Source organism: Paenibacillus sp. FSL E2-8871, from assembly GCF_038000345.1.
Taxonomy (GTDB): domain Bacteria; phylum Bacillota; class Bacilli; order Paenibacillales; family Paenibacillaceae; genus Paenibacillus_AQ.
The window spans coordinates 3575209-3632879 of the sequence record NZ_JBBOBV010000001.1 but is presented as its reverse complement, the minus strand read 5'-3'; the positions used below and the strand labels follow the sequence as shown (position 1 = coordinate 3632879).

At 44.9% G+C, this 57671-nt stretch carries 47 protein-coding genes and 1 other annotated feature (2 of these 48 only partly in view); of the genes, 28 read left to right on the top strand and 19 right to left on the bottom strand.

Annotated features, from left to right (window positions below; genetic code table 11):
• Window positions 1–4054, top strand: the 3' portion of a protein-coding gene (locus tag NYE25_RS16510; protein ID WP_341146402.1) for a carbohydrate binding domain-containing protein. 1346 nt of this gene lie to the left of the window's left edge; 4054 of the gene's 5400 nt are visible here — the last part of the coding sequence; its start codon lies beyond the left edge, outside the window; its stop codon occupies window positions 4052–4054.
• A gap of 60 nt (window positions 4055–4114) precedes the next feature.
• On the opposite strand, the gene NYE25_RS16505 is transcribed toward NYE25_RS16510, so the two are convergent.
• Entirely contained in the window at window positions 4115–4675 is a 561-nt protein-coding gene (locus NYE25_RS16505) for a GbsR/MarR family transcriptional regulator (RefSeq protein ID WP_042191677.1), read from the bottom strand.
• A gap of 259 nt (window positions 4676–4934) precedes the next feature.
• Here NYE25_RS16505 and NYE25_RS16500 point away from each other — a divergent pair, with 259 nt between their 5' ends.
• The 8 genes from NYE25_RS16500 (at window position 4935) to NYE25_RS16465 (ending at window position 13404) form a co-directional block, all read left to right on the top strand.
• Window positions 4935–6131 (top strand): quaternary amine ABC transporter ATP-binding protein, encoded by a 1197-nt coding sequence (locus NYE25_RS16500; protein WP_042191675.1) that lies wholly within the window; start codon window positions 4935–4937, stop codon window positions 6129–6131.
• The gene (locus NYE25_RS16495) at window positions 6131–6964 is read left to right on the top strand and encodes an ABC transporter permease (protein WP_042191673.1); all 834 of its coding nucleotides are present in this window, start codon (window positions 6131–6133) and stop codon (window positions 6962–6964) included. The genes NYE25_RS16500 and NYE25_RS16495 overlap by 1 nt, the downstream gene beginning before the upstream one ends.
• Before the next feature lie 15 nt (window positions 6965–6979).
• On the top strand, window positions 6980–7849 hold the full coding sequence (locus NYE25_RS16490; protein ID WP_341146401.1) for a glycine betaine ABC transporter substrate-binding protein: 870 nt from the start codon (window positions 6980–6982) through the stop codon (window positions 7847–7849).
• A 264-nt stretch (window positions 7850–8113) separates the two neighbouring features.
• Window positions 8114–8725, top strand: a complete 612-nt coding sequence (locus tag NYE25_RS16485) for a TVP38/TMEM64 family protein (RefSeq protein ID WP_076285278.1) — start codon at window positions 8114–8116, stop codon at window positions 8723–8725.
• A gap of 145 nt (window positions 8726–8870) precedes the next feature.
• Window positions 8871–9953: a sporulation protein YunB gene (gene yunB, locus NYE25_RS16480; protein WP_371915736.1), complete on the top strand. Its 1083-nt coding sequence runs from the start codon at window positions 8871–8873 to the stop codon at window positions 9951–9953.
• Window positions 9954–10022: 69 nt separating this feature from the next.
• Window positions 10023–11477 (top strand): hypothetical protein, encoded by a 1455-nt coding sequence (locus NYE25_RS16475; RefSeq protein ID WP_341051757.1) that lies wholly within the window; start codon window positions 10023–10025, stop codon window positions 11475–11477.
• Window positions 11474–12676, top strand: a complete 1203-nt coding sequence (locus NYE25_RS16470; protein ID WP_341146400.1) for a hypothetical protein — start codon at window positions 11474–11476, stop codon at window positions 12674–12676. Before NYE25_RS16475 ends, NYE25_RS16470 begins: the two co-directional genes overlap by 4 nt.
• Entirely contained in the window at window positions 12673–13404 is a 732-nt protein-coding gene (locus NYE25_RS16465; protein ID WP_341051760.1) for a glycosyltransferase, read from the top strand. The genes NYE25_RS16470 and NYE25_RS16465 overlap by 4 nt, the downstream gene beginning before the upstream one ends.
• A 26-nt stretch (window positions 13405–13430) precedes the next feature.
• On the opposite strand, the gene NYE25_RS16460 is transcribed toward NYE25_RS16465, so the two are convergent.
• From NYE25_RS16460 to NYE25_RS16445, 4 genes are all read right to left on the bottom strand, one after another.
• On the bottom strand, window positions 13431–15380 hold the full coding sequence (locus tag NYE25_RS16460; protein WP_341146399.1) for a glycosyltransferase: 1950 nt from the start codon (window positions 15378–15380) through the stop codon (window positions 13431–13433).
• Between the two features lie 14 nt (window positions 15381–15394).
• Window positions 15395–16816 carry a tetratricopeptide repeat-containing glycosyltransferase family 2 protein gene (locus NYE25_RS16455; protein WP_341051765.1) on the bottom strand — a complete coding sequence of 474 codons (1422 nt, stop codon included), beginning with the start codon at window positions 16814–16816 and terminating at the stop codon, window positions 15395–15397.
• Entirely contained in the window at window positions 16813–18855 is a 2043-nt protein-coding gene (locus NYE25_RS16450; RefSeq protein ID WP_341146398.1) for a glycosyltransferase, read from the bottom strand. The genes NYE25_RS16455 and NYE25_RS16450 overlap by 4 nt, the downstream gene beginning before the upstream one ends.
• A 153-nt stretch (window positions 18856–19008) precedes the next feature.
• The gene (locus NYE25_RS16445; RefSeq protein WP_341146397.1) at window positions 19009–20709 is read right to left on the bottom strand and encodes a DUF6385 domain-containing protein; all 1701 of its coding nucleotides are present in this window, start codon (window positions 20707–20709) and stop codon (window positions 19009–19011) included.
• A gap of 477 nt (window positions 20710–21186) precedes the next feature.
• On the opposite strand from NYE25_RS16445, the gene NYE25_RS16440 reads away from it, so the two are divergent.
• The 4 genes from NYE25_RS16440 to NYE25_RS16425 all read left to right on the top strand — a co-directional run bounded on the left by NYE25_RS16440 (window position 21187) and on the right by NYE25_RS16425 (window position 26343).
• The gene (locus tag NYE25_RS16440) at window positions 21187–21723 is read left to right on the top strand and encodes a hypothetical protein (protein ID WP_042191654.1); all 537 of its coding nucleotides are present in this window, start codon (window positions 21187–21189) and stop codon (window positions 21721–21723) included.
• An 18-nt stretch (window positions 21724–21741) separates the two neighbouring features.
• Window positions 21742–22323 carry a hypothetical protein gene (locus NYE25_RS16435; protein WP_076285271.1) on the top strand — a complete coding sequence of 194 codons (582 nt, stop codon included), beginning with the start codon at window positions 21742–21744 and terminating at the stop codon, window positions 22321–22323.
• A 151-nt stretch (window positions 22324–22474) separates the two neighbouring features.
• A complete protein-coding gene (locus NYE25_RS16430) occupies window positions 22475–23140 on the top strand; it encodes an alpha/beta hydrolase (protein WP_341146396.1) in 666 nt (221 codons plus the stop codon).
• A gap of 263 nt (window positions 23141–23403) precedes the next feature.
• Entirely contained in the window at window positions 23404–26343 is a 2940-nt protein-coding gene (locus tag NYE25_RS16425) for a carbohydrate binding domain-containing protein (protein WP_341146395.1), read from the top strand.
• 125 nt (window positions 26344–26468) lie between these two features.
• Here the strand turns inward: NYE25_RS16425 and NYE25_RS16420 are convergent, their stop codons facing one another.
• Window positions 26469–27500 carry a LacI family DNA-binding transcriptional regulator gene (locus tag NYE25_RS16420; protein ID WP_076285269.1) on the bottom strand — a complete coding sequence of 344 codons (1032 nt, stop codon included), beginning with the start codon at window positions 27498–27500 and terminating at the stop codon, window positions 26469–26471.
• Between the two features lie 121 nt (window positions 27501–27621).
• Here NYE25_RS16420 and NYE25_RS16415 point away from each other — a divergent pair, with 121 nt between their 5' ends.
• On the top strand, window positions 27622–29322 hold the full coding sequence (locus NYE25_RS16415) for an alpha amylase N-terminal ig-like domain-containing protein (protein ID WP_341146394.1): 1701 nt from the start codon (window positions 27622–27624) through the stop codon (window positions 29320–29322).
• Between the two features lie 170 nt (window positions 29323–29492).
• Here NYE25_RS16415 and NYE25_RS16410 read toward each other — a convergent pair whose 3' ends face one another.
• Complete coding sequence (locus NYE25_RS16410; protein ID WP_042194496.1) at window positions 29493–30566, bottom strand: M23 family metallopeptidase; 1074 nt, start codon at window positions 30564–30566, stop codon at window positions 29493–29495.
• Between the two features lie 294 nt (window positions 30567–30860).
• Between NYE25_RS16410 and lipA the strand changes: the two genes are divergently transcribed.
• Together lipA and NYE25_RS16400 are read left to right on the top strand one after the other, a co-directional pair.
• Window positions 30861–31766: a lipoyl synthase gene (gene lipA / locus NYE25_RS16405; RefSeq protein WP_341051783.1), complete on the top strand. Its 906-nt coding sequence runs from the start codon at window positions 30861–30863 to the stop codon at window positions 31764–31766.
• A 275-nt stretch (window positions 31767–32041) separates the two neighbouring features.
• Window positions 32042–32692, top strand: a complete 651-nt coding sequence (locus NYE25_RS16400; RefSeq protein WP_149645015.1) for a YutD family protein — start codon at window positions 32042–32044, stop codon at window positions 32690–32692.
• Window positions 32693–32818: 126 nt separating this feature from the next.
• On the opposite strand, the gene NYE25_RS16395 is transcribed toward NYE25_RS16400, so the two are convergent.
• The 4 genes from NYE25_RS16395 to ylbJ form a co-directional block, all read right to left on the bottom strand.
• Window positions 32819–34258, bottom strand: coding sequence for a S41 family peptidase (locus NYE25_RS16395; RefSeq protein WP_339798507.1), 1440 nt, complete (start codon window positions 34256–34258; stop codon window positions 32819–32821).
• Between the two features lie 20 nt (window positions 34259–34278).
• Window positions 34279–35463, bottom strand: coding sequence for a copper amine oxidase N-terminal domain-containing protein (locus tag NYE25_RS16390; RefSeq protein ID WP_341146393.1), 1185 nt, complete (start codon window positions 35461–35463; stop codon window positions 34279–34281).
• A gap of 157 nt (window positions 35464–35620) precedes the next feature.
• On the bottom strand, window positions 35621–36424 hold the full coding sequence (locus NYE25_RS16385; protein ID WP_341146392.1) for an NAD kinase: 804 nt from the start codon (window positions 36422–36424) through the stop codon (window positions 35621–35623).
• A 76-nt stretch (window positions 36425–36500) separates the two neighbouring features.
• The gene (gene ylbJ, locus NYE25_RS16380; protein WP_341146391.1) at window positions 36501–37763 is read right to left on the bottom strand and encodes a sporulation integral membrane protein YlbJ; all 1263 of its coding nucleotides are present in this window, start codon (window positions 37761–37763) and stop codon (window positions 36501–36503) included.
• A gap of 412 nt (window positions 37764–38175) precedes the next feature.
• On the opposite strand from ylbJ, the gene NYE25_RS16375 reads away from it, so the two are divergent.
• The gene (locus NYE25_RS16375; RefSeq protein WP_042191628.1) at window positions 38176–38559 is read left to right on the top strand and encodes a globin domain-containing protein; all 384 of its coding nucleotides are present in this window, start codon (window positions 38176–38178) and stop codon (window positions 38557–38559) included.
• A 36-nt stretch (window positions 38560–38595) separates the two neighbouring features.
• Window positions 38596–39306, top strand: coding sequence for a DUF2225 domain-containing protein (locus NYE25_RS16370; protein ID WP_076285264.1), 711 nt, complete (start codon window positions 38596–38598; stop codon window positions 39304–39306).
• A gap of 92 nt (window positions 39307–39398) precedes the next feature.
• Here the strand turns inward: NYE25_RS16370 and NYE25_RS16365 are convergent, their stop codons facing one another.
• A complete protein-coding gene (locus tag NYE25_RS16365; RefSeq protein ID WP_042130921.1) occupies window positions 39399–39629 on the bottom strand; it encodes a hypothetical protein in 231 nt (76 codons plus the stop codon).
• The gene (locus tag NYE25_RS16360) at window positions 39626–39817 is read right to left on the bottom strand and encodes a YycC family protein (protein WP_341146390.1); all 192 of its coding nucleotides are present in this window, start codon (window positions 39815–39817) and stop codon (window positions 39626–39628) included. Before NYE25_RS16360 ends, NYE25_RS16365 begins: the two co-directional genes overlap by 4 nt.
• Before the next feature lie 118 nt (window positions 39818–39935).
• On the opposite strand from NYE25_RS16360, the gene NYE25_RS16355 reads away from it, so the two are divergent.
• On the top strand, window positions 39936–41735 hold the full coding sequence (locus tag NYE25_RS16355) for a M3 family oligoendopeptidase (protein WP_341059527.1): 1800 nt from the start codon (window positions 39936–39938) through the stop codon (window positions 41733–41735).
• Between the two features lie 426 nt (window positions 41736–42161).
• Window positions 42162–42572: an O-methyltransferase gene (locus NYE25_RS16350; RefSeq protein WP_076285261.1), complete on the top strand. Its 411-nt coding sequence runs from the start codon at window positions 42162–42164 to the stop codon at window positions 42570–42572.
• Between the two features lie 148 nt (window positions 42573–42720).
• Here the strand turns inward: NYE25_RS16350 and NYE25_RS16345 are convergent, their stop codons facing one another.
• The gene (locus NYE25_RS16345) at window positions 42721–42951 is read right to left on the bottom strand and encodes an alpha/beta-type small acid-soluble spore protein (RefSeq protein WP_042130917.1); all 231 of its coding nucleotides are present in this window, start codon (window positions 42949–42951) and stop codon (window positions 42721–42723) included.
• A 202-nt stretch (window positions 42952–43153) separates the two neighbouring features.
• A complete protein-coding gene (locus NYE25_RS16340) occupies window positions 43154–44128 on the bottom strand; it encodes an aldose 1-epimerase (RefSeq protein WP_341146389.1) in 975 nt (324 codons plus the stop codon).
• Between the two features lie 134 nt (window positions 44129–44262).
• Window positions 44263–44502, top strand: a binding site (T-box leader).
• Window positions 44503–44563: 61 nt separating this feature from the next.
• Here NYE25_RS16340 and trpS point away from each other — a divergent pair.
• Window positions 44564–45550 carry a tryptophan--tRNA ligase gene (gene trpS, locus NYE25_RS16335; protein WP_341146388.1) on the top strand — a complete coding sequence of 329 codons (987 nt, stop codon included), beginning with the start codon at window positions 44564–44566 and terminating at the stop codon, window positions 45548–45550.
• 1 nt (window position 45551) lies between these two features.
• Here trpS and NYE25_RS16330 read toward each other — a convergent pair whose 3' ends face one another.
• Window positions 45552–45740 carry a hypothetical protein gene (locus tag NYE25_RS16330; protein ID WP_042130914.1) on the bottom strand — a complete coding sequence of 63 codons (189 nt, stop codon included), beginning with the start codon at window positions 45738–45740 and terminating at the stop codon, window positions 45552–45554.
• A gap of 108 nt (window positions 45741–45848) precedes the next feature.
• Window positions 45849–46850, bottom strand: coding sequence for a metal-dependent hydrolase (locus NYE25_RS16325; RefSeq protein WP_149645008.1), 1002 nt, complete (start codon window positions 46848–46850; stop codon window positions 45849–45851).
• A 241-nt stretch (window positions 46851–47091) separates the two neighbouring features.
• On the opposite strand from NYE25_RS16325, the gene cyoE reads away from it, so the two are divergent.
• Entirely contained in the window at window positions 47092–48024 is a 933-nt protein-coding gene (gene cyoE, locus NYE25_RS16320; protein WP_042191612.1) for a heme o synthase, read from the top strand.
• Window positions 48025–48041: 17 nt separating this feature from the next.
• Window positions 48042–48665, top strand: a complete 624-nt coding sequence (locus tag NYE25_RS16315) for an SCO family protein (RefSeq protein WP_305953490.1) — start codon at window positions 48042–48044, stop codon at window positions 48663–48665.
• 125 nt (window positions 48666–48790) lie between these two features.
• Here the strand turns inward: NYE25_RS16315 and NYE25_RS16310 are convergent, their stop codons facing one another.
• Together NYE25_RS16310 and NYE25_RS16305 are read right to left on the bottom strand one after the other, a co-directional pair.
• Complete coding sequence (locus tag NYE25_RS16310; protein ID WP_076285257.1) at window positions 48791–49138, bottom strand: DNA primase; 348 nt, start codon at window positions 49136–49138, stop codon at window positions 48791–48793.
• A 131-nt stretch (window positions 49139–49269) separates the two neighbouring features.
• On the bottom strand, window positions 49270–50457 hold the full coding sequence (locus tag NYE25_RS16305) for an MFS transporter (protein WP_341146387.1): 1188 nt from the start codon (window positions 50455–50457) through the stop codon (window positions 49270–49272).
• Window positions 50458–50727: 270 nt separating this feature from the next.
• On the opposite strand from NYE25_RS16305, the gene NYE25_RS16300 reads away from it, so the two are divergent.
• The 5 genes from NYE25_RS16300 to NYE25_RS16280 all read left to right on the top strand — a co-directional run.
• On the top strand, window positions 50728–51165 hold the full coding sequence (locus tag NYE25_RS16300; RefSeq protein ID WP_042191604.1) for a hypothetical protein: 438 nt from the start codon (window positions 50728–50730) through the stop codon (window positions 51163–51165).
• Window positions 51166–51226: 61 nt separating this feature from the next.
• The gene (locus tag NYE25_RS16295) at window positions 51227–52372 is read left to right on the top strand and encodes a transglutaminase domain-containing protein (protein WP_341146386.1); all 1146 of its coding nucleotides are present in this window, start codon (window positions 51227–51229) and stop codon (window positions 52370–52372) included.
• A 267-nt stretch (window positions 52373–52639) separates the two neighbouring features.
• Window positions 52640–54715, top strand: coding sequence for a peptidoglycan D,D-transpeptidase FtsI family protein (locus NYE25_RS16290; RefSeq protein ID WP_341146385.1), 2076 nt, complete (start codon window positions 52640–52642; stop codon window positions 54713–54715).
• Between the two features lie 26 nt (window positions 54716–54741).
• Entirely contained in the window at window positions 54742–56847 is a 2106-nt protein-coding gene (locus tag NYE25_RS16285) for a peptidoglycan D,D-transpeptidase FtsI family protein (RefSeq protein WP_341146384.1), read from the top strand.
• Between the two features lie 77 nt (window positions 56848–56924).
• On the top strand, window positions 56925–57671 hold the 5' portion of the coding sequence (locus NYE25_RS16280) for a Cof-type HAD-IIB family hydrolase (protein ID WP_341146383.1). Its footprint extends 9 nt past the window's final position; only the first 747 of its 756 coding nucleotides appear in the window; its start codon is at window positions 56925–56927; the stop codon falls past the right edge of the window.

Here is a 57671-nt window from a genome sequence, read left to right as displayed (position 1 = left end):
GACACTGCCAGTAGCAACTTCAGCCTCAAGCAGTTCTGGTAATGGAGGTCCAATATCAACACCAACACCAACACCAACACCAACACCAACACCAACACCAACACCAACACCAACACCAACACCAACACCAACACCAACACCAACACCAACACCAACACCAACACCAACACCAACACCAACACCAACACCAACACCAACACCAACACCAACACCAACACCAACACCAACACCAACACCAACACCAACACCAACACCAACACCAACACCAACACCAACACCAACACCAACACCAACACCAACACCAACACCAACACCAACACCAACACCAACACCAACACCGACACCGACACCGACACCAACACCGACACCGACACCGACACCGACACCGACACCGACACCGACACCGACACCAACACCAACACCGACACCAACACCAACACCGACACCGACACCGACACCAACACCAACACCAACACCAACACCAACACCAACACCAACACCGACACCGACACCGACACCGACACCGACACCGACACCGACACCGACACCAACACCAACACCAACAAACGATCCATGGACGCTGGTTTGGGGAGATGAATTCAATGAAGGAAGCATTGATCCTACGAAATGGACCTATGACCTTGGGGATGGTTCGCAATTTAATAATCCAGGTTGGGGCAACAACGAGAAACAATGGTATACAAATGATGAGAAGAACGCAAAGGTACAGGATGGTAATCTAGTGATTACTGCGCGTAAAGAAGCAGTAAGTGGTAAGGAGTACACTTCTTCACGACTTAAAACGAAAGGTCTGTTCAGCAAGAAATATGGGAAATTTGAGATTCGGGCTAAAGCGCCTGCCGGAAAAGGGTACTGGCCAGCGATTTGGATGCTGCCGAAGAACTACGAGTACGGGAGTTGGGCTTCCTCTGGCGAGATTGATATTATGGAAGGCTGGGGCAGCCGTCCTAATACGGTAGCAGGTACCATTCACTACGGTGGCGAATGGCCAAACAATGTATATTCCGGCAAAGAGTATGTATTTCCGAAAGGCACTTCGATTGAACAGTACCATACGTATTCCATTGAGTGGGAGCCAGGTGAAATTCGCTGGTATGTAGACGGTAATCTGTTCTTGACTAAAAATGACTGGTACAGCATTAGCAACGGGCAGCCTGCGAATAATGCTTATCCAGCACCATTTAATCAGGAGTTCCACCTGCTGTTAAATCTGGCTGTTGGTGGCAATTTCGATGGTGATCCAACACCAGAGACCGTGTTTCCAAAATCGATGCAGGTTGATTATGTCAGAGTTTATGAACTGACAGGCCGTGAGTATCGTGAGCCGGTGCCAGTAACGCTGGATAAGGAACCTTACTTGGAAGGCTCAAAGCTAGCACTTCCTGACGGCAACCTTGTCTATAACAACAACTTCACGGAGCAGGTTCCGGGAGATGATGGAATGGGCATACCGAATACTTCACACTGGGTTTTGTTTAAAGAACCAGGAACTGAGGCTACTGTCTCCACTGTACCGATTGGGGGGCAAAACTTCGTAAAGGTAAATATCGGTAATGCTGGAGGCAATGCTTATTCCGTTCAACCTCAAGCTATCGTATCCGTTGCTAAAGGCAGATTCTATAAGCTCAGCTTCGATGCGAAAACAGACGTTTCACGTAATATTAGCGTTAAATTAACGGGGGGAGAATCACGTGGCTTTGCTGCCTATTCCCCAGCTCTTAAGGCAGAGTTGACTTCCCAGATGACCCATTACGAAACGATGTTTCAAATGAAAGAGAACTCTGATATTGCAGCACGGATAGAGTTCAACATGGGTACTAATGCTTCACCAGTTTGGTTGGGAAATGTTCGTCTCGAAGAGATAGAAAGTATTCCGTTCAATCATGATGGCCCGAAGGCACCGCTTGGCAGCGGCAATCATCTGTACAATGGCACTTTCGATCTTGGTGAGCCGAATCGGATGAGTTATTGGCATGTAGAAACAGCTAATGGTGCAACGGCCACTGCTAAAGTAGATGACAAAGGCAAGCTGAATGTGCAGATTGGCGGCAGCGAAAGTGACGAAGTTCGATTGCTTCAGAAGGGAATTCAGCTCATACAGGGCCAAGATTATGAGCTTACCTTTAATGCTGCAGTATCCTCTGCACGTACTGCCACAGTTCAGCTTCTTGGAAAAGACGGCAGCGTACATGCTCAGCAGTCGGTTAACTTAGCCCAAGGTGAACAAGAAATAAAAGCAGTCTTCACCAACCTTGCAGGTGCAACGGATCATGAGGGACAATTTGTATTACTTCTGAACGGTGCTACCGATACAGTCATCTTGGATAACTTCAAGTTGCTGCGCACGAGCTTTTATTATGATCCATCACTTGTCTACTACCCGCTGGTGAATGGTGAATTCAACACTGAATTTCATGCCTGGGATCGGCTGTTGACGGAGCAGGGCGGACAGAGCACTGCTACTGCTACAGATGGAACAGCGAAGTTTAACATTACGAATACGGGTAGTCAGCCATATTCCGTGATGTTGTTTCAAAATAATTTGAAAGCTGCCAGTGGAGTAGATTATGTGCTGGAGTTTGATGCCAGTTCAACCATTGCCCGAAAAATCGGTGTGAATGTTGAAAATGCGTCTTATCAGGCTTCGTTTACAAAAATTGTAGAGCTCACACCAGCAACGAATCATTACACATTCGAATTCCGTCAAGGCAGTAAGGACACATTGTCTCTTAAATTCCTGCTTGGAAAGGTTGAGGGAATTAGTATTCCTCAAAGCCATGATATTATCATTGATAACGTGAAATTTGAAATCAAAAATGCACCGGCCAAACCGCAGGAATTACTAAGCGATAGCAGCAATAACAGAGTTTCGCAGCCGATTGAGCTAACCTTCATAGATCATGAGGATTGGAGAAAGAAAATCGTTGCAGTGAAGGTTAATGGTATAACTCTTGAAACCGAACAGTACACCATTCAGCCTGGAAAAATTACAATCGATGCGGCAGTATTTCCATCCGAGGGCAGCTATACAATCACTGTAGAAGCTGACCACTACGCAAATGGATATGTGCTTCAGACGATACTTGCTAACGATAACAATCTAGTCATAAATGGCTCGTTCGGCAGTGGTAAGACAGGGTGGTCTACATGGTCTGGAGAAGGTGGTGTTTCTGCGTTTGATGTGAAGGATGGCGTGGCAGAAATTTTGATTACGTCAGCAGGATGGGAGGCGTGGCATACACAATTTTACCAAGAGGGTATCCCACTGGAAGGCGGAAAAACGTATGAGGTGAGCTTTAAGGCGAAATCAACGGTTCCGCGGCAGATCATCCTAGAATACTCCAATACTTCTGCAGCTTCCGCTCAAGCTAAGTTTGATATTACTGCCGATTGGGCAACGTATGGCGCACAATTTACGGTGTCTAACAGCAATCCGCTGAAGCTGAATTATCTGATCGGCAAATCACTGGGCGCTGATCCTAAGGCTAACAGTACGCCACATACGATTTCTTTTGACGATATTGTGGTCCGGGAGGTACAGGGTGGTCCGCCAGTGACACCACCAAGCGGCACGCTGGATAATGGAACCTTTGATGTGGATTCCAAGGGGTGGAGTCAGTATTTTGATGGAATTGGATCTGCTGCTGTAAAAGATGGGGAATTTGCGATAGACCTGACGGGCACAGGGCAAGCTGCCTACAGCGCACAAGTGGATTACGAAAACCTGAAGCTTGTTCAGGGAAAGATGTACACCTTGAAGTTTAAGGCCCGTTCTACGGTAAACCGTAATATTCAGGTAGCTGTGGAGCATAAAGGCGGGGACTACACCAAATATTTGGAAGCTGAGCTTATAGCTTTGACCCAGAATATGAAAGAATTCAGCTACACATTTACCATGAACGGTGCGACAGACGCAGGGGCTCATCTGGTATTTTTACTAGGGCTTATTGATGGGAACAGTACGGAAACGAATAGTGAAATTAGTGCGGGCAGCACGATTTATTTGGATGATGTAAGCTTAATCGAAGGTTAAACGAAAAAAACGGCAGTGGTTTCCTTTTTACAGGAGCACTGTCGTTTTTTTGTTTTGGAATTAAGATTCTTCTTTAGGGATAAATTCGAAGATCTTACCATTCTCAAAGGATTCTATTAATTTTAGCAACCAGCGGTAGTAATTAATGGATTCGGTAATCTTCTCTTCATCTGTATTTAAGAGCTGCATAAGTTTACTATCGTCACTATACTCTTTTTTCATATCGTTAATTTCTGCAAGTGATTTCGCTAGTGAAATCATATTTCCTTCGACGGCTTTTCTCCATTTAATAGAGAAGTAATCACTGAAGTTCTGATGCCAGTCAGGCACAGTGGTAAACAGGTCTTTGCGAGTCCCTCTCCCCCAAACTTTATCGATCATTTTCAGATCTAGGAGGGTACGGACTCCCGTACTCATGGACGTTTTGCTCATTCCCATTGTTTTGCTAAGCTCGTCCAGTGTCACTGGACCTTGATTGAAATACATATAACCGTATAAATGCCCAATGGATAAAGTGATGCCGTATAGGTCCATATTTTTACCGATAGAGTCTATCACGCGTTCACGGGCCTTACTAATCTTCTCTATTTGTTCGGGTGTTAACCCTTCTAAATCGTTCATGATGTCCCTCCTGAGGAATAGGTCGATAGACTGCTGCAACCTTATACAATGTATTGTAATCAAATCCCCCTCTATAAGTAAAGAAATCATGAAGAAAGGAATTTGGTGTAAAACAGAGTATTCTATACATAAAGTACGTAAAGTTAAAACTGTACACTAAATTTTATCCGTATATGGTGTTTGCATGAATTTTCAATAGTCCGGTACACTACTATAAGTGAACTAAACCCGGATTTATTTTCGGGAGAAGGAGGACGGCATGGCTATTATAGAGGTGAAAAAGCTAACCAAAGTATTCGGTCATGATGCGGGAAAGGCGATTCCATTATTAGAGCAAGGGTGGTCGAAGGAAAAGATCGCTCAGGAATTAAAGTTGACGGTCGGAGTCAACAAAGCCGAATTCAGCATTGAAGAAGGAGAAATATTCGTCATTATGGGATTGTCCGGCAGCGGTAAGTCAACGTTGGTTCGTTTGTTGAACCGTTTGATTGAGCCTACAGGGGGACAAGTCCTTTTTAAAGGAAAAGACGTCGTGAAAATGAACCCGGAGGAGCTTCGGCAATTTCGGCGCAAGAACATCGGCATGGTGTTTCAGAAGTTCGCATTGTTTCCACACCGGACGGTATTGGAGAATGCGGAATACGGACTTGAGGTTCAGGGCGTAGATAAAAAGAAGAGAACTGAACGGGCCATGGAGGCATTGCATCTAGTGGGTCTAAAGGGATGGGAGAACCATCGCCCGGATCAACTCAGCGGAGGGATGCAGCAGCGTGTGGGACTAGCAAGAGGACTTGCTAATGACCCAGATATCCTGCTCATGGACGAAGCCTTTAGTGCACTGGATCCGTTGATCCGTAAAGACATGCAGCAGGAGCTGCTGGAATTGCAGTCCAGAGTGAAGAAGACGATTGTGTTCATCACTCATGATCTAGACGAAGCCCTGCGGATTGGTGATCGGATTGCGCTGATGAAAGATGGTGTTATCGTGCAGATTGGTACACCGGAAGAGATTCTCATTCAACCTGCCAATAAATATGTAGAGCGGTTCGTGGAGGATGTGGACTTGTCCAAGGTGCTAACAGCAGCTCATGTGATGCGGCAACCGGAAACGGTTAGACCTGAGCGTGGACCTCGGGTAGCACTTCAATTAATGCGTGATAGCGGAATATTCAGCTTGTATGTGGTAGACAAAGAAAACAAGCTCTTGGGTGTTATTACAGCTGAGGACGCAGCGCAGGCACTAAAGGATAATAAATCCATCCTAGAGGTTACACGGCGGGAGATCCCTCGTGTATATCCAGAAACGCTGCTCAATGATTTCTTTGAACTAATATCTGAGACACATTTGCCTGTAGCCGTCGTAGATGAAGCGGATAAATTAAAGGGCATTGTGATTAAGGGAGCCGTTCTTTCCGCACTCGCGGGTAACGCGGTACCGGAAGGAGAAGGATCTTAATGGACATTCCAAAACTGCCTTTAGGAAAGGCCCTCGAGTGGTTGGAAAACTGGCTAACTACGTATTGTGGCCCCTTGTTTGACTTTATCGCTACGATAATCGGTGGAATGGTTTCTGCAATTGAAGGTGCGCTCACTTTCCTGCCTGCATTAGTGCTTATCGTACTTATTGCAGCTTTGTCTTATTGGATTGGGAAATGGCGCATGGCTTTATTTGCGGTAATCGGACTGCTCTTAATCGATAATCTCGGATTATGGGGACCTTCGATGCAATCTTTAGCCCTTGTTCTAACCGCCTCGATATTGGCTGTAGTAATCGGCGTACCGATTGGTATTTTGTGTGCGCAGAGAAATGCGGTTAGAAATACAGTTACGCCTATTTTGGACTTTATGCAGACGATGCCGGCATTTGTGTATTTATTGCCAGCGGTATCTTTTTTCTCACTTGGGGTAGTTCCAGGTGTAATTGCATCGATCATCTTTGCGATTCCACCGACAATTCGTTTGACCAATCTCGGTATTCGTCAAGTTTCAGAGGAGCTAGTTGAAGCAGCCGATGCTTTCGGTTCAACACCAACTCAGAAGCTGGTTAAATTGCAGCTGCCGATCGCACTGCCAACGATTATGGCAGGCGTCAATCAGACGATTATGTTATCACTCTCGATGGTTGTCATCTCATCTATGATTGGTGCGCAAGGTGTAGGTGCCTATGTATACCGCGCGGTATCGCAGGCTAAGACAGGAGATGGATTCGAGGCGGGGATTGCTATCGTTATTATAGCTATTCTACTCGACCGTTTAACGCAGAACGCACTAAAACCAAAACAGAGATAGGGGTTTTAAATAGATATGAAGAAAAAAAATATAGGTTTATTCCTGTTAGTGATTATGATGATTACTGTTATTGCCGGATGTTCATCCACTAGTAAAGAAAAAGTGAAATTGGCTTATGTGGCATGGGATTCTGAAATTGCGAGTACTTATGTTGTTAAAGAAGTACTTGAAACTAAGCTTGGAACTAACGTTGAAATGCTGCAGGTAGATGCAGGCCCAATGTGGGCAGGGGTTGCTGATGGTAGTGCGGATGCTATGGTCGCAGCTTGGCTACCAAGCACGCATGCAGCTTATTTAGAGAAGTATGGTTCGAAAATCGAAGATTTAGGAGCTAATTTGAACGGAACTAAAGTTGGTTTAGCGGTTCCAGCGTACATGGATATTAATTCTATTGAAGACTTGAAGAACAGTGACCTGGCAGGTAAATTGAGCAATCGAATTATCGGAATTGAGCCTGGTGCTGGTATTATGACGACGACTGAAAAGGCTATTGCGGAATATGGTCTTAGTGAATATACGCTTCTAGAAAGTTCATCGGCAGCGATGGCACAGGAGCTGCAAAAAGCCTATGACAACAACGAGCCTATCGTTGTAACGGGTTGGACACCACACTGGATGTTCGCCAATATGGACCTGAAATATCTGGAAGATCCAAAAGGTGTATATGGTGCGGATGAGCAAATCCATACGATGGTTCGTCAAGGTCTGAAAGAAGACATGCCGAATGTCTATAAGTTCTTGGATCAATTCGAGTGGACAGCAGAAGACATGGCGAAAGTAATGGTTGAGGTTCAAGGTGGGAAGTCACCAGAAGAAGCTGCTAAAACTTGGGTAGAAAACAACCCGGATAAAGTGAATGCGTGGATTCAAGGTGTAGAATTGTAAGTAGATAGAATTCTGTGATATGATGTGAAGAATCAATGGATTACAAAAGTGTAACTTGTACGCTAACCACTGTTCTTTACAAATGCACTTCATAAGCAAAATCATTCAATAAAACACCCCGGAAGGGGTGTTTTTCTTGGGAATATAAGCAAAGTATTCAAAGGAATATCTATACTTTGCTTATATTTTAATGCTCACACTTATGCTTTAGCGAAGTAAATCAGGAGGCAGCTGCTGCAAGGAGTCAAGAGAGGAGACTGCTTCATGACAGAGACCATAAATACCTGGATAGATTGGCTGCTGCAAACGCTTGGCCTTAGTGGACCCTCTATTTTATTTGTGACGATTCCATTGGCGCTGTTGCAGAGTATATTAGGATTTTTTCCGTTCGTAATTTTGATTGTCCTCCATGTGTCTGTATTTAACGTTATTGGAGGTATGATAATTAGTTGGCTGGCTTGTAATCTGGGTGGAATACTGATGTACTTCCTGATTCGACGATATCTTTACAATTGGTTTGATCGAAAATGGAGGTCCAAGCTGAAAAGGTATGACAAATGGCAGCGTTACTTGGACCGATATGGAATTTGGACGCTGGTCCTTCTACGTACGATTCCCATTATTCCGAACAATGTAATCAATTTTATGTCCGCTGTTTCACCGATAAAAGCATCATCTTTTATTTGGGGAACCGTGCTTGGGAATCTGTCCTACATTTGGCTATTCGGTACGATCGGCTCAAGCTTAATCGTCCCTAGGGAAGAATGGAATGGATATATTACTTGGTATGCCGTGTTTATCGCTATTCTAATCGGTATCTTTATACGGCGGCACTGGGACCATCTACAGGAAGATAAACGGAGTAGAATGCACTAATATTAATTGATCATCAAATAAATGAAGAACGTTTCTTTGGCATTATCCGCCGGAGGGAACGTTCTTCTTTTTTGTCTTCTTTCCGAATACCTTAAACTAAGTGGAGGTGGCTTGACCTCTACGTAAGGTGGGAGGGACTATCGCAATGGGGAGATTAAGAAAATGGGGGAACCGAGGGCTAAGATTACCTGATCTAGGTCAGCTTCGGCTGCCAAAAATAAATGGGGGCGGGACGCCGAGGTTCTCTGGAAGAAGCTCCGCGTTCAAGTCAAAACCTAGTAGGGCAGCGGCAAGACCACAGAGTGCACGCTTTGAAGCTAAGCGAAGTAGAAGTCATATGAGATCATCCAGTAGGGCAGAGAGAAAGATGACCGTTTCCGGCGGAAACACGCGTAAGCCAAGAAGCCGGCGCAAATTTTGGTTGATTGCATCGTTGGTATTGATTGTGCTTGTACTACAAGCACTGCGATACGTGGAGCTGCACATGAAGCCACCTATCTTGCATTTAGCGCAAATTCGTGTGAAGCAAATTGCAACAGAGTCGATAAATAAAGCGATCACTTCACAAGTTGCGAACGGAGGAAATGCGGAGGAACTAATTGATTGGAAGACCGATAAGAACGGGAAAATATCAGGATTTATGTTGAACTATGCGGAGCATATGCGTATTACTTCGCAAGCAGCAGAGGTAATCCAGACCACGTTGCAGGATTTGCATAATCAGACAGAATATATTCCGCTCGGTCAGGCACTAGGTAGTCCTCTCATCGCCTCTTATGGACCTGATATCCCGATCAAGATTGAACCGCAAGGTGCTGTTAAGGTTGAACTCAGCACTCGCCAGCAAAATGCCGGAATTAATATGATTTTAGTTGAGGTCTATATCCATATTGTTACGGAGGTAGCGGTGGTTATTCCTTTTGACATGGAGCCTCAAGTAGTGGATACGGAAATTCCTGTGTCATATTTGATGGTCGTCGGAGACGTGCCTATGTATTACTACGATAATCAGGGTCAGCCTGTCGGAGCTAATGGCAGCAGTGCCCCGGGAATTGCTATTCCTGCACCATCTGTAAGTGGAGATAAAAATGGAGTATCAGATCAGAGCAAGGATACCCCTGGGAATAGCCAAGAGGATAGCAATTCATCACCAGCTGCACCCAATTCTTCGAATACAGGCGCAGCTCATACAGAAGAAGGCGGCAAAGGTGTAAATGGAGGGAATTAAGGGATATCGTGCTTAACCGCTCATAGACTATAGGTAGAGTTGCTTTAAATAAATGGAGCGTGAGTCCAAATGTCACATGAATCGCTGAATATGGAACGCTTGGCAGGGAGATATGGTTTCCTTGAACGTGCCGGACTTTTACCCTTGCCAAGTGAAGATGGGATTTCTATTGTAGTTGAGCTTAGCCGTATGGAATGTGCCAGGGTCTGTTTACCCCTGCTGCTGCGTCACTCGGGAGTGGCTGTGCGCATTATTGCTGTTTCAATGACGCCCGATTTCCCCATGGAGGTATTAGCAAGACAGTTCTCGCCAGAGGAACCAGTGCTCTTCCTACCCTATGAGAAGGAGGAGTATATGCCCAACCTAGCTCTGGCCCATATCGAGACCACCTTTGCTGTTCTGCTTGAAGATTCGATTATGGTATCGCCTGGCTGGTTAAGCGAGTTAATGTGGGCTTCCTTTGATGATGCTTCCGTTAGAGTCATTGCTCCGCGTTCATCTACCGAGAGGGGGGAAGGGAAGAAACGGCTTCACTTTGGTACTCATCATGAATTAGCTGAGCATGTAAGCTACAGTCTTGGGCGGTATCAAGGCGAATGGCGCGAGGTGGAAGTGCTAACCGGATCTTGTCTTCTATTCACTAAGGAATTGGTTCAGCGAATTGGCGGCTTTGACACCTCGCTTCAAGGGCGGCATCTCATGATAGCTGACTGGTGTCTCCGAGCGCGGCAGATTGGAGCGAAACTGGCACTGAGTGAAGCTGTGTATGTTCATGCTATTCAGTCACTGGATAGATACCTGAGAACGAAGGACGAATCCAAACAGACGAATGGCTGGCAGACATACTACAAGAAATGGGCACTTGAAAGCGGGATAGAGAACGAAGAACTTTTAGTACCGCCTACTGAATCCTTAAAATTTCCACAGCCGGTTATACCATTGGGCAGGATACCCTTAGCTTCTCCGTTGGTAACGGCCATAGTGTATTGTGATGAAGCTTGGAATTGTGATGAGCTGAAGGAGCAATGGATAGCTGCACGGGAGCAGCAGAGCTACAAGTCTATTCGCTGGATTTGGATCAGAGATACTTTGGTGGACGCTGCTCCTGACTTTCCGGTTAGCGAACATGATGTAGTGATAACGGTTCATGGTGAGGATGTATGGCTACGGGCGTTAAAGAACGCATCTGCATTATATGAGAGTGAGATCATTCTGTATTTGTCCACTTCTATCCAATATGAGAAACATTATATTGAGCGGGTGGTGAAGGCCATAACCCAAGGCTCCGCTGATCTGATCGTAAGTTTATCGACTGAAATGGAGGAAGCGGGGGTTCATTTGCTTGCAGAGGGAGATTCAGCGCTCACGCTACCTCTTGAACGTGTTGCTTACAAAGGAGGGATCTTGCCTGGGATGATTAGCAATAGGAAGTTTACTTCCCGTCAATTGCTGCTTCACCCTAATGCCTCTCTGGTAATAGGCTATATTGGGGATTTGTCCGATTCCAAGGAGGCACACCCATGAAATATTTAATTCTAAGCGGAGGTTCTTGGGAGGACTACGAATATAAAAGATTGCTAGAGCTTCTTCCCGACCGGGAAGGGGTCTGCTTTGCTGGACGAATGACCAGTGAGCAGCAGACTAACAATCAGATTAGGGCAGTTGCGGCTGCAGATATTTATTCTTTGAACATGAAGCAATACACGATTCTTGTCTCTTCTCCTTATTGGCTCTCAGAGGTTCTCTCCTTGCAGGCAGCTTATGTAGTGGCTCTGCTAGAACGTTGCCCGGAAGAAGAAAAGAAGTGGTTATGGGATAAATACAGCGGTTTGCTTGGCGCAAAGGCTGACCTTGTAGCCACCCGATCTGAACGGATATATCTAGAGCAGAGCTTACGCAGGGAAGGTGTGCTCTATCTCGGCGGGGATCAGCAGGAATCCTATGGAGCTACCTTTCAGGGAGATCGGCTGTATTTTCTTACGGATTATGAGGTGCTGTGGAGGAAGGCCATAGTGAACTTGTGGCAGGATTCAACGATATCACCTGCTGATTGGGTTACTATACAGCTTGAGTTGCGGGCGGACTATTACATTTCCATGTGTGCTAAGCTGCCCAGTCAACCTGTTGTACATTACTTGGCAGCTTCCTATCTGTACTTGTTGGGGGATTCCGTAGCAAACCGCTATCTGGCGCAATCCTTTGAGCTCATGGTGCTGTATGAATATTTAGATTGCCTTCATTCACATTTTCGCTTTTTTTCGACTATAGAGAGTAAGACTGGGGATTTGGAAACAGCTGTTCAACAATATACAATTACGGCATTTACAGCTGAGGAGAAGCGGGATGCGGAAAGGCTGCGGGGCTGGCTTCACTCCGGGCAGTACGAACTTGTTCGGGCAGAGCTGTTTCGCTTGAATGAGGATGAAGCTGCGGCAGTACGGATTCTGAGTTCGCTCACTACCTCAGAGGCGAAGCTGTTATTGATTCAGAATTATATTCGGACCTTCCAATGGGAGAAAGCGCTAGAGCTTCAGCAAGATTTGGAGGGAAGTGTAGATGGGGTTATAGAAGGCACAATACACTTGCTACATGGTAGACGGCATGAGGCTATACGCAGCTTCTTGAATGAGGCAGGGCAAGACAATCAGGCGTGGCCGCTTTTATCAGAGATGGCAGATCTAGAAGAGGCTGTAAAACGATTGAAAAGGAGAGTGGAGGGATGAGTAGTCATAGATGGCCTCTCCGCAAAACAGCAGGTAACCGCTTGACCGCTATGATGCAGGTTCGAAATGAAGCTGGTAGGTATCTGGAGCAGGTGCTTGAAGAACTGAGTGAATTCGTGGATGATATTGTAGTTGTTGATGATGGAAGTACAGATCATACGGCACAGTTATGTCGTTCTTTTGCGAAGGTTACGAAGCTTGTGACACTGGAGACCTCCTTGTTTAATCGTGAGTGGGAGCTTAGGCAGATGTTATGGGATTTGGCGGTATCTACGAATCCGGATTGGCTCCTGTCTGTAGACGCTGATGAGTTCTATGAAGAGGCAGCTAAACGGGAGATGAGACGGCTGATTGATCAGGATGTGTATGACTGGGTATCTTTCCGGCTATTTGATTTCTGGGGTGGCACCACCCATTATCGTGAAGATGAACATTGGAATATCCATACGAAGCATACTCGTACACTTGTCCGATATTTGCCGAATTTTCATTATTTCTTCCCGAAAATGGATCATCATGTTCCTAGGCTGCCGCTTTCTTACTCTGTATTGCCGGGTTTTCTTGCCGAACTGCGGGTGAAGCATTATGGATGGGCGGTTCCGCCGGAAGAGCTTCGACTTAAATACTCACGTTATATGGAGCTTGATCCAGAGGGGCGCTGGGGGAGTCTGGAGCAGTACCAGTCCATTCTAGATGAGCAGCCCCATTTGATCGAATGGAAAGAATAGCTCTGAAATCCGAATCTGCCAGTCGGTTAGGTCTGACTGGCAGATCTGACGAGCAGCCCCCATGGGATTTGACCTGAGGAAATCCCATGGGGATAAGCTTTTGCCGCGAGTATGAGCTTGTAGTATGAGAGACCGACTTCAGCGGTAGTTCCCCCGATTCTGCGCAAAGCCATTTCATCTGATTGAGCGATCTTTGGAGTTTCCCCACAGGAGCAAGCTATTGCCACATATAAAAGCCATTCGGCGCAGTCCGTCGAAGCATTATAATGAGGGGTTTGACTGAGATAGATGGAACACCACTGTTTCTTTACGGGGATAGGAGCCTCAAGCAATCCATAGTATAAGGGCTGTGGCAGCTTGCACCACTGGAATAAAGAGCCCTCTGATTGTCGATAAAGCGATAATACACTATCCCAAGCACCGACCTGAAGCAGCAATTGTATAGCATAGCTCAGATCAGGAAGAGCAGGCTTAATGTCAGAACGACTTGTTAAGATATGATGAATTGTTAGCATCCCCGGTCTGTATGCCGTGCTGGAGATAAGCCACTTCATGGCTGATTCAGTATCTCCAGCACGGCAAGACAAAGCCCAGAGATAACCGAGTATAGATGAACGTTCGGAAAGAACAGATGGATTATGAAGCAGCTGCTCAAGCGGTGCGAGGGTGTGTTCCCCCTCTTGCTGCTGAATACAAGCAAGGAAAGCCTGCACAATGATTTGAACGGCTAGCGGTAGCTGCGAAGCAAAAGAGAGAGTGAACAGCCATTCAAAGTCACGAGCATTGAGCGCCGCGGGCACAAGATAGCCTAAGGTAATTGGTGAGAGAGCGTGGATATGGTAGCGGGTCAATGCGATCAGACTTAACCTCTCTCCAGATAGCAGGCTTAGTGGGACAAGCTGTTTCCACGCATCCGTATAATCTGGTTTGAATTGTATAGCAGCCTCGTAGTGTTTCCGCGCGTTTGGATATAGAAATAACTTCTCGCATACTCTGCCCGCTAGTAGTTCTGTTCGATACGTTCCACTTCCCGAAGAAGATGGATATGGATGTGCTGTATACCCGCTCTTCAGTGCTTGCTGCAAGAAGTGTCTAGCTTGTCTAAGCTGTCCTTGTTCGAGCAACAAAGCAGCATAGCCCTCTAATAAATCAGTGAAATCAGGAAACAATAAGCTCCCCGCATGAAAAACTTCCTCAGATTCCTGCTGCCTGTTACATCGTTGTAAGGCATAGGCAGTCTTTAGATAAATATCGGAGGCATACCCGGATTGGGTTGGAACATCAGCGAGTAATGGAAGAAGTACATCTGCCGCTGCATGATATTGTTCCTGTTGATAATGCTCTACCCCTAGTGCATAACGAAGGATTAGATGGTTCGGTTGAAGCTGCAGACCACTATTGATGAGAGCTAAATTGCGCTGGTATTTATTTTTGTGCTGTAGTTCATCCTCTAAATAACCGTAGTGATAAATACGCAATTCAGCGTAAGCAATCTCCCCCGCAGGAAGCTCCCAAATGCTGCTGGCCGTCTCCTCATGAATGATTCCACGAAAGATGATTCTTTTATCGTTTCTGAACAGGCGGCAGACATGATCGGTAACAAAATCCGCTTCAGGGGCGTCACCGATATAGTGGATAATGGGTAGCCAATATCCGTGAATATGCGCTGCGTCCAGCAGGTGCTGGAGCTGCTCCCTCCTCCAATGATCTACAGCCTCATCGGCATCAAGTACTAGAATCCAAGGGGAAGTTGCATGCTTCAGACTTAGGTTTCGTGCTTTCGAGAAATCATTCTCCCAAGTCATATCGATGATCTTTGCACCGAACTTAGTTGCTATGTCTATGCTATTATCCTCAGACCCGGTATCCACAATGATGATTTCTGATACGATTCCTTGCACAGAGGACAGGCATTTCTCCAGGTGGTTCGCCTCATTCTTAATGATCATACAAAGTGTGATATCGGGTGTGGTCATAGGAAACGTCCCTCCTATTCTGAAACTTTGGGAAGCGGAAGAGCTAGGCGTACTCTTTTGACCGCTGGTGAATAGGTAGCAGAAGAGGATAATGAAGCAAGCAGACGATCCGCTAACACAATCTGTGAACGCCCCTGCTCAGATGCTTGATTAAATGCCACTTCTATAGAAATGGGCTGCTCTGTGGCATTTATCAGCTGTGCGGCTGCTTCATTACATCCCTCACTCTGTAATAATTCTAGGAGAATCCTGCTCTTAGTCACTGTGTAGTCTGGCAGATGAGCGTGGAACCAACCGTAAATCTCACTCTCACGACCTGCACATTTCAGGGCTCGTAGTAGCCGGGCAATGACGGGAGTCGGTTCGGGATGAAGCTGTGCGGTTTTGGTGTAACAAGCAATGGCTTCGGTCTCATCACCCATCTCTTCACATAATTGACCCAGCATATAATAGGTTAAATATGAACCGAATCCAGCCTCAGTATGGTAGCCGGGAGGAGCAGCTCCGATGACCAGCGCTTGTAGCAACGATACTTTGGCTTCTGCAAAGGCACCTAATTGTAAGAGTAGAGCCCCTTTGATATGAGCTAAGTCTGGGTAATCCGGATGTGAGCTAATCCCACGGTCACAAGCTGCAAGCGCCCCAGGGTAATCTTTTAATTCTGCAAGCGAACGAATTTCATATTTGTGCAGCAGGTGGATGTAACTTGTATCAGGCGGTGCCTCTTCTAGTGATTGTTGGATATGTTTTAGAGCAGGTTGATACTCCCCCAGACGCATATACTCAACAGCCATATTAAAATGGTGGAAGGGATCTTTAGGATTTAACCTTAGCTGCTCTTTCAGCAGCTCGACATTTCGTTTGATTTTATCTTTCTTGACGACTATCCCTTCTGCGTAACCATAATGATGGATGACTACAGTGGTCAAATGCATCGGTGCCTGGGGTGTAGCTGTTATGATAGCCTCAGCGATCTGTTCGTGAATAATACCGCTAAACCGGTACTTAGGGCGATTACGAAACATCCGAATAATCGGATTGACGGTGATCGTCTGTGAAGCGGGGGTTAGCCCTTTATGATTATGAATGCGTAGGAAAAATGCCTCGTACTCCATATGCTCGGCACATAGCAGTAATTCTCCCTTGCTCTCCTCACTTAATTCCTCATCTCCATCTAGAACAAGAATCCATTGTCCATGGGCCTGCTGGAGACCTGCGTTGCGGGCAGCAGCAAAGTCGCCGCTCCAAGGGTGTTGTATGATTTTGGCCCCGAAGCTTAGGGCAATTTGAACCGTAGCGTCGGTGGATCCAGTATCGACTACAATGATCTCATCGACGACTCCGCGTACGCTTTTTAAACATTGGCTCAAGCTATCTCCTTCGTTCTTAACGATCATGCATAAGGAAATTAGTGGCTTTCTTCTTGAACGGTTCATAGGGATGACCTCCCTTCGCTCTGACGGAAGCTCCACTGAGTGTGCCAAGGTGTACGATTCAGCAAGGTAATGGATTTACGGATAGCTCCGATATCCTCCTGCAATGGGCCATGAGCATGGGCATCATTTAAACTTTGTATAGCGTCTTCCATACTCAGCTTCGCTTGCTGAAGATAACAGAGGGATAAGCCGATCCTTGCGGATTCATGCTCAGGCTCTTGTTCCAGCGCTTGCTGAAACCATTCACTGGCTTCGGAATAATGCCCTTTGTCAAAGATCATCTCACCAATATAAAAAAGCACGCTTGCATCGGCGATCTTATCACGAACAAGTACAATAAATTCCTCTCCTGCGGCCTGCCAATTCCCTTCTTTATATAATGCTGTGGCAAATTCAGATCGATAAGCAGGGAACAGGTCCACTAAAGTATGACTAAGTGTGAGCTGATGCAGCTTTACGGATTGCCCGATGAGGTCGGAAAGGAATGAGGAATATATGTGATCTACCTCTATTTCTACCGGACATGCCACTTGTTGGCGTTGGGATCGCTCAATGTATTCCAGTCCAGAACGAAGTTCACCTGATATATGGTTGAGCAAGTCCTTTTTAAATTCTCCATATCGTTCCCATTGGCAAATGGCCCAAAGAGTATACCACTGCTTTTGATGCTCTAAACCAAGGTGATCTTGGGAAGCTAGTGAGGTCATCTGCCCTATAGCTGTACCCGCGTCTTCTAGCTTGCCGGTGATGATGAGTGATGAGATGATTCTATATGCAGTATCCAATTCCAATGGAAAAATATCTCGGGATAAGGTAGCTATGGTCTCATAAGCATTTATCTCATATAAACTTTCAATGATCGCGGATCTACTGATTGAGGTAGTTGGGGGAACGAGTTGGATCAGTAAAGTGGCGATTTCCTCATCGGGTACAGCTAAGCGTTGAAAAGCAGCAGCAATCCCCTGCAAGGCGGGCGTATATAAAGAATGGTGTTGAAGTGCACGATGAAATAATCTCGCAGCATCCTCAAGAAGACCAAGCCGCTGTGAGATTAAACCCATCCGGTATAGGGGGCGAAAGGTACTCATTCCTTGTTCACATACATATTTTCCGCTAAGTACCTCATGTTCAGGAATGGACTCTGCATGTTGATAAGCTAATAGCGCACGTTCCAAAAGTCCTTGGCTCTCCAAAGATTGGCCTAACAAAAAATGCAAATCAGGGTAGTCGCCATAACGCTCCAGCTCAATCATCAGCAAGGGGTCAATCGCATTCATTTTTCCTTGAGCATGATAAATTTTACAGAGATCCCTAATCATCGTAGGACGATAGGAAGCTTCGAGTGCTACATGGTGAAGGCCTTGACGAAGCAACGTCTCAGCTTCCAAAAGACGACCGTCCTGACAGCAATTTACTGCCAAGTTATAGGAGTGGAAAGGATCCTCCGGATATTCGGTTAAAGCGAGGTGCAGCAGGTGTCTATTTCGATTGATTTTATCTTTTCGTGTCATGATTTCAGGTAAATATCCAAAGTGTATAATCTCAAGTTGACTGTGCTCAATCGCCGAGAGGTTATGTTTGCTAAGGATTGAAGTGTCAATTCCCTCATGAATTCTTCCACTATATTGATAACCCTGTCCATTTCGGAATAAGCGGACTGCACTGTGTTTTACCTTATCTTCAGGTCGTACGCCAACCCAATTATCAATGTTTACTGTAAAAGCCTGAGCTTGTGTGTTCTGCAGAAGTCTGCGGAGTTCTGTAAGTGGGGTCTGTAAGCACTCATCGGCATCAAGGATAAGAATCCAATTTGTTGAGGCATGAACGAGCCCTTCATTACGAGCTGCCGCGAAATCGTCTGTCCATTCCCGTTGGAAGACTCTAGCTCCGTGCGCTTCGGCAATAGCTATGGATTCGTCGGTAGAGCCCGTATCGATCATCACAATTTCGTCAGCACCAGCTACGCTTGCGAGACAGTGAGGCAGGAGATCAGCTTCATCTTTTACGATGAGGTGGACGCCAAGCGTAATATTATTCACGGTTGTTCCTCCTTGAAAAGCATTATGTGTTTGTTGCACATATGTATAGCTGCTGACACAAGCATAAACGCCTTCGGCGTCCTTATAGTTAAAGAAAAAGCACATGGATATCCATGTACTCTTTCTTGTTACAACATATGATGGTCATCTGGATTACGTGCCCTGAGCATTGAAACTTACATTGATCGTGGATGCAGAGCCTGAATTGGCTGATTGATAGGATAGGCGGGTATATTTCAGGAATCTGGCTGGCACTATGACATCGATAGAGCCTGCTGCTAAAGGATTATCCCCCGTGGTATCGACGAAATAGTTCGTTCCATCAGCACTGATTTCCACACGTGTGTTGACCGGATTTGCCCCAGTATTGTTAATGAAGAAGGAATACGTTCCCAGTACGCTCGTAGTAACGGCTGGTAGAGGTGTATAGGTGTTAGCAGTCGCAATACCTGTAGTGGTTTGTTCTATAAAGCTGCGTTGTGAAATAGAAGTGACACTACTTAGTGTACCAGCTGTGATCGTAGCTCCGAGTACGCTGGTGATAGTCCCGTTAAGGATGTTGGTGACTGTACCTGCGGAAGACAAAGTACCGGCAGTAATTGTAGCTCCGAGTATGCTGGTGATGGTGCCGTTAAGGATGTTGGTGACTGTACCTGCAGAAGACAAAGTACCGGCAGTAATCGTAGCTCCGAGCACACTAGTGATGGTGCCGTTAAGGATGTTCGTGATTGTACCTGCGGAAGATAGAGTACCAGCTGTGATGGTAGCTCCGAGTACGCTGGTAATGGTACCGTTTAAGATGTTGGTGACTGTACCTGCGGAAGATAGAGTACCAGCTGTGATGGTAGCTCCGAGCACGTTAGTGATGGTGCCCTCAAGGATGTTAGTAATAGTACCTGCGGAGGACAAAGTACCAGCTGTGATGGTAGCGCCGAGCACGCTAGTAATGGTGCCGTTAAGGATGTTGGTAACTGTTCCGGCGGATGATAACGTACCTGCTGTTATGGTTGCCCCAAGCACACTAGTGATTGTACCGGCGGTAATGGTAGCTCCGAGCACGCTGGTAATGGTGCCGTCAAGGATATTAGTAATAGTACCTGCGGAGGACAAAGTACCCGCAGTAATGGTAGCTCCGAGCACGCTGGTAATGGTGCCATCCAGGATGTTGGTTATGGTACCTGCGGAAGACAAGGTACCGGCAGTAATCGTAGCGCCGAGCACGCTAGTAATGGTGCCGTTAAGGATGTTGGTAACTGTTCCTGCGGAGGACAAAGTACCCGCAGTAATTGTAGCACCGAGTACGCTAGTAATAGTCCCGTTAAGGATGTTGGTAACTGTTCCGGCGGAGGACAAAGTACCCGCAGTAATTGTAGCACCAAGTACGCTGGAAATGGTGCCGTCAAGGATATTAGTAATAGTACCTGCGGAGGACAAAGTACCGGCAGTAATCGTAGCACCAAGCACGCTAGTAATAGTCCCGTCAAGGATGTTAGTAATAGTACCTGCGGAGGACAATGTACCCGCAGTAATGGTAGCTCCGAGCACGTTAGTGATGGTGCCCTCAAGGATGTTAGTAATAGTACCTGCGGAGGACAAAGTACCCGCAGTAATCGTAGCGCCGAGCACGCTAGTAATAGTCCCGTTAAGGATGTTGGTAACTGTTCCTGCGGAGGACAAAGTACCCGCTGTGATCGTAGCACCAAGCACGCTGGAAATCGTTCCATCTAGTATAATCGTCGTTAGATTTCCGCTTGGATCTGTAGTGAGAGGATGATCAATTAGCGAAGCATCCCGGCCGAATATAAGCGTTCGTAGATTATCAGGATTCGCTTGAAAAGAGCTATAGTTAGGCAAAGTTCCTCGTCCCTTCCTTATAAATGATCAAGTTATACCTTAAGACTGGGCTTGGACGTATACACATTCTTGCTTGCCAATACCCTTTGAATGTAGCGTGGAGGCGGAGACTAACAGGGTGATCTCCCTGATTCTTAATGTGTAAGAGATCATCGTTTTAGCTCCGCTTTTTTTGTTTTATATTGCTGTGCTTTTTAAGCTCCAGGCCGTTAAGGATTTCATTCATTTCCTAAGGGCTTTCTGGAACTCAACCCATAAAAAGGCCCAAACCGTCGTTTGAGCCCTAAGCCTAAATAACCGTAGTCCAATAAGCCGCAAACCGATAGGGACAATCCTTAGCCATTCGAATGGTGTGATATTAATATATGGTGGGAAATAGGGTGTGATTGGGCAGATAAGCAATATACGCACATTCCCACAACCTGTTACTGAGAGCGGCATAAAATAGAATAAGCTTAAGTACGGGGAGGATAATTCATGCCGAACGACTCAGTATTCAATCAGAGTAGCCAGCCACTTTTTACAGAACAAGTCAACACGTATGTAGCACCTGGTATAGATTCAGCTCCTGAGGGGGGAGCAGCTAAGGCGGGGTTATTGTTTGGAATCCCATTTACTTCTACGGTAACGACGGCTGCCCCGTTAGTTATTCAGATTAGTAATCCGGGAGGAAGCGGACGTACCTTATATGTATCCCGTGTTACTGCCAGCTCAGCGACGGCGGCGGTTACTTTATCACTACTTCGGAACGCTACGGTCACCGGAACTACCGTCACACCGATTAATTATAATTTTGGCAGTGCGTTAACCAGTGTTATGACAGCAAGAACCTCGACGGCTGCGCCTACTGGAGGTCCGGCTACTCTAGTATCTCTATTGCTGGCGGTCGGTCCGGTCATTGTTGATTTTACAGGACAAATTGTTGTTCCTCCCGGAAATTCCATCACTACCTCCGTAACGATTGCATCGGGGTCATCAGCGGCGACAACGTCTATCAGCTGGTGGGAATATTAGAAACAGGAGGGGATAAATATGCCTAATCAATTTGTATTTAACGACAACGATCAACCACTTTATGTGGATATGGTAAACACCTTCCAAGCGCCAGATATTAGCGCGCCGCCTGAAATAAGCGCTTCGCAAGCCGCAGTCTTGTATTCAACTAACACATCTGCGTCTAGTTTGGTCGTACTTAGTCTAATCTCCGCAATCGCTTCTATTCGGATTAGTAATGCTTCAGGCAGTGGGAAAACTGTTTATATCTCACGTATAAGCGGCAGTATTGGCGGTTCTTCTCTACTATCTGCAATGTCGGGTAGCTTTACAATTGTAAAAGGAGGGACGGTAACTTCACCAGCAACCTTAACGCCAACGAATAATAATTTGGGCAGCTCAGCGACGAGTGCGATGACCGTTCAGTCTTCCACAGCAGCCATTAGCGGGGGAACGACGCTTTTCAATTATCAATTGGCACCGGGGGCTTTCACACAGAACTTTACGGGCAGCATCATTGTCCCGCCTGGGACTGCTATTTGTGCTAACGTAACCTCATCCAGCTCCGCCGTAGGTTTAACGATTACCTCAGCGTTGGGTCTTCTTTGGTGGGAACAATAGCGTTCTTGCTGCGAACCATTCACAGAGCTGAACCTTGACATCACTTGGGTTGAGGTTTTACATAAAAGGGTGGAATGTATAGAAAATAAAGGGGATTGGCATTATACAATAAAGTTGCATGTCAGATTGGAATGTGAAAAGAGGGACAATTATGGAAAGTTGTTTATTTATTCATGGCTTTACCGGAGGTGAGCATGAGATCTCTCCCTTGTCCCAGTTTATGGAGCAGCATAATTACCGTTCCAGAACGTTTACCCTGAAAGGGCATGGGGGGAGCAGGAATGATTTATTGCATTCGGATCGACATGATTGGCAACAGAGTGCTGAAGATGAATTGACAGAGCTGTTAAAGACGGATGAAGGTGTTCATCTGATCGGCTTTTCTACCGGTGCTCTTATTGCTTCACATCTTTCTGTACGGTATAAACCCTGGATCAAATCCCTTACTTTATTGTCCACTCCCGTATTTCCGCTGAATCCTGTGGAGATTCTTAAGACTCTTGGGAGCTTTTCCATGCTAAAAACGTATATTAATAAATTCACTTCAACGCCCCCAAGGGCGACGAGAGAGTTTCAACGATTGGTCCGGGAGAGTTTTTCAATCTATCCGCATATTGAGACTCCAACCTTGATCGTGCAGGGTAAGCGAGATCATCTGGTTAAGATTCGAAGCGCTGACTTCCTGCAGCATACGATTCCTACAGCCCAAAAACAGGTGATAATGGTGGATAACAGTGGTCATATGGTTTGTCATTGTGAAGATAAGGACCGGATTATGAATGAAGTACTGCATTTTATTCAGAGTGTAGGAAGCTAAGCATATAAGGTGAATAATGAACCCCAAAGAGCCCCCAATAAGGAGGCTCTTTTTCTTGGAAATTTTAAATTTTATATCTTGACAACGCATTCACAATCATGGTAATTTTTAGTTGGGAAACCGGTTTCCCTAAAATTATTTGTTTTTTGTGTTAAAGACGTTAAAAACATTAGAGACATCACTGGGCGGGCTTGTTTTTTAATCAAGGAAGTAGGCTTTAGAGTGTTATGAATACGCTTTAATAAGAGAGGGAGATGCACGCAATGAAACGTAGGTTATGGTATGTACCCGTTCTAATTACATCTATTCTTCTTTCTACCGTGATTAATTTGTTTGTCTTAACACCGCAAAAAGCTGAAGCGGCAAGCATCGGCACGATTAATGAGAACGACACTATTTATCAGATTATGGTTGACCGATTTAATGATGGAGATACTTCCAACAATGCTACTGGTGCGGCAATTCGCTATGGAGAAAACTCTGAGGAAGATTTCCGTTATATGAAAGGCGGAGACTGGCAGGGGATTATCGATAAGCTATCATATATTAAAAATATGGGCTATACCGCGATTTGGATTTCCCCAGTGGCTGAGCCACAAATGACTAACCGGGAAAACAACGGTACCGGTAAAAATACAGCCTATCACGGATACAACGTTAAGAACCCTAACGCTGCCAATCCATACTTCGGAACGAAGGAGAAGCTGAAAGAGCTTGTGGATTCCGCACATGCGCTTGGCATCAAAGTAGTGATTGACGTTGTGCCAAACCACGTCGGTGATTATATGCTAGGTTCCCAAGCCTATTATGATATCCCATCATTGCAGCCAGTGGCTCCGTTCAATAATCCAGCATGGTACCACCATAATGGAGATATTAACTGGTCTCTAGCGGATGGAAGATATGATCAGTGGGCGCAGGATTACTTAGAGAATCATGATTTGGGCGGGCTAGATGACATTGATTTCGATGTTCCTGCGGCTAAGCAGGCGATATTCGATTCCATTAAAGGCTGGTTTGATTATACAGGCGCTGACGGTGCGCGTGTGGATGCTGCCAAGCTGATGAAGCCAACAGATATTGGTGAGCTACAAAATTATCTGGGTGTTAATACATTTGGCGAGAATTTCGACGGAAATGCTGAATTTGTCTCACGTTGGGTCGGAAACAATAAGGAATGGGGCATGCTCGATTTCCCAATGTTCTTCTCCGTACTTAACAGCTTTGCTTATGGGCAGTCTTTTGAGTCCAATATCAAAAGCACCTTGGCACAGGATTCCTACTACAACGGGAATGCCAATCACATGGTTACCTTTATCGACAATCATGACCGCAACCGTTTTCTAACGGAAGCCGGGGGAAGCGTAGATAAGCTGCAGAACGCTTTAACCTTTATTTTTACAGTTCGTGGAACACCGGTTGTCTTCCAAGGAACAGAGCAGAACAAAGGCAATGGCAACAGTCAGATCATGACAGGCGGTATTGCGGATACTTGGAACCGTTGGTCTATGGTGAAACGGGATGCAAGCGGAAACGTGATTGAGAACTATTTTAATGAAAATGCCAGCACCTACAAGCACGTAGCCAAACTTAATGAAATTCGTAAAAATAACCCAGCACTACGTACAGGTACTCAACGTGAAATGTGGGCTGCACAGAACTTATATGCCTTCTCACGTCGTATCGACACTGGAACTAATCAAGGTCAAGAAGCTATCTCTGTATTTAGTAATCAATCTAATGGTTCGCAAACGGTAACCATCCCGCTACGTGCCGAGAGTAGTTTGACCGCAGGAACAGTTTTGTATAATCAGCTGAATACTGCAGATACAGTGACTGTACAATCAGGCGGAGTAACTGGAAAGCAAATTACTGTAACTGTAGGTGCGAATTCAGCCAAAATCTATGCGAAACAACAACAACCATCAGAAACAGTTCCTCCAACTACTCCGACTAATGTAACGGCAACTGTTCAGAATGCATCTAGCGCTTTGATCAGCTGGACGGCTTCTACCGACAACGTAGGCGTAACTGGATATGAAGTTTATCGTAATGGTGTCAAGGTAGGCACAACGGCGACTACTTCCTATACGGACAATGGTTTATCCGCTAGCACTACCTATAACTACACGGTAAAAGCATTTGATGCCGCAGGCAATCTATCTCTTCTTAGTGCGATTGCGTCTATTACAACACCAGCAGGGAACAGTGTCACGATTTACTATAAGCAAGGTTATACCTCGCCTTATATTCATTATCGCCCAGTAGGAGGTACATGGACGACATCTCCGGGTGTGGCTATACCTGTATCTGATGTAGCCGGATACAACAAAATAACAATTAATATCGGCTCCGCCAGCCAGCTTGAAGCATGCTTTAACAACGGCAGTGGCACATGGGACAGTAACGGGGGGAGCAACTATCTATTCGGTACTGGAACCTGGACTTATACGCCAACAGGAAGTATTACATCGGGTGGGCCAGTGACACCAACACCGACACCAACACCGACACCAACACCAACATCAACACCAACGGTAACACCGACACCAACGCCGACAGTAACCCCAACGCCAACTCCAACACCAACGACTACACCGACTGGCAACACTGCAACGATCTATTATAAGAATACGGCTTACAGCAGCTCTTACATTCATTACAAGCTGGATGGGGCGATAGTCTGGACGACGGCTCCTGGTGAACAGCTTCAAGCTTCTTCTTTCCCAGGATATAAGTCGATTACAATTCAGCTGGGCACTGCATCCGGACTGACCGCAGCCTTTAATAATGGCAGTGGGACATGGGATAACAACGGCAGCAGTAATTACCATTTTGATGCTGGAACCTGGAGCCTGGTGAACGGAAGTATCAGTGCAGGGGAACCTCAAGCAGACAGCGTGACGTTTCGTGTAAATGTTCCAGCGTCTACTCCGGCGAGCGGACCTGTGTATCTTACCGGAACCTTCAACAGCTGGAATGCAGCGGATCCAGCCTATCAACTAACTAAAGGTAGTGATGGAGTGTATTCCATCACACTGAGCTTACCAGCAGGAACAGCGGTGCAATATAAAGTTACGCGGGGCGCTTGGACTAATGTGGAGGTAAACTCGAACGGATCGGACATTTCCAATCGAACGCTTACTCCAGCAGGTGGCGCACAAACAGTGAACCTGACCGTGCAGCGTTGGAAAGATCTATAAGTTACTATAAGAGTGGATCATAATACCTTTCACATGACAAGGAGCGGCCCCCCGTGTGGGGCCGCTCCTTGGTAAGTAGTACGAAGCTTTTTCATTGTAGAAGATACAATAGAAAAGTAGTCCAATTATGAAGTTGCTCCAGAGAATTTAGCTCTCATCGTGGATTCACGAGGAATTAGTTCTGGCTCTAGTAGCAAATGCTTGTGGGGCGCATCATTGCCACGAATGCGCTCCATCAGCAGCTGCCCTGAAGATACACCCAGCTTAAACGTATCGATATTAAGCGAAGTTAAAGGAGGTGTTGTATATCGGGACAGCGGATATTCATCGAAAGCGGCGATGCCGAGTTCAGATGGAACATCAATTCCGAGTGCTTTTGCGGCTTGAAGCACCCCAAAGGCTACATAACTGTTCATACACACCACAGAGTCTGGCCGTTCTTCACGCTGCAAAAGCTCAAGTGCAGCATGATAGCTATCATGTTCATCAGCCTTGCAGTTAATGATCCATTGCTGAGGAACGGTAAGGTCAGCCTGCTGTAATGCGCTTAAGTATCCACCTAGGCGATGTGTATAAATTTTTTCCTGCTGCTGCCCGCCTATGAAGGCTATCTTTGAATAACCTTGTTCGATGAGATGCTCGGTCAGCATGTTGCCGCCTGCTTCATTATCGAAATCAACCCAACTTCCGGGGGTCATAATCTCTCCAATGGAGATGTAAGGAAACTCCAGTTGATTCAGTTCTTCAGATAGCTCTTCAGTCAGCACGGAGTTGTTGGCAATAATACCGTCGACACGTTTGCTAAACACAAGCCTATTTAGAAAATGGCCTTCTGGACTGCTATGTTGCACATTGGAAATGGTCAGCTCGTATTTTAAAGGTGCAATTACGCTCTCGATTCCACCAATAATGTTGTAGAAGAATTGGTTCAGAAACTCACTTTCTTTAGACATATCGACCAGTAAGCCAATATTGCAGCTGCTTTGTCTAGCTAACCCAGTAGCGATACTGCTTGGCGTGTAGTTCATTTGCTTCATAATCTCTCGAACCTTTTGTTTCGTTTCCTGTGATATTTTTGGGGAATCATTTAGTACTTTAGATACAGTAGATTTAGCCACATTGGCTGCTTTAGCAATATCAGAAATCGTTACTTTCATCGTCGTCCCTCATAACTTAAAAACGGTATTTGTAACCATAATAACACAAATTTAGCAGTCTCTCTAATGATGTATGAACAGATAGATAGAACGATAAAAGTATAGAAGGAGTCCATAAGTTATGCCTCAATCATGGTTTGTATATCATACAAGTGAAGATCCATTTGCCTATCCTGTAGGTACAGGGACCCTGAAGCTCAGATTATTTACACAAGCTGGACAGCAATTATCCTGTACCGTAATCCACTCGGATCGTTATGATTCTCCGGGGCAAGAAGTTCCTTTGCAGATGGAGCGGATTGGGTCGGCCGGTATTTATGAGATTCACGAAGCAATTATTCAGACCAGCACTAGAAGAAGCAGATATCTATTCCATATAGCGAATGCTGCGGGGCAGTATATCTGGTATGGAGAGAGGGGCGCGTCGGAGAATCGGGAACGAGCAGGTTCTTTTCAATATGCATATCTTCACCATTCTGAGGCTTTGAAGTTACCGTTATGGAGCCAGGATGCGGTGACCTATCAAATTTATCCTAACAGCTACAATGGTGGAACTCTAAAAGGCATTATGGACAAAATACCTTATCTACAGCAGCTTGGTGTGAACACAATTTACATGACGCCTGTATTTGAGTCTCCTTCTGAGCATAAATATAACACCTCCGATTATTATAAGATCGACCCTGCATTTGGCGATGTAGATGGATTGAAGACGCTAGTCAGTGAGGCACATCGTCATGGAATTAAGGTCATTTTGGATGCCGTGTTTAATCATTCGGGAGATCAATTCTTTGCTTTTAAAGATGTCATGGAACAAGGCGAGCAGTCTCCTTATAAAGATTGGTTCTTTATTCGTTCTTTTCCCGTAACACAGACGCCTGCCCCGAATTATGAGACATTCGCTAAAGCTGAAGCGCATATGCCTAAGCTGAATATGGATCATCCTGACACGGCTAAATATATGATAGAGGTTGCTAAGTATTGGATTCGTGAGACAGCGATCGACGGCTGGCGTCTTGATGTAGCGAATGAGGTCAACCCGGCTTTTTGGTCCCGGTTTCGGCAAGAGCTCAAGTCTGAATTTCCTGAAATTTTACTCATTGGAGAGATAATGCATGCATCTGGGCCTTGGCTTAGAGGGGATCAATTCGATGGTGGCATGAATTATGTGCTTCGGGATGCCGTGCTGGAATTCTTTGCAGAGCAGTCAACAGGGCCAGATCGCTTTATGGAGCAAGTACTCCATCAGGAGGCGTTGTATAATGACCAGGCGAATTCGGCTATGTTTCAATTGATTGGCAGTCATGATACGTTGCGTTTTCTTACAGCGTGTAAGGAGGGGGGACGTGGCTGGGACCGCGAGAGTACGGCAATACAGCGCATGAGGTTGGCAGTTTTTTTTCAGATGACTTATATCGGTATTCCGATGATCTATTATGGGGATGAGGTTGGGATGGAAGGAGCTACGGACCCTCACTGTAGAAAAGCTATGGTATGGCAAGAGCAAGCTCAAAATACAGCGCTGCTGAAGTGGTATCAAGAGCTGATTTTCCTAAGAAAAAGCTGTGATATTCTACGAAAAGGTAAGTTTCGTCCTTGGTTCACGGATGAAGTCCGTAATGTCTTCGGTTATACACGGGGAATGGATCAAGAGAAGATAGGTTTAATTATCAATAATTCTCCGAACCCGTACGAGCTTGAGCTTAATGTATATCGTTCGGATAAGAATTTGCTTACCGATTTACTGTCAGGAGCTACTTTTAAAAATAATAACAAGCTTATAGTTAGCATTGAACCGTTTGGATGTTTAATGTTGTACTAAAATAGTATAAGGCCTCTCTTCAAAAGAAGGGGCCTTATTCATCAAGAAACGGGAGTCATCTCCAAAGGATGACGAAGCCGTTTCTTTTTTTTAATATAAGAAAGTATAATTTTCACGCTATACATTATCCTTATATTTCTCGCATAAACGCTGACCGTCCTTTAGGGACGCTAAAGGCGTTTTTCCTTGTTTGTAGCACTTTTTTTATTTTTGTTCTTTAAGTCTCTATACTCCTGATTCTCCCATTGTTTTAGCAACGGAAAAGGGTCAAAAGCCCATTCAGTAATCCCTCGGTCACGGTAGATGCCAAAATGTAGATGTGGCGGGAATTTCCCTTGTGTTCCTGGATTTCCGTAACCTGAGCTGCCAACCCAGCCAATGATTTCACCTGGTGAGACGATATCTCCACGAGAAATGGATTTGTTATACCCGGATAAATGGGCGTAATAATGGTAACGGTTCTCGATATCACGAATTCCAATTCTCCAGCCACCGTAGCGGTTCCAGCCTTTAGTTTCCACTAAGCCAAAGCAGGTGCTGCGTACCGGCATACCTTGCGGTGCAAAGAGGTCAGTCCCTTCGTGAATACGTGCCCCACCCCAGCTTCTACCGGTTCCCCAAGTGCTACGATAAGAATAAGAATTACTTAAGGGAAGTGGAAAAGCATTACCTGATAGGTCAAGCCGACCAAAATGTTCATATAGCTTGGCGAACTGAGCTATGCGCTGAGAGGCACGACCATTGTGATAATACTCCCAAATGCCAATGCTGAAATCATTAGCTGAATCACCATATTTCTGCAAGTGTCTAGCCATACTATATAGAACATCAGCATCATTCTCTGGATCGGCGATTCCATCACCTGAGCCATCACGACCGAAGCCGTTAAAGAAAGTGATGGATTCAGGAGAAGTATCCTCCTGATCCGGGTTGAGTGGACCGGACCATACGGGTGCTGGAATCATGATTCCAGTAAGACGGTTGGTGACGGGTTTGTCTGAGGAACCTTTTTTGGCGATGGTGCGTTCATATTGATCAATGGCTGCGAATCTAAACCAAGGGATTCCAGTGGCTGCACTCAGTTGATCATAAATCCCCCTACGGGCAGACCATATGGATTCTTTGCTAGCATTAACAGAATTGCCGCTGCTTTCCACCGGTTGGACTGTAGCCTGTACTGCAGCTGCTGGAACGGGAAGACCTAAACCACCCCAAAGGATAGCGGCCGCGGACAGACATAACATAGTTCTCCGGTTATTAGTATTCTTAAATAGGGCCAGCAAGATAACAGCCTCCTTTTGTCCGGGCGTAGAATTGAATGTAGGCACTTCGGATAAAGCTTTTATTATAGATTGAAGCAAAAGGCTACTTTTTATCCGTTCTTGTCTAAAGGTACCAGTAAATTCTTCGCCGGAATCGAAGTTGAGATGCCCTGCATATTTCACAAAAACAGGCAATTGTAAAGCGCACATGGTATAATATGAGGCAGCATCTTTCATCTGCAGCATCACATTCAGGAGGAAGCGGGGTTTATTATTTTGACGAATAAAACAGCAAAGCAGCCTAAGCCGGATTGGATTAGAATCAAGCTAACTACCGGTGATAACTATCAGGAAATCAAGAGCATGATGCGTTCTAAAACTTTACATACCGTATGTGAAGAAGCTAGGTGTCCGAATATTTATGAATGCTGGGCAAATCGAACGGCTACCTTTATGATTCTTGGTGATATATGTACTCGCGCATGCCGTTTCTGCGCTGTGAATACAGGGTTGCCGACAGAGCTGGACCTGCAGGAGCCTGAACGTGTAGCAGAAGCTGCAGAGGGAATGAACCTTCGCCATTGCGTGGTGACCAGTGTGGCCCGTGATGATCTTGCGGATGGTGGCGCTCAGATTTTTGCTGAGACGGTAGCGGCAATTCGTAAACGCCTTCCGTTATGTAGTGTTGAAGTATTGATTCCAGATTTCCTGGGAGAACGGAATAGTCTAGAGATTGTTATGAACAGTAATCCAGACATTCTTAACCATAATATCGAGACGGTGGAACGGATGTCAGACCGTGTACGGGCTAAAGCGAAGTATCGCCGTTCGATGGAACTGCTGCGCAGAGCTAAGGAAATGAAGCCGGATATTCCTACCAAATCAAGCATTATGCTTGGAGTCGGTGAAGAGTGGGATGAGATTTTACAAGCAATGGATGATTTACGAGCCGTAAATTGTGATATATTGACTTTAGGACAATACTTGCAGCCTTCTCCAAAGCATTTGAATGTGGAGAAATATTATCCACCAGAGGAATTTGCGCTGCTTAAGGAAGAGGGATTGAAGCGTGGCTTTAGCCATGTGGAATCAGCTCCGCTTGTTCGCAGCTCTTATCGTGCGCATGAGCAGGTGAAATCTGCTGCTCAAGCTCGTGAGGAGCGCGCGGTTTCTTCTAGTTAATTTTTTATTATTCAAGGTAGCAGGGGGTTGAAGGAGCGGAGCGATCTGAAGCTCCCCACCCCTAGGTTACACATAAAAAACGTTGATTTGAGTCATTGGAGAGAAATGTTGGAGCTGTAGGAGCGTTAGCGTTCGCCTTTGTTGATTAATTTCACCGCTGAATGCGGTTCAAATAAAAGAAATTAATCAACAACAGCGACCGAAAGCCCAATATTTCTCGGAAATGACGGCATAATCAACGCACCCTCCCCACAGAAAGGCAGGCGACAAAAGGTTTGATCGTTATAGGCGGAAAAGGCTACGAACTAATGTTAGATCATAAGGATGGTTGGAATCCGGAGGCGTTTCGCGGAAGATATAGCGAAGTGCTGGAAAGATACGACTACATTATTGGTGACTGGGGTTACAGTCAGCTGCGTTTGAAAGGTTTTTATCGGGACAACCACCCAAAGGTGAATCGGGATACAGCGATTTCTGGCATGGTCGATTATATTAATGAATATTGCAATTTTGGCTGCGCATATTTTGTGTTGCATAAGTTAAAAGAGGTACCACAAGAGGGTTTGTTCAAGGATATTCTGATCAAAGAAATACCAGAGCCGAGTGAGGAAGAAGATTCGGAGCTAGAAGCTGAGGATAATGATGGAGCGGCTATAGATAAGGAGCTCTCCTCTAAAGAAACATCATCTAAGCAAGGTTCGAATTCATCTGCTGCATTTAAAGAGATGACTTCTGCTAAGGATAGACCTTTGAGAGAACATCAAAGTCGAAATCACCGGGGTAAAGATTCGCAAGGGAAGAAATCCAAAAAGGAATTTCAAAGCAGACCACCACAAGGTCAATCCCAAAAACCCCAAAACACACAAAAGCCTCAAAATAATCAAAACACACAAAACACACAAAACATAGAAAATCCACAATCTTAACGATGAAAGCTGACCATAAGTAGAGTCCTTCTACGAATGAGACAGCTTTTTTCTTTTGAATAGATATGTACAAATAATAAAGGCAGCAAACCCCATCTCTGGAGAATTGCTGCCTTTTCTTATGGATTATTTTATAGATAATTTCAATTGCTTTTGTGTAGCATTGTAACTCCATACGAGTGCCGGAAACTTCTTCTTAAAGGCATTTAATTCAATGTAGGTCTCACCATTCTGAGATAGCGCCTCTTTGGAGGAAAGCGTAAAGCCGGTAGATGTGCCTGTTCCGCTCTTTACGATGACCTTCTTGTTCTTGGCATCCCAGGTGATCTCGCCCTCGACAAGCGCAGCCAGCACCAGCGATGAAGCATAAGTTTTATCGCCCTGCTTAACAAGACCAACATTACCAGCAAAAGGAACCCCGTTGATATTTAAGATATGATGATCTCCGGTGACTTCTAAAGTCTTCATTCCAGCAATCTGCAGGGCGGTAATCAACTGTGCAGTTTTCCCTTTTACCTCAATATCCGGTGCGAGACCAATATGATTAAAGTCTTCTTTTTTTGGTGTTAGATATTTCTGCGTGGTCAATTTCAGCATGTCGCCATTAGACACTGGAAGTAGGCTTTGGATACGCGCTTTGCCGTAAGAACGAGTGCCTACAACAGTAGCCAGCTTGTTATCGCGCAGGGCGCCCGTAAGAGCTTCTGACGCACTTGCAGTGTATTCGTTGGTTAGAATTACGACGGGCACACCGATTTTGCTGCCACTAGTAATCGTTACAGGAGTTAACGCGCCACTTTGATCAGAGGTATACATCATGATGCCTTTATCCATAAAACTAGAGGCAATGTTGTATGCCGAATCCATGTAGCCACCCAAGTTATCGCGTAAATCAAGCACCATGGATTTCATTCCCGCTGTACGCATCTTCTTCAGCATAGCGGCGAATTCTTCATCAGAATTCTGTGTGAAACCACTTAGCGAAATATAGGCAATCTTCGGACCAATGAGGGTTCCAAAAACGGAAGTCGAGTTCAATTCATTTCGGGTGACAACATAAGATTTTGTGACACCATTTCTGAGGATCAGCAGGGTGACCTTAGTGCCCGCGGCTCCACTTAGTTCCGAATCATCCGTTTCGTCAACAGGTATTCCGTTGATTTTGAGAATCGTATCGCCGCGTTTCAAGCCTGCCTTTTCAGCAGGAGAACCTGGAGAGATTTCTTCGATGTAGAGCTCTGTTGGCGTATATTGAAGTTTAACACCGATGCCAACGTATTCGAGATCAACCGCATGTTCAAATTGCGCCGCTTCCTCGGAATTGAAGTATTGGCTGTATGGATCATCCAGTGTGTTCACCATGCCGTCAATTGCTCCGCGAATCAAAATATCTTTATCTACATCTGAAAGATTATAGTTCTCCAATAGCTTCATTACTTCATTAATAAGATCACTGTTGTCTGTGGAAGCTTTAGCGGCATCTGCAGCGGAAGCCAGTGGAGCAAATGTAATAGATAAAGCTAGACAGCTGGTTAACAGTGCACTTATTATTTTTTTTGATTTCATGGAATCAAACACCCTTTTTATTAGGATTTCACAAGTTTATTGTAGATGCTATATGTGTCATCGATTGTCCATACACCAGTATCCGACTTGGATAGAATATAGATAAGGCCCTGCTCATAAGTCTCCTCTTCACTAGCTTCCTTGTCTTTGCTTTCTACATATATAGCAGCTTCCTTGGCACTGTAATAATAAATATTTGAAATGCCTGGAGTATAGGTAATATCATACGAAGCAAAGAAATCATCCAAATCTGCCTTGAGAGAGGAATCATATTCTTCTCCATATGAAGTCATCGTGGAAAGAACTGTTGTAGGATTCTGTTCGTTCATTGCTTGATAATACTTGCTAATAGTACCTTTGATGGCATCCGCATCGTTTTGAGGGATGTTGGCTGCTGGTTTTATACCTTGTTCACGAGTAAGGAGAACGGTCGAGCTTTGGGATTCCACGGATGAAATCTTCCAGCTTCCGTTCTTGCGGACCAGGGTATATACGTATTCATTCTCTGTATCTGGAGTATAAGCCCCACCTATTCTGCGTGAACTTTCAAGCGTATACACAGTGGCTTCGTCAGCTGTAATGTCGAGGATTTCCAAGCTATCAATAGTATTCTTTATGTCAAAAGCTTTAAAAGATTCATTGAGTTCGGCCACTGAGTCCGTGTAAGAGTACTCCGAATCCATAAGGGAGTAGAAGCTAGTCGCTTTTTCTTCATTGAAATATTGATTAGACAAACGGATTAATGCTGTAATGGCTGCTTCGTCCTTACCTTTGGAGACAGGAGTAGTAATTTGTACACTTCTACTGGTAGAATTCCAGACAGCTGTGCCCCCGGTTGCCTCTGCGATAAAACGCAAAGGGATGTATGTAGTGCCGGCTGAGGAAACTGGTGCAGTGGTTAGTTTTTTAACGGTTCCGTTAACAGTAGCGCGGTTACTGCCAATTTTGAGGGTAATCGCAAGATTTGAACTTTTTCCTGTTACCGTTCCAGTTTTGGCATCCCAGAGAACTTGAAGTCCAAGCTTCTCAAAGACAACCCGGAAAGGTACAAGTACAGAATTGTTCGCTAAGTATGGGGATCCAGCGGTGAAGGAAACCTTACTTCCGTTAATATAAACATCAATTGGTTTCGATGCTGCAAAAGCCGGGACCGCAAGTATGAGGGCCAGTAGACTTATGCTTAAGAGGGATAAAAATCTTTTCAACAGTACTCTCTCCTTTTATGTAACTCTTTGTAAAATAGCCTCATTATACCATTTGGCTTCTCTCTCAGTCTATCAGTTGGTGTTAGTTTTGTCACACAAAAAAGCCGGAGAAATGGATATCTCCAGCCACTGAAAATCGTTGGATCGAAGGTTAATCTTAAACTAAAAAAGCTTCACGTACACGGTTCCAGAACGGAAAAGGACGGTACCTGGCGAAACTGACCTTCTTGTCCGATACTTGGCAGCGTACTGAAATCAGATCATCTACTGGGATATTGTTATGATCTATCGTGAGTAGTAAACGCTGATCCTTACATGAAAGAATATCGCAATGGTGATGCTTCGGCAGTAGTAATGGCGACCCCATTGTTCGAAATACGCGGTTGTTAATTGAGGCGATTTCGGCAATCTGTAGCGCTTCTATAGATGGGTGAACCATGGCTCCCCCAAGGCTTTTGTTATAGGCCGTGCTACCAGAAGGAGTAGAAATACAAAGCCCATCACCCCGGAACATTTCGAAGGTAACATCATTGATGTCAACTTGAATCATTATAGTTCCATCTACCCCTTTAAGGGTGAATTCATTTAGGGCAATGTGGGACGAAGAACCGGATTTCTTGTGAATTTCCAGCTCAAGCAACGGATATTTCACGATACGAGGTTTCTGAGGCTCAGAATCCTCGGTTCCGCACATGTAGTCGATTAAGATGGGTAGCTCTTCCGCTTGCCAGTCCGCATAGAAGCCTAAGTGTCCTGTGTGCACACCTACGAAGGCTAGATTGGGGATTTGATCGATAAAGGTATGAAAAGCGTGCAGCATTGTGCCGTCTCCGCCAATAGAGATGACGATTTCGGGAGACTCGGCATCCAGTTGCAGGTCCCGCTCCGCCGCCAGCTTGTGAAACTGCTCGGCAAGTTTGATTGATAGTTCATCACCGCGGTCCAGAACATAATATCTCAAGATGTACAGGCTCCTTTTGTATAATTCAGTCATACACCGATCATAATCAATCTTGACCCGGAACACAATATGTTAATCAACTTCGCCGTACCCATCGAATCATTGTCATGAATACAGGGATAAGCAGTGAGACTAGAATTGCAGCAGTTAATAATAGACTCAGCAGGGCGAGGCTTGCCGTGATCCCTGAGGCAGAAGGAGTAAAGGCAGCAGAGGCTGGTAATGATACCCATGTGGTAGACAGCCCTGTGTTCATCACAGGGTTCCAGAGCAGCAGGACCAATCCTGATGCGAGTATGGCGTGAATTAGCCGTGCAGTCAAAAATGGCAGATACCGCAGCCCGGTACCGTTCAAAATACTTGCCACCTGGGCATGTACAGATAATCCGCCCCAAGAGAGAATGAAGGCAGCTGCCGCTACCTTGAACTGAAGCGGGATGGAAGCTGCGGCTTCACCTGCTGAACGGGCACCGATTGTCACCTCAAAGAATCCGCTAATGAGAGCCTGAGCTAGTTCTGGAGGACCACCTACAAGGGACACAAGATGTCCGGTCATGTTAAAAAGGGAGGATAGGATACCGGCACGGGCTAGCAGTTCCATTAGCACATTGAAGAATACAACCAAACCGCCTACGACAATAATAAGCTTTAGCGAGGACTGGATTGCTCCCTTTAATAGCTCCCCAAAGCTCCGTCCATCTTTGCGCCGAGCCTCCTCCATGGCAAGAAGTGCTGCATGGATTCTTCCAAAACCTTTTTTGGCTGGAACAGAGGGGGCAGTAGAACTAGTTATGGATGGGTCTTGGGAGGGGGAGCTCTGTTCTTTGCGTCCATGGAACGACATTAGCAAGCCAACAATCAAACCGCTCCCATAGTGGGCGAGGGCTAGGATAAGCCCCAACGATGCGTCTCGAAAGAAACCAACGGATACTGCACCTAACAGAAAGATTGGGTCAGAGGAGGTTGTGAAAGCGACTAATCGTTCGCCCTCTACTCTGCTAATCAGATTCTGTTCCCGCAGCTTAGCGGTTAATTTAGCGCCAACAGGATATCCTGATACATATCCCATCGCAGCGACAAACCCGCCGCTACCTGGTATACCAAAAAGAGGGCGCATCAATGGATCGAGCAGTGCACCGAAGAGATGAACGATCCCTAGGCCTAGCATGATTTCGGATATGACGAAGAATGGAAATAGGGAGGGGAATAACACATCCCACCAGATGGCAAGGCCTCGTAAGGCTGCGCCAAGGGATGCCTCCGGATGAAGCAACATCAGCAGCATACAGCCTGCCAATGTTAATCCCAGCAGTGGGCCGCCAATCTTTTTAAAAGTCATAATTAACGCCTCCTGATCTATGGTTAGATGTATGCGAAAAGAAGGACAAACAGCACAAAAAAAATAAAGGAAGCGGTTACATAATTCGGTGCTTTTTCGTTCGGAATATGATATTATGTAAATAAGAAATGCACCCTCTGTTACAAGAATAAATGGGATGGAGTGATGGCGATGAGCGTTGTAGCCGGAGTTCTCGTTTGTGCTTTTGTATATGTGATCCGGGTCTCTCTCGTCCCTTCAGGTGATGAAGAATTTCGGACCTACTGACAATAACCTCCAGGCGCTAAACTATAGTTTAGCGTCTTTTTTCTGCCGTTTAGGGGCACTTTCGACGGATATCCGAGCCGTGCTTTTTTTTGGTATAATAAAGTAAGAAACGTTTCATTAATATGGAAGAGAGCTGGTAACCTCAATGAATCCAAATGAGAGTATATATGAGAACCTAGGAGGAGCTGAGGCGCTACATCGATTGGTGGAAGTGTTCTATGCCAAAGTGCAGCTTCATCCGCAGCTGGGTCCGTTATTTCCTGAAGACATTTCTCCTGTTCTGGAGAAGCAGTATCAATTCCTGACACAGTTTTTTGGCGGTGGCCCATTGTATTCAGAACTGCATGGACATCCCATGATGAGAGCAAGGCACATGCATATTCCCATTACTCCAGAACGTGCTGAAGAATGGTTGCAGTGTATGAAAGAGGCGCTTGAGGAGACCGGCGTAGAAGAGCCGCTACGTTCGTTCGTGCTTAGCCGTCTTGCAGGTCCCGCACATCATTTTGTTAACATGCCCCAGGAATAATAAGGGACAGGTTGATCCTGAAAGGAATGAGAGTACTTGCCAGAGTTAATACCCCTATATTCTATTAAGGTCAAATGTTGCAATTGTGAACATGAATTTTCAACCTCTCGCGTACGCCCTAGCCTAAAAAAGGCTATCCGCCGCGATGCTGATTTTTGCGCATATTACAAAAACGAGAATCCGGATTATTATGTTGTACGTGTCTGCCCGAGTTGTGGGTTTGCCTCTACAGAAAATTCAGCGGACAAGCTGACGGATCTGCAGCGAAAAGCATTTAATGAACAGGTAGGAAAACGATGGAAGAGCCGTGACTTTGGGGATAAACGAAGCTGGGAAACTGCACTTGAGACCTATAAACTGGCGCTTTTATGCGCTCAAAGTATTAACGATAAGGATCGAATTATTGCAAGTCTGCTTCATCACATTGCCTGGTTGTATCGGTATCAAGGGAATACGGAACAGGAACAACGCTTTTTGCGCTATTCATTAGCTGAATATGTGAAGGTATACGAAAAAGACGGAATAGCTGGCAATGATGCCCGGCTCATGTATCTTATCGGCGAACTTAACAGGCGCATCGGAGAGTTCTCTGTGGCTGTAATGTGGTTCTCCCGCCTGATTAATGATCAGAAGATTATGGATGCTGCGATGATTCGAGCTGCCAGGGAGCAGTGGGTTGTGCTAAGAGAGCAAATGCGCGGCGAAGCTGTAGATATTGATGCCGATGGATTGCCTTCAGGTTCTTAAAGCTTCACGAACAACAAAAAGCGCAGAAGAGAGTAATGCTCTCGTCTGCGCTTTATAAAAATGGTAAGATTGGGATTTAGATTACCTTCTATTTATCGGACTGCCCGATCGAATAGGAGGTAATCTCCGTCGTTATCTACAACTGTGGGACTGGCGCTGCAACATGGGAAGACAAGTAGTTTTTTCTTGCCGTCACGAACGATTTGCAATTCTTTTGGCTTCATAGGGAGAAGAACATTCTCCGAGTTGCAGAAAGGGCAATACTGCACATACATATCGCCTAAAATAATGTCATAAGGCCAGGTATGACTAAAAGGAATCATTGTGAATCCTTCCCAGAAGGAGACTCTTCATTTCCATCCTCAGTTTGCGGTGAATTCTGCTTTTTGGATAGCTCAGCTATTTTTTGTAGCAAAATATGTTGGGGCATATGCATCAAGTGTTCCAGTGGAACGCCTAGTTGCTTGGATAACGTTATGGCTGTTTCCGGTGAAATTTGTAGTGGCTTCATATGGATGCCCTCCTAAAGTTTATCGGCTATGAATGTTCCGGTATCGTTATTCACTTTACCATGGTGTTAAGTCAATTACAAAGAAAACCAAATGAGAGCAAAGGAATGGTGAGAAGACATGAAACAACCATTATCACTGACTTGGGAACTTGATTCCATATTTCCTGGAGGATCGTCCTCTACTGAGTTAGAAAGCTTTTTAAAGAATCTTGAACAAGATATTGCAGCCTTACAGGGTCTGGTGAAGAATGCTGTAGCTCCAACGGATGTTGAATCTACAAAGGCGCTGGACGAGGTTATAGAACTGCTTCAGAGCTGTTCAGGAAGACTTGTGGAGGTCTCTTCCTTCGCAGACTGTCTGGGCGCTCAGAATCAAATGGACAAAGGTGCGGTAAGACTGGCGGCTCGAGTGACAAGTATGCGTGCCGGATTCGAAGGCATTAGCTCACAATTCAGTAATGTGCTTCGTCAGACTACAGACAAGGTATGGGCAGAGTGGATGGCACGTCCGGAGATTGCTCCATTAACGTTCGTGCTGAGCGAGAGCCGTGACTTGGCCCGTGAGAAGATGAGTCCAGAGTTGGAAAGCTTAGCGCTAGAACTAGCCGTTGACGGATATCATGGATGGAGCGGGCACTATGATACGATTGTAAGCTCGATTAAGATCCCATTTGAGGATGAAGAAGGAACAAAGCTGCTCTCCGCAGGTCAAGCTTTTAACAAGCTGGATGATCCAGATCCGAAAGTACGTCAATCCATGTTCCATAAATGGGAAGAAGCATGGACCGAAGCAGCAGATAACTGTGCGGATACCTTGAATCACTTAGCAGGCTTCCGTCTGAAGCTCTATAAAGGAAGAGGTTGGGAAGATATTCTGAAAGATCCGCTAAGCATCAATCGTATGTCACAAGATACTTTGAATGCGATGTGGGACGTGATTACGAATAGCAAGCCTGCACTCGTGACCTATCTTCAGCGTAAAGCTAAGCTGCTTGGACTGGATGCTCTTTCCTGGGTAGATGTCGAAGCGCCAGTGGGTAAATCTTCAGGTAAAATCCCATATGATCAGGCCGCTAAAGATATCGTTACCCAGTTCCGCAAATTTAGTCCGAAGATGGCAGAGTTTGCAGAGCGTGCTTTTGATAATAACTGGATTGAGGTTGAGGATCGTCCGGGAAAACGTCCTGGAGGTTTCTGTACATCCTTCCCTGAGAGTAAGGAATCGCGGATTTTCATGACTTATAGCGGTACAACTTCCAATGTTTCAACCTTGGCACATGAGCTGGGACATGCTTATCATTCTTACTTGCTGGATGATCAACCTGTATTTAATCAGAACTACGCTATGAACGTTGCAGAGACTGCTTCAACCTTCGCAGAGGTCATTGTATCTGACGCTCAGGTTAAAGCCGCTGGCAACGCTGAAGAGAAACTGGCGTTGCTTGAAACGAAAATTCAAAACAGCGTAGCTTTCTTTATGAACATTCACGCTCGGTTCTTATTCGAGACTCGTTTTTATGAGAAACGTAAGGAAGGCCTTGTAAATGCTGAGGAGCTGTCTGAATTGATGGTGGAAGCACAGAAGGAAGCCTTCTGTGGGGTGCTTTCGGAATACCATCCTCATTTCTGGGCTTCTAAACTGCATTTTTATATCACAGATGTGCCGTTCTATAACTTCCCTTACACCGTTGGCTACATGTTCAGCACAGGCTTGTATCGACTGGCTCTGCAAGAAGGAGCGTCCTTTGCAGACAAATACGATAGCTTGTTGCAAGATACTGGTGTGATGACTTTAGAGGATTTGGTACTTAAGCATCTGGGTGTGGATCTTACGAAGCCGGACTTCTGGCAAGGCGCTACAGATCTGATTGTAGCTGACATTAATGAGTTCTTGGAGATGACGGAGCAATTAGTTTGAAAAAGTCTAAACTAAGACAAATTTAGCGGTAGAAAAAACAACAATTTTTCAGCATGAACACGCAAAAGTCCCTGATACAGGGGCTTTTTTTAATGATAAAATGTCGAAAAATCACGATTTATAAAAAGAAATATGCGATTAATCTATGGATTTCGCGCATCTATAGGGATAATAACCCAATTTTGCCGAATAATGTTGTTTGCCATTTGTTAGTAACCTATAATGAGTCTTAAGCCTTATATAAGGCACGCTAGAGTACCACTTGGCTGAACTCACAAAAATAAGCAAGCGCTTACGAAGTCAGTTCTGCGAAGTGCACTCAAATCAAGCTATGCTCACAAAACGAAGTGAATGCTTTCGAAGCAAGTTTTGTACGATGTGAATTCGAATGAAGCTATGCTCACAAAACTTTTAGGAGGAGAAGTAATGCTTAAGACGGAACAATTATCATTAGCGAGACAGATGGATATGGTGTTTAAGGAGCTGCAGGAAGAATTATCGGGATTAACTTCTGGTACGGTTTTTGTGCAAATACGAAATAACATGATCGGAAAATTCGGGATACGACATAATCCTCTTTCTGGGCGAAGCGGGGGATTCACTGATGCAAAAGAAGGGATGACAGATGGACAACAGTCTTCTTTTCGACTAATGGCACTGGAAAGCCTGAAATACAAGCGGCGTTGGACGCATGGTGAGATTTCTTATGAATTCGCCATTAGACAGGGAATGGTGATTGTAGATGCTACATTGGAGTCCAATTATAATATGGCGAATCTAATGATTCGATCACCTCGTAATGCCTTTGCTGAAAGTTCCGAACAGTTTTTTGGTTAAGCGTTGTTTACATAAAATTTCAATAATTGTGAAAATCAAAACCCTCCCACAGCTTCAGAAAGAAGTGTGAGAGGGCTCGAAAGCTACTCGGCTTTAGGCTTTATGCTTGATATCGCCCTAGCCGGATAAAACACTTAAGATAACGTTGTTACTGACGACCAGACAGTTGTTGTTCTGCCAGTTGTACTAGACGTTTAGTGATGTAACCGCCCAGAGAACCAGTTTCGCGAGAAGTGTAGTTCCCGTAATAACCGTCAGCTGGGATCGTTACTCCAAGCTCCTGTGCTGCTTCATATTTCAACTGTTGCAATGCCGCAGTTGCTTGAGGAACGACCAGGTTATTGGAACGGCTGCTACGACCTTGACCTGCTTGACCCATGTGTGTCACCTCCTTCGCCCGTTGTGAAGATAGTATGAGCGCTAAGAGGTTAATTCATGCATCACTTCGAAAGGTTTTAAGGATGGTAATTATTAGTGAAATAAAAGTGAGGATAGAAATCCTTTATTGCTAGGGATTACACAAAAAAATCGGTCTTCCCTTACGTAATCGCAAGGCAAGACCGATATAATGTATATCTGCTTTAAATCTCAGGATAGATCATTTCCAGCACGGTGGATAGATTCTGACTCTGACCGGGTTCTACCGTTAAAAGACCTGTGAAGGAAGCATCCTCGGATACATTCGGTGCATTCGCGAGCCATGTATAGGGCTCAATGCACAGAAATTGATCCGCCGGTCCTTTGGTATATAGCACCCAGTGACGGAATAGATTCTCGTCAGCAGTATAACGAAGGCCATAACCATCATCGCGTAATAATAAGGCTTCTACAGGCTGTTTTTCTCCAATACGTAGAGCAGTATCAAAATTAGTTCCCTGCATGTTCATTCCGGTGTTCAAGGCTTCCAGATCACCAAGTGGAATCAGATTGCCGCTAGGGAGCAATTCATCGTTCAGTTCATAAATACTATTTACTGGGAGCTTAAGATTCCAGCGCTCAGGTTCTCCATCAATCATAAACCAGGTGTGATAACCGATCCCAAAAGGAATTCGATGATCTCCAAGATTTGTAACCTTTAAAGTTTGGGTAAATCGGGCTTCCTGAAGCCTAAACGTCATTTCGAATTTAAGTGGGATAGGGAATTGCTCCATCCAGTGTGGATCATCTTCCGTTCGGAATTCAGTAGTGACCGCGCAACCATCCTCATCTTCTTCAATATCGCTGACACACCAGGCCTGAGTTCGGTGTAGACCATGAATATGATTGTCATTAGCGGTATTCTGGTCAAATTGATAACTTGTACCCTCGAATTGAAATTGGCCCTTACGAATTCTTCCGGGTGGAATTAATAGCGGCATGCCAAAATGGTAAGGTTTTTGCATAAAGAAAGCTTGATCGCTTTCATCAGGCCGCCGTAGAATTTCCCGTTGATTCTTGACATCAAACAATGAAATCACGTTATTTCCTAGTCGCGGCAAAAGCGTGACTTCCAGTTCACGGCTGTGCAAAATATAAGTATCATAACCGCCCCACTGCCCTTTGGTCACCTGTTTCATGAGATATGCTCCTTTATCGTAACTGTAATCGAATAGAACATGGATAACCTTATCATAACAGATTTATACGGTAGTGGTTAAGTGATTTGACAACTTCTCTTTATGGTTCTATGATGAAGGCATTAATTCATGATGATAATGTGATGACGGGGACAAGTAGGCAGGCATTGCACCTTCAGAAAGCCGGTGGTTGATGCGAACCGGTAGGACAAACCTGATGAATGGACCCCTGAGCGCCGAGCTTGAACGGGAGCTAGATGCCCTAGTAGACCGGCCGGATCTTCCCCGTTAACGGAAGACTAAGGCTGTTTTTTTCTTGTCTAAACAAGATTAAGCAGCGAATAAGGGTGGCACCACGGTCTCACGTCCCTTGCGGATGAGGCTTTTTTTGCGTTCTCGGAAACTTAGAAATGACATCAAACGGAGGTCTATATTATGAAAAAAGTAATGTCAGGCATTCAGCCAAGCGGTTCACTTACATTGGGGAACTACATTGGAGCACTGAAAAATTTTGTGAAGCTGCAAGATGATCATCAATGTTTCTTTATGGTTGTCGATATGCATGCAATCACTGTAGCACAAGATCCTGCGGCACTGCGTGAACAGTCAGAATCCGTAGCGGCCCTCTTTATTGCAGCAGGAATTGATCCTGCACGTTCTAATGTCTATATGCAGTCGCATGTGCCACAACACGCTGAACTGGGTTGGATCATGACGACACTTACAGCAATGGGCGAGCTGGAGCGTATGACCCAGTTTAAAGATAAATCATCAGGTAAAGATTCTGTTGGCGCTGGTTTATTCGTCTATCCTTCCTTGATGGCAGCAGATATTCTTGTTTATAATGCGGATCTTGTGCCAGTTGGAGAAGATCAAAAACAACATTTGGAGCTGACTCGTGATTTAGCTGGTCGCTTCAATAATCGTTTTGGCGAATTCTTTACCATTCCGGAGCCGTACATTCCAGAGGTGGGTGCACGTATTATGTCTCTGGATGATGGCACCAAAAAAATGAGCAAGAGCAATCCTAACGCAGGCAGCTACATTGCTCTGTTAGATTCACCGGACGTAATCCGTAAAAAAATCAGCCGTGCAACGACTGATTCAGGACGTGAAGTAATTTTTGATCCAGCTAATAAGCCAGAGATCAGTAATTTGATGAGTATTTATTCCGAATGTTCTGGAATGACACTCCAGCAAATTGCCGATCGTTATGAAGGGCAAATGTATGGCGGCTTTAAGAAGGATCTTGCTGAAGTGGTTGTATCTACGCTTGAGCCTTTACAACAAAAATATAATGAAATTCGTAGCTCGGGTGCGATCACAGATATTCTCGCTGAAGGTGCTGGTCGTGCACGTATTGTTGCAACTGAGACGTTGAATGGAGTTAAAGAACGGATGGGATTTCTGCCAGCTCGTTAATCTAATCAGCGCTTAGGCTTTCCTGTTTTCGTCTGATCTTGGCCTTGAGGATAAATCCCCAGCCAATATTCATAACACAGAGAAATCCGAGCAGAAGTGCCAACCAAAAGCTATAACTGATCGCGATTGAAGCGGCAGTAAGAATAAGAATAGAAGAACAAGCGAACCAAAGTGAAAGTCCTTTACCCATTAAGAGAGCCTTCCTTTCTATGTCTGCTAAAATGAATCCCGGAGTATGATAATAATACTCCGGGATTTTTTGTGATTATAGAATAGATCTCTGCGTAAGTCTACAGTTTCATCGTAAAGAACCAGGGTCAATGGAAAATCGTTTGTCGAGCTTCTCGCTGCTAAGCCAACCTACATAAGTATTTAAAGGTCGATATTGATTGTCCATCACTAATACAGCCACAAATGGGTATTGTTTGCGATGTAAATAACGTACGTCCCCCCAGCGAACCATATATCCTGAAGGAAGTTCCTCGACTTCGGCTACTGCATAAGAGGTGAAGTATAGAAAGGACTGAATATCAGGGTGCGACTTGGATATCTCCACAGCGGGATGATTCGAGCATACAGCATGTTTGAACCATTCCAGTCGATTATTGACTAACTGCCCAACATCATAACTACCATCTTTTTTCACTTTTACTACGTTCCAGCGCTTTAGTGAAATTGTAGGGATTACAATATAACGTTCGCCGACACTATGATGTAAATCCTTAAGCTTAATATTACGCGTGAGACGTGCGTGAACGACGGTTCTCCAAATATAATAAAGAATAGTACAGGCATACAGCGTAATAAATAAAGGTTGCGGTGGAATGATCCCGGTGATCCAGAGAAGGATGGCTGCGATATGGCTACCAAATATAAATGGATCAAAAATGTGGATGATGTTCCATGCAATCCATTTCTCCGTGAATGGACGTGCAGCCTGAGTGCCATAGGTATTAAATAGATCAGAAAATACGTGAACACCTACACCAATGAAGCTCCAGAGCGCAATATGGCTTAGAGCTTGTAAATCAGTAAAACCAAATAAGGGCCCTAACACGAAGGAAATCAGCGCGGGCCACAGAATTAGAAAGGGTAGGGAATGTGTGATTCCTCGGTGATTTCGAATATACATTGCATTGTCCTTCAGTCGTAGCGCAGTATCGGCATCAGGAGCCTGAGAGGCGAGCACTGTTGCCAGCATAACAGCCCCGGCCAGTTTCGGATCAGAAGCAACGATGGGATCAACGAAGGAAAGCCCAGCTAAGCCTAGGCCCATAACTAAATGTGTAGCAGTATCCATTGGTCAGTTCTCCTTTGTTGTTCGGAAGTTCTCTATTTAATAATTACCCAAATACAGCTCTGGTTATTAAGGGGATTGAAATAAATACAAAATAAATATTGTCACGTAATTGTCGAATTCATGAACTTACTGTTCCATGACTGTCAAAGTCTTCACGGGTTTGTTATGATAAAGTTAACAGCGAAGTTAAAAAACTTCGGTTAGAACGTTACATGTTCGTTTAGAAGGAGGATCATTAGGTGTGGACAATCATATAACATTTCAAGCTTCTTCCGACTCTGCAGCCATGTCTGCAAAATCTCCACCGGAAGGTGCTAGCTGGCGTGATTTCATTGCTGTAACAAAACCTGGTATTATCCGATCTAACCTTATTGCGGCCTTTGCGGGATATTGGTTGGCCTCGGGTTGGGATGTTCATTACGGCAGATTAGTTCTGACTCTGCTCGGTACAATGCTGGTTATGGCTTCGGCCTGCGTTTTTAATAACTATTTCGACCGGGATCTGGACATGAAGATGGAAAGAACCCGTGAACGGGGGCTTCCTACAGGACGACTGAAACCAAACACTGTATTATTATACGCCATTGGGCTTGGTATTGCAGGTTTGATCGTGCTGTTTGCTTTTTCAGGAATGCTTGCCGGTCTGTTTGGAATTGTTGGCATGTTCGTTTACGTAGTAGTATACACGCTTTGGTTGAAGCGGACATCAACATGGAGCACCTCAGTAGGTGCGATTTCTGGAGCAATGCCCCCGGTAATTGGTTATGTTGCGGTTTCAGGAACGGTTGATCTAGGCGCTTGGCTGATCTTTGCCATGTTGTTTCTATGGCAACCCCCTCACTTCTGGGCGTTGGGCATTAGACGTAAAGAAGAATATAGAGCGGCAGGATTTCCATTACTACCTGTAGTTAAAGGAACGCGACGTACGAAGTTTCAGATGATTCCTTATGTAGCCCTTTTGCTGCCTATTCCAGTGTTAATGTACGCCTATGATTACGCAGGCATATTTTTTCTAATCATTTCATCAGCGTTGTCCTTGGCTTGGTTAGTATTGACCTTGATGGGCTTTAAGGCTAAAGATGATGAAGTCTGGGCGAAGAAGAATTTCCTCTTCTCCATTAACTACCTGACAGTTAGTTTGATCGTACTTGTATTGAATACGATTCACGGTTAAGAAGAGGGAGGGTATACGTGTCCGTGCAAACCTTTAAGCGTTATAAATGGACTTGGCTTCTGCTAATACTTGCTTTGATTATGGCTGGTTATCTGGCAATTAACTCTTTGAATTTAGGAAAAGAAAAATTGCCAGTAATCGGAGAAGTGCAGGACTTTTCTCTTGAAAATGTGAATGGAGACCAGGTTACTCTGGCTGATACACAAGGTAAAGCACGGCTGGTATACTTCTTTTTTACACAGTGTCCGGATGTATGTCCTATAACTACGTTTTTGTTATCTCAGACACAGAAGATTCTGGTCGAGGATGGCAGTTTTGGTAAAGATACGGGTTTTGTCTCTATCTCTTTTGATCCGAAGAATGATACTCGGGAAGCTATTAAGGCTTTTGCAGACCGGTTTCAGGCGAATTATGATGGATGGTATTTCTTGCGGGGGGATCAGGAAGAAGTTCGTAAGTTAGCGACGGATTCTTTTAAAGTACTAATCGCAGGGAATTCCAAAGAAAATTTCGTACATGCCAACCGTATAGCGTTAGTTGACCGAGACAATCAACTTCGTGCATTGTATGACGCAGGAGATACGGAGAACGTAACTCCTGAATTTCTTGCCGATCAGCTGACGAAATTGGCTCGGGAATAGAATATCAAACATTAAAAACGCCTTTTTCGAATCCCTCTTTATTGAGCGGATAACGAAAAAGGCGTTTTTTTAAATATACGATAGTATAAGTTTCATGCTATACATTATCCTTATACTTGTTTCAGCTAAAATGGAAGTGGTTCAGGGTAGATGATGAAATCTTCTAATCCGGCTTTTTCGAGCTGAGTGATGTTGTATTCATCAGGCGTACCCTCCACACCAGCATATCCGCGACGAGTATAAATATGATCGGCATCAGGGAAGGCATCCCGGAGCACACTGCGTATTTTTTTGCCAGAGCTATCGTTATCCAAATAAAGGTATACTTCTCCATCTCCTACTTGTTGCCGGAGGGATTCTAATTTTAGTGTATTTAATGTACCAAAGGTACATAGGATTTCTACTTCCGGTACCAGCACGCGGCGTAATCTGCTGCGATCGTTCTTACCTTCGACAATAATCGTTATGGACATTAGTTGACAATCACCTCCGGGAATGGGTCCAAGCTTCAGGCTCATTATAGTTTACCGAAGGATCGTCATTTTTAACAACTGTTTCTGCAAGAAAGTCTTCATTCCCCGGGAAATGTCGTAAAAGCAAAGAATCATGCGGCTCGCCCATTCCATTTGGAAGTGAGGTTCGATAGTTTACCAGTGTTTTTAGGTGGAAGAAGAAGCAATGCTACCATTAATAGTAGAAAGGCTATGAAGTAAGGAGAAACGAAGGACCTTAGCTGTCCAGCAGCCACGGGCCCAGCGAATGCACCAAGTGACATGGCTATCGACTGCATGGAGAAAGTCCGACCCATTCGCCCAGGGCCACCGAGACTAATAAAGAGTGATGCCATTGCAGGAAACAACACTCCTTTGGCTGCGCCGAGCATAAAAAGAATCGCAGCAGTCGGAATCCTGTGAAATGAAGCGAGTGCAAAGAAGCTGATGGCCATTCCCAGTAATGCCGCTGCTATTCTTCCCCCCGGAGAAAGACGGTTCAGGAAGAGCATGCTGAGCGTTACCAAAGCACCTAAACTGAGGAGTGACAGTAGTATACCAGTGGAAAGAATACTGTTGCTCCCTGTTTGAGATAGTGGGAGCTCGAAAAAGAGAACGCCTTGTGAACAGGAAACGAAAAAAGGTAAAAGGTAATACCGTTTGGATACCAGATCATCATCTTTCGTTGGTATAGAAGGTTTATCTGGAACTTTTAATGCTGATTGCGCTGAGCTTAGCGGCTTTAATATATGTCTCGAAGGTGCAGGTACACTAAAAAAAGCCATGATTCCTGTTGCGATAAGGAGCCATCCAAGTGTGGTGAAGGTGCCAGAGTAGCCGGCTTTTGCTACGATAAAAGCTCCCGCAGCAGGCGATACAACTGAAGCTAACGTATGAACGATACCATGTCCGGACATATATTTACCCTGCTCTGTGGCATCCGATGACAAAGAAGCGAGTAACGTCATACAGGCTGGAGAGAGGAAAGCGAGCACGAATCCACTTGCTGCTCTTAGCATCAGCAGATGCCATGGAAGCTGTACATGAGCTTGCAGCAGTAGGATAGCTCCCGCTGCGACAAGGCTGAAGACGATGTAGCGGCGGGAGCCATTACGATCGACTAGTACGCCTGCAAGCAGATTGCCGGGAAGGTGGGTCAACGAGTACATGCCCATCATCCAGCCAATAAAGGTGGGTCCCGCACCAAGAGAGATGGCAAAGGGCGTAAGGACGGGATACTGAGCATGTAAATCGAAGAACGCCAAAAAGAGAAATAAGTATAGCCACAGCGCAGTTTTCACAGGGAAACACCTCCGAGAGCCACCTACAGCACAAGTGAATGCAGGACGGCGTAATAATGAAGAACGAATTCTTAAGCACTACTTGTACTTTACGTGGGACAGAGAGGGCTTATACCGCTTTTTTAATTCCGCTGGTAGGTATACCTTTTACGGAGGGTGGAACCATGAATTATGATGGGTATTCATGTATAATAATTAATATTGGCGTTATGTCTATGGGAAGAGAGAATCCTTGGGACGAAACTAGGCGATAGGGGTGTTGTGAGATTGATGGATCCAGAGGTATGGTCACAGTTTATAAGGGAAAATTGGCTAGTTATTGTAATTGCGCTTGTCCTGCTGTTTGCGGTTGTTAATTTGGTTAAAACCGTTCTGAAATGGGCGATTGTCATTGTGATCGTTGTAGGTTTGTTCATCTATAGTGGTGTTACAATGGACCAAATTGGTAACGCTGTGAATAAGGTGGCAGATGGAACGGTAAGCACGCTAAAGAAGGAAGCGCAAGAGGTTATGCTTAAAGAAGCGCAGGATGCGAAGTACACTTCAAATGGAGACGGGACCTTTACGATTACAACGCCGAATATTGAAGTGAAGGGCGCAGCGGGTGAAGATAAAGTAGAGGTTACTTTCCGTGGTGTGAGTCTTGGGAAGTGGAGTGTTACAGATACGACAAAAACATTTATCGAGGAAGCCCGAAAACATCAATAACAGGCTTGGACTCAAAAATATAACAAGCGAGCAAGCACGCGACTGAAAGGAGAGAGCGGATATGATAAACGGATGGATGACTAGTGTGAGTGATGCTAATATCATCTCCATCGCCCTCCTGCTGGTTGTAGTCTTCTCTCTATTGCAAGGCTGGAGCAGAGGTTTCTCAAGCGCTACCGGAAGGTTATTTGGGCTGCTGGGAACAGGATTATTTACTATAGCATCTTTGGTATTAGCTATCCCAGCTGCGGCCTACCTCAATCCCTATGTAGAGACTTGGGCATCGGGTATTAGTCTTCCTGATACGAAGCTTACACAGTGGCAGCAAATTTATTATACGGCGGTGTCTGTGTTATCAGAATCACCGCTAGTTCGATTTCTATTGTTACTCCTGATTTCTTATCTGTTAATTCGTATGCTCTTAGGACTGTTATCCATGTTGCTTCCTTTTCCACAATTGCGGCGTATTAAGAAGTTTAAAGACAGAAAGATTACGCAGGTAAGCCGTATGGGAGGAGCAATGGTTGGATTAATTATCGGCTTAATGCGTAGTCTGGTAATTGTTCTCGCTCTTTTCATCTGTGTTGGATTAAATCCGGAGAGTGGATTTAGTCGTTATGTGGAGTCCTCTCCAATCTATAGTCAGAGCGCTGCTGCTGTATTTGAACCTATTGTTGGTGAGACTGTGCAGAAGAAACTTCCTATTCTGACAAAGACTGTTGCAGCAGAGATGAATGATATCCTTCGCAGAAAATATGAGGTTATCGATCATGAAATTCCTCAGGATATTATAGGAGCAGCAGAAGACATTGTTGGACAAGCGCAAGATGAAGAGAAAAAAGCGAGACTTCTCTATGATTGGGTAGGTACACGCGTGACTTACGATTATGCTAAAGCTGACAATTATTTGCAAAACAGGGTCTGGCATGAACAGACACCACAGGATACATTCGACACTCGGCAAGGGGTGTGTATAGACTATGCCCGACTGTACGCTGTGATGGCTCGTTCACAGGGCTTGCAGGTACGGGTTGTAACAGGTCAGGGTTATGATGGGCGTGGCGGTTATGGTGCACATGCTTGGAATGAAGTATATATAAGTGATCGGCAAGCTTGGATTCCGCTGGATCCGACTTGGGCTAGCAGTGGAGATTGGTTCAATCCGAAGGATTTTGATGAAACGCATATTAGGGAGAACGCCCTCTGAGTGAGGGCGCTGAACTCCTGGGGTGTGGTACAATAAACTCAAGTAACGTCAGTTCTAACTTAAATGCGAGGGCATGCTCACAATAAGCAGCTAAGAACTCACCTTCATCATAAGAGTAATGTCTCAGGCAAAGGGTTGTCAGACATTTTTTTAAAAATATAAGAAAGTATAAGCACTATACTTTATGTCTTATATTTCTCGCTTAAACACTTACCTTCCTTATAAGGACGGTCAAGGCGTTTATGCTTGTAGAAGGGGAGAAAGCTGGTGAGTTTGTTTGGTAAGCAGCTCCCGCCTAAGGACGGGATATCTTCAAGAAATTCTGTAGGCTTGAGACTGAATATTTTTTTCTTTGGCACTTTTTTTATTTTTTGTATTATTATCGTACGTCTTGCAGGTTTACAGTTTACTGAGGGAGCTCTGTTGAGTGAAGAAGAAACGAGCCGGGAAACGAAAATTGTTCCGCTCGCAGCGATGCGTGGGATTATTTTTGCTGCCGAAGGAGAGCAGATTGCCTATTCAACACCTACGGAGTCGCTTTACCTTACATTAACTAAAGATTATACAGCTAGAACGACAGATAAAGTAACGGGTGAGACCTCACATACGGAGAAGGCGAAGTACAACTCCGATATGCTTGCAGCAAGGCTTGCAGCTGATTTTGCTAAATATGGAGATCCGAATGCACCGAAGCTGACGCAGCAAGATATCTTGGATTCATTAGATTTAGATTTCAAAAAGTATTTAGGTTATGTGCCGCGACGGATCAAGACTGGATTAATTCCAGAGGAAATAGCCTATTTCATGGAGCATAAAGACAATTATCCGGGGCTAACGATCGTGGAGGAGAGTGTTCGTCACTACGATAAAGATACGGTAGCGGTGCAGACAGTCGGCTTTGGAAAGCCGTTTAAATCGACTGAAGATATAGCGATGTATAAGAATGTCCGTAGTGAAATGAAAAAAGATTCTCCCCCTGGACTTATGTATAAAGCAGAAGAATATGTGGGGTTTGATGGTCTGGAAATGCAGTATCAACGAGAGTTACGAGGAGAAAATGGTTATCAGGTCATTTCGGTGACTCCTCAGAATATGGCTGAGAAGGTTGAACAGAACGTTGCTCCTGTAAAAGGTAATAATATTTGGATGACCATTAATAAGAAGATTCAGATGAAGACAGAACAGGCCATATTGGATCAGATTAAATGGCTGCATTCCAATGCTGTTCAAGGTGAGACGCATCCAGATGCTTTAACCGGATACGCCGTAGCAATGGAAGTGGAGACTGGTAATATTGTCGCCATGGCAAGCATGCCGGATTACGATTCAAATGTATGGACTAAAGACTCCTTACCAACACCTGTTTGGAATAAAATAATGAATAATCATCTAAACGGTACGATTACTTCGAATTCATCTGGTAGATCAGGTCATGATTTTAGTTCACTTGTATTTATGGGATCTACGATCAAACCATTAAGTGTGTTAATTGGTTTAAAGGAAGGTTTCTTTAATACCTCAACAACCTATTCAGATGTGGGCATTACTTATTTCGGTAAGGATAATAAATCATCCGTAAGAAATTCATCGGGTCACGTATATGGTTCACTAGATCCGGCCAAGGCGATTATGAATTCCTCTAATGTATTTATGATTGATATGGTGGGTAAGCAACTTTACAAGAAATATCCGGGGGATAAAGGCATTGAGGTATGGGACAGATATATGAAAGAGTTCGGGCTGGGTGTATCTACGAAAAGTGGTCTCCCAGGTGAATCAGCGGGCCAGATTAACTATACTGATCTTAAGGCCGCAGGCAGCTCGCAGGCCGCACTTATCTATGCTTCTTTTGGCCAACAGGGCAGTTATACTACATTGCAGCTTGCCCAGTATGCTTCTACTCTTGCAAATGAAGGAGTGCGTATTAAGCCTCAACTCGTTAGCAAGATCACGGATGCGCAAGGTAAGGCGGTTAAGGAATTTCAAAGAGAAGTGCTTAATACGGTAACGTTTGACAAATCCTACTGGAAAGAGATTAAACAGGGGATGAGCAGTGAAGTTAGTGCCTTTGATGATTTTCCTTATGATTTTGCACGTAAGACAGGTACCTCTGAAAAAACAGACAGAAAAAATATAAACCGTGATAATGGGGTATTTATTGCCTTTGCTCCGCGAGAAAATCCGAAGCTGGCCGTAGCGGTTGTTATACCAGAAGGGGGCTTTGGCTCCAAAAGCGCTGCTCCGGTTGCTCGTAAAATTTTTGATGCCTATGATTGGGAGTACGGGCTCGATGGTGTGCCGAAAAAGAATGTCACTCCTGCGTCAGACCCCGTTCAAGAATAATTAGAGAAAAAGGAGAGAAATAAACTGTGAGTTTTTTCCGTAAGCAGGCCTCACCTCCAGATGAGACCAACAGTAAAAGTTCCATAGGCCTGCGACTTAACGTGTTTTTCTTTAGCACGTTTGTTATATTTTGCGTAATTATTATACGCCTGGCTGTGTTGCAATTCGTGGAAGGACCCACTTTAACTGAAGTGGAGACAAGCAGAGATACCAAAAATGTACCGCTAGCTTCCATGAGAGGTGTAATTTATGCTGCTGAAGGTGAGAAGTTAGCGTACTCAACGCCGGTTCAATCGCTGTATATTACGCTCAATAAGGAGTATACCGCTAAGCAAACAGATAAAATTACCGGTAAAACTACCCTAACTCCAGAAGCTAAAGCCAAGTCAGATGCATTGGCAGCCAAGCTGGTAGCTGATTTCAATAAATATGGTGATCCAAAAGCTGAGAAGATGAAAGAAGCAGATGTTATTGACGCACTGGATTTATATTTCCGGAAATCACTTGGCTTTATGGCACGGCGAATTAAGGCGGACCTGACTACTCAGGAGGTGGCCTATTTCATGGAACATAAGGGAGAATACCCAGGCCTTGAAATTGTCGAGGAAAGCATTCGTCATTACGATAAAGATACGGTTGCCGTACAGACGATAGGTTATATCAAGCCTTTTAAATCAGCAAACAGCCTTAATATTTATAAGAATATCTTAAATGCTATGAAGAACAATCCGGAGCCAGGACTAACGTACAAGGACGACGAATTTGTCGGATTTGACGGCCTGGAGCTGCAGTATCAGAGAGAGCTTCGGGGACAAAACGGCTATCAGGAAATCTCCGTCAATCCACAGAACATGGCAGAGAAAGTCGAACGTGTAGTCCCTCCTGTCAAAGGCAATGACGTCTGGACAACTATTAATAAGAACATTCAGATGAAGACAGAGCAGGCGATTATGGATCAGATTAAGTGGTTGCATTCCAATACTGTACAGGGTAAAACGCATCCTAATGCTTTAACTGGTTACGCTGTAGCGATGGAAGTCGATACGGGGAATATCGTCAGTATGGCAAGTATGCCGGACTACGATACGAATATTTGGACATCGGGATCCTTATCCACAGATGTCTGGAACAGTATCATGGATAACTACCAGAACGGTACCATTAATCCGATTTCTTCAGGGACGTCAGGTAATGGACTTAGGTCTGTACTGCTACTAGGTTCAACAATTAAACCTTTGAGCGTACTCGTGGGTCTGAATGAAGGTCTCTTTACAACCTCAACCTACTATCCGGATAGAGGTTTCGCGACTTTTGGTAAAACAGGTCATGAAACTAAGGTAAGAAACTCCGGAGGACATGTGTACGGTTCTATGGACCCTGCAAGAGCGATTGAGAAATCGTCGAATGCGTTCATGGTGGACATGATCGGTAAACGATTGTATGACAAATACAAAAGCAAAGGCGTAGATGTCTGGGATAAGTATATGAAAGAGTTTGGACTTGGTGTATCCACGGGAAGTGGTCTGCCAAATGAATTCTTAGGACAGATTAACTATACCAATATAGAGGCTGCGGGTAGCGCCCAAGCGGCACTTGTATATGCTTCTTTCGGCCAACAAGGTAGTTATACGGTGTTGCAGCTTGCCCAATACGTAGCTACACTTGCTAATGAAGGACAGCGGATCAAACCTCAGCTAGTTAGCAAGATTACAGATGCTGACGGAAAAGTAGTCAAGGAGTTCGGTCGTGAGGTAATAGATGAAGTAACAGCCTTCGATAAATCCTACTGGAAAGAAATTCAACAGGGTATGCGAAGTGAAGTTAGTGCTTTTTCTGATTTCCCTTATGATTTTGCTCGTAAGACGGGAACATCTCAACAAGTGGCAAAGGGTCAAATTCGTGATAACGGTGTATTTATTGCTTATGCCCCACGAAATAACCCTAAGCTGGCAGTAGCCGTAGTTATTCCAGAAGGAGGCTTTGGTTCCCAGAGTGCCGCGCCGGTCGCACGTAAAATTTTTGATGCTTATGATTGGGAATATGGACTTGATGGCGTTCCGAAGAAGAGTCTACAGTCAGGTAATAATACAAATGATCCTGCGAATGAAGGAACGACTACAGGTACTCAGTAACTTTGACTCTAAGGTGAATAATGATTAAAAAATAAACAGCTGCTCTATTGAGAGCATAAAAGAATGGAGGGGTGGCAATGACTGCCAAATACCGCCTGCTTGCTTTGGATATGGATGGAACCCTACTGAATGATGAACAGATTATTACACCTACAACGGTGAAATGGCTTCAAAAGGCGGTCGACGCAGGCGTTCATGTCTGTCTGTCGACAGGCCGAGCTTTTACAAGTGCATTTCCATATGCTGAGCAGCTTGGACTAGAAACACCTATGATTACTGTGAACGGTAGTGAGATATGGCGAGCACCACATGAAATTTATCGGCGATCATTGATGGATCCTATGCTGGTACAACAAATGTATGAACTTGCTAAAGAAGATGACATCTGGTTCTGGGCCTATTCTACGGAAAAAGTCCACAAACAGGATAACTGGGTTGGGGATGTAACGGGCAGAGAATGGCTTAAATTCGGTTATCACACCGAAGATGATGAGCTTCGTCATAAACTGCTGCTTCGTCTTCAAGATATGGGTGGATTGGAGATTACGAACTCCTCTCCACATAACCTGGAGATTAACCCTCTAGGAGTGAATAAAGCAGCCGGAATCATGGAAGTCTGTAAGCTGCTAGGACTAGACATGTCCCAAGTTATAGCGGTTGGTGACAGCCTCAATGACCTTGCAGCGATTCAGCAGTCAGGGCTTGGGGTTGCCATGGGCAACGCTCAGGAGACGGTTAAAGAAGAGGCTGACGTTGTGGTGGCTTCTAATAATAATGATGGAATTGCAGAAGTCATTCAAAAATATATTTTTAATGAAGCTATT

Bases quoted from the DNA above. Each gene is read 5' to 3' on its own strand.
- NYE25_RS16425 (WP_341146395.1), top strand. From the start codon at position 23,404: ATGAAACGTAGGTTATGGTATGTACCCGTTCTAATTACATCTATTCTT.
- NYE25_RS16330 (WP_042130914.1), bottom strand. From the start codon at position 45,740: ATGGGTAAAGGACTTTCACTTTGGTTCGCTTGTTCTTCTATTCTTATT.
- NYE25_RS16345 (WP_042130917.1), bottom strand. From the start codon at position 42,951: ATGGGTCAAGCAGGTCAAGGTCGTAGCAGCCGTTCCAATAACCTGGTC.
- NYE25_RS16395 (WP_339798507.1), bottom strand. From the start codon at position 34,258: ATGAAATCAAAAAAAATAATAAGTGCACTGTTAACCAGCTGTCTAGCT.
- NYE25_RS16485 (WP_076285278.1), top strand. From the start codon at position 8,114: ATGACAGAGACCATAAATACCTGGATAGATTGGCTGCTGCAAACGCTT.
- NYE25_RS16490 (WP_341146401.1), top strand. From the start codon at position 6,980: ATGAAGAAAAAAAATATAGGTTTATTCCTGTTAGTGATTATGATGATT.
- NYE25_RS16500 (WP_042191675.1), top strand. From the start codon at position 4,935: ATGGCTATTATAGAGGTGAAAAAGCTAACCAAAGTATTCGGTCATGAT.
- NYE25_RS16475 (WP_341051757.1), top strand. From the start codon at position 10,023: ATGTCACATGAATCGCTGAATATGGAACGCTTGGCAGGGAGATATGGT.
- NYE25_RS16325 (WP_149645008.1), bottom strand. From the start codon at position 46,850: ATGGATACTGCTACACATTTAGTTATGGGCCTAGGCTTAGCTGGGCTT.
- NYE25_RS16460 (WP_341146399.1), bottom strand. From the start codon at position 15,380: ATGACCACACCCGATATCACACTTTGTATGATCATTAAGAATGAGGCG.
- NYE25_RS16350 (WP_076285261.1), top strand. From the start codon at position 42,162: ATGCTTAAGACGGAACAATTATCATTAGCGAGACAGATGGATATGGTG.
- NYE25_RS16505 (WP_042191677.1), bottom strand. From the start codon at position 4,675: ATGAACGATTTAGAAGGGTTAACACCCGAACAAATAGAGAAGATTAGT.
- NYE25_RS16420 (WP_076285269.1), bottom strand. From the start codon at position 27,500: ATGAAAGTAACGATTTCTGATATTGCTAAAGCAGCCAATGTGGCTAAA.
- NYE25_RS16430 (WP_341146396.1), top strand. From the start codon at position 22,475: ATGGAAAGTTGTTTATTTATTCATGGCTTTACCGGAGGTGAGCATGAG.
- ylbJ (WP_341146391.1), bottom strand. From the start codon at position 37,763: ATGACTTTTAAAAAGATTGGCGGCCCACTGCTGGGATTAACATTGGCA.
- NYE25_RS16300 (WP_042191604.1), top strand. From the start codon at position 50,728: ATGGATCCAGAGGTATGGTCACAGTTTATAAGGGAAAATTGGCTAGTT.
- NYE25_RS16310 (WP_076285257.1), bottom strand. From the start codon at position 49,138: ATGTCCATAACGATTATTGTCGAAGGTAAGAACGATCGCAGCAGATTA.
- trpS (WP_341146388.1), top strand. From the start codon at position 44,564: ATGAAAAAAGTAATGTCAGGCATTCAGCCAAGCGGTTCACTTACATTG.
- NYE25_RS16360 (WP_341146390.1), bottom strand. From the start codon at position 39,817: ATGAAGCCACTACAAATTTCACCGGAAACAGCCATAACGTTATCCAAG.
- NYE25_RS16440 (WP_042191654.1), top strand. From the start codon at position 21,187: ATGCCGAACGACTCAGTATTCAATCAGAGTAGCCAGCCACTTTTTACA.
- NYE25_RS16470 (WP_341146400.1), top strand. From the start codon at position 11,474: ATGAAATATTTAATTCTAAGCGGAGGTTCTTGGGAGGACTACGAATAT.
- NYE25_RS16410 (WP_042194496.1), bottom strand. From the start codon at position 30,566: ATGTTATGTCTGTCCGCGGCCGCTATCCTTTGGGGTGGTTTAGGTCTT.
- NYE25_RS16495 (WP_042191673.1), top strand. From the start codon at position 6,131: ATGGACATTCCAAAACTGCCTTTAGGAAAGGCCCTCGAGTGGTTGGAA.
- yunB (WP_371915736.1), top strand. From the start codon at position 8,871: ATGGGGAGATTAAGAAAATGGGGGAACCGAGGGCTAAGATTACCTGAT.
- NYE25_RS16455 (WP_341051765.1), bottom strand. From the start codon at position 16,816: ATGAACCGTTCAAGAAGAAAGCCACTAATTTCCTTATGCATGATCGTT.
- NYE25_RS16415 (WP_341146394.1), top strand. From the start codon at position 27,622: ATGCCTCAATCATGGTTTGTATATCATACAAGTGAAGATCCATTTGCC.
- NYE25_RS16465 (WP_341051760.1), top strand. From the start codon at position 12,673: ATGAGTAGTCATAGATGGCCTCTCCGCAAAACAGCAGGTAACCGCTTG.
- NYE25_RS16435 (WP_076285271.1), top strand. From the start codon at position 21,742: ATGCCTAATCAATTTGTATTTAACGACAACGATCAACCACTTTATGTG.
- NYE25_RS16340 (WP_341146389.1), bottom strand. From the start codon at position 44,128: ATGAAACAGGTGACCAAAGGGCAGTGGGGCGGTTATGATACTTATATT.
- NYE25_RS16295 (WP_341146386.1), top strand. From the start codon at position 51,227: ATGATAAACGGATGGATGACTAGTGTGAGTGATGCTAATATCATCTCC.
- NYE25_RS16365 (WP_042130921.1), bottom strand. From the start codon at position 39,629: ATGATTCCTTTTAGTCATACCTGGCCTTATGACATTATTTTAGGCGAT.
- NYE25_RS16355 (WP_341059527.1), top strand. From the start codon at position 39,936: ATGAAACAACCATTATCACTGACTTGGGAACTTGATTCCATATTTCCT.
- NYE25_RS16375 (WP_042191628.1), top strand. From the start codon at position 38,176: ATGAATCCAAATGAGAGTATATATGAGAACCTAGGAGGAGCTGAGGCG.